The following is a 57,047-nucleotide window of genomic DNA, read 5'->3' as shown; positions in this document are numbered from 1 at the left end:
CTGCGCCAGCGGGCGCACGGGCCGGGTCACGGCAGCTGGGAGCGGACCTGGGAGGAGATCAGCTCCAGGTGGTCCAGATCGTGCAGGTCGAGCACTTGCAGATAGACCCGCGAGGCACCGATCTCGGCATACCGTCCGATCTTGTCCACGACCTCCGCCGGGGAGCCGGCCAGCCCGTTCTCGCGCAGCTCGGGCACCTCCCGCCCGATGGCTGCGGCGCGCCGGGCGACCTCGGCGTCGTCCTTCCCGACACAGGCCACCAGGGCGTTGGAATAGACCAGTTCCTCGGGCCGCCGGCCCTGCTCCACCGCCGCGGCCCGGACCCGCCCGAACTGCCGGTCGCTGTCCTCGACGGAGGCGAAGGGGACGTTGAACTCGTCGGCGTAGCCCGCCGCGATGCGGGGCGTCCGGGTGGGGCCGAGCCCCCCGACGAGGACCGGGACGCGCTCCTGGGCCGGTTTCGGCAACGCGGGGCACTCCCGGAGCCGGTAGAACCTCCCGTCGAAGTCGAAGGTCCGGCCGGGCGGTGTGTTCCAGATACCGGTGACCACGGCCAGCTGCTCCTCCAGCCGGCCCAGCTTCTCCGGCGGGAACGGGATGCCGTAGGCGGTGTGTTCGGCCTCGAACCAGCCCGCCCCCAGACCGAACTCCACCCGGCCTCCGGACATCGCGTCCACCTGGGCGACCTGGATCGCGAGCACGCCCGGGAGCCGGAAGGTGCCCGCCGTCATCAGCGTGCCCAGGCGGATCCGGCTGGTCTCGCGGGCCAGCCCGGCGAGGGTGATCCAGGCGTCGGTCGGTCCCGGAAGCCCGTCCGCGTCCCCCATGGCCACGTAGTGGTCCGATCGGAAGAAGGCGTCGAAGCCGAGGTCCTCGGTGGCCCTGGCCACGCGCAACAGCGTCTCGTAGCTCGCCCCCTGCTGGGGCTCGGTGAAGATGCGGAGATCCATGCCTTCCATACTGCCGCGCCGAGGAAGGGGAGTGCGCCGACCGCACGCGGACCGCCGCCTCGCCGCACACCCGGCCGACCGCGCGTCCGGCCATGCGCCAGGCTGTCCGCAGCGGTGGACGCACCCGGCTCCCGACCTCGCTCGCCACCCCCGACGGGACTCCCCGCACCGGCTCAGGCGAGGTGATCCAGGAGCGCGGTCGCGCGGTCGGCCACCTCCCCCGTCGCGTCGAGGGCGTCCAGACAGTGCCCGTAGAGCGTCTCGTCCTCCGCTCCGGCCGCCACCTCGACCAACGCGGCGCACAGCCGCGCCAACAGGTCGCCGAGAGCTTCGAGAGCCCGGCGCGGATCGCGGACCTCGGTGAGGCGCGCGGCCCGGATCTCGGCGGGGTGGCCGGGGAGGAACCGCAGGCGGACCCCCGCCTCGGAGAGGGCCCCGGCCGCCGCTCGGGCCCGGGGCGGGCCACCCGCCGCCAGCAACCGCCCGACGGCCTGGGCCAACGCCTGGACCTGCCACGCCTCCGCCACGATCTGCGCGCCGTCCCCGCACCGGGTGAGCGCCGAACGGCTGGCACCGATGAGCCGTACCGCATCCATCTGTCCTCTCCGTGAGCCCTCGCAGCGTCGAGCGTCACCACGTGACGCGTCGCCGGAACCCACCGTGACGGCTGGGCGGCAGGCCCACCAGGACCCCCCGGAAATCTGTGGATGACCGGCGGGTTGTGGACAACTCCGTCACCCGTTCAGGGCTCTTCGGGCACGGGGAAGCGCTTCTCGTTCCGCTCGATCTTGGCGTCGAGGGCTCCGAGCGCGTCCACTCCGAGCACCTCGCAGAACTGGAGGAGGTAGGCCAGCACGTCGGCGACCTCATCGCGCACGCGGGCCGCCTGGTCCGGCCGCTCCATCACCGCCGCCGACTGCTCGGGCGTGAGCCACTGGAAGATCTCCACGAGTTCGCCCGCCTCGACGCTGAGCGCGGCGGCCAGGTTCTTCGGGTTGTGGTACCGCCCCCAGTCGCGAGCGGCGGCGAACTCCGCCAGTCGCCGCTGCCGCGCCGCGAGATCGCTGCTGTTCTCCGTGCTCATGCCCCCGGTCTACCACCGTGCCGCGGCGTCCTTGCGGCCGGCCCATCCCGCCTCCACGACCTGCCGGTCAGCGGTCGCTGACCTCCGTCCCCAGGGGCGTGACGAGGAAGACGTCGGTGTTGATCCGGTGCATGCCCCCGCCCAGCCCGAAGACCGTCCCGCTGGCGAAGTCCAGTACCCGCCGGGCGACATCGGGCTCGGCCGCGCTGAGGTCCACCAGCACGGGGTCCCCCGCGATCAGGTACTCGGCCACCTCCCGGGCGTCCGCGAAGATCTGCACCCGGAGCACGACGAACTGCCGTCCGGTGTCCACCGGCCCACCGGGACGGCCGGACTCCGGGACGTCCCGCTCGGCCGGGGCGGGGAGTTGCGGCACGGTCGCCCAGGAACCCCACTCGTAGCCACCACGCAGCGGAACGACCTCGGCCAGGCCCTCCCACTCGTCCTCCGGGGCGTCACTCGGTATCCGCATTCCGCGAGTGTAGGAAAAACCCGCCCGATCCTGCGGAGATCACCTTCGTGTCGCACCCGTGCGCACGGGACGTGCCGTCACGGGCCGCACCCGGACTCCGGGTACAGCACGCGCTCCACGCGCCGCCGCATCCCCCCGGCGGGCTCCCCTGCGGGCGTGGGTGCCGCCGCGACCAGTGCCCGGGCCACGTCCCTCAGCTTGACGTTGGCGTGCTGCGAGTGGCACCGCAGCACCTGGAAGGCGGTGTGCGCGTCGATGCCGTACACGGCCATCAACATGCCGCGCGCCTGGTCGACCTGCTCCTGACTCGCCCGTGCCGTCGCGATGGACCGCCCGGCCTCCGTCCTCAGCTCCTTCTCCACACTGTCGGTGACGTCGACGAAGAATCCGCGCAGCGCCGTGACCGAGCCGTCCTCCGCCACGTCTCCGTCCCCGGTCATCACCACGCGCCGGACCGTGCCGGACACGTCCACGATGCGGTGGTAGCAGCCGAAGGGCTCGCCCCGGGCGAGACAGTGCTTGAGCGCCTCCCCCGCGTACGCCCGGTCGTCCTCGTGCTGGTGGGAGAGCAGGACGTCCATGGTCGGCCGGACCTCGCCCGGTCCGTAGCCGTGCACGGCGTAGATCTCGTCCGACCACCACCACCGGTCCTCCCGGACGTCGTAGCGGAAGACACCCGCCCGATCCCCGGGAACCGCCGCCCCGTATGCCCTCTGCGACACCACGGACACCATTCCTCTTCACCCACCGCACGGAATCCCCGTCACTCCCGGCCATCCTGCCAGACGCGGTGCGACCCCCCGCCGCCTCCGGGGAAAAGCCCTTCCACGGCGACGCGGAGCGCACACACCGCGACGCTGCGCGCCCGCGCCGTCGGCGTCCTGGCCGGTCGGCGGTGCGTGCCGCACCCGGCGGCTCCGGCGTCCCCGCCGCGCACCGCCCGCACGCTCCGCAGTGGCGCGATCACCCGAACGGCGAACACGGACAGCTACCGCCGACTACGGTGGCGTCATGAGCGCCGACCAGATCAGGCCCGACGACGCATGGCCCCTGCCGCCCGCCTGGATGTGGGCCTGCCAGGAGTGCGCGCGGCGGTACCGGACCATGAAGGACACCATGGCGGCGGTGCACGAGAGCCGCCTCACCGGTGAACCCCACGTGGACCACGACCCGTTCGACAGCGTCGTCTCCTCGCAGATCGCCCTGGCCGAGCACATGGCCGCCGACCACCCCGACCAACTCCCCGAGTGGGACGCGGACTGCCCCACCTGCGCGAGCCACCGCAGGGCGGTGGCCAAGGCCGCCGGTGACGACGACGTGCGGGCCGCCACGACGCGGCGCTTCGCCGGCGAGCACCGCGCCCGGCACGTCGTCGTCCCCCGCTCGATCGTCGGGCTGTACTGACCGACGCGGGACGCCGCGCCGGTCACACCCCGGACGGCGTGGGGCCGCGCCGGGTGCGCAGGTCGGCCAGGGCGACGAGGAGGGCGAGGACGACGAAGCCCACGGAGACGCCGAGGCTGTACCGGAACGCGGCGGCCCAGTCGTCGTCCGTCGTCGCCAGGCGGGCGAAGAACACCGCACCCGCGGCGGCGATGCCCACGGCGGAGCCGATGCGCTGACCGGTCTGCAGCACGCCCGCGGCGCTGCCGCCCTGCGCGGGCGGGACGGCGGCGAGCGTGAGCGTCTGGTTGGGGGCGATGACCGCGCCGCCGCCGAGACCGGCCAGCAGCAGCGGACCGGCCACGGCGAGGCCCACGGCGTGCTGCGGGACGGCTGCCACGGCGAGGATCACCAGGCACAGGCCGAGGGCCACGACGACGAGGGCCACGACGACGAGGGTGCGGCCGTAGCGGGCGACCAGGCGTCCGCTGAGCACGGCGGCGAGGGCCGAGCCGAGGGCGAAGGGCGTCACGGAGAGACCGGCCAGCAGGGCGCTGTAGCCGAGCCCGGCCTGGAGGTAGAGCGTGAAGACGAAGAAGATCGATGTGAAGCCCGCGAAGTAGGCGAGCATGAGCAGCGAGCCGAGGGTGTAGGACGTGAGCCGGAAGAGGCCCAGGTCGACCAGGGGTTGGGCACGGCGTGCGTGGCGTCGCTCCCACTGGACGAACAGGGCCAGGAGGACGAACGCGGCGGGCACGAGGAGCCACTTGCCGGGGCCGGACCACTGCCGCTCCTGCACCAGCGGGACGAGCAGCAGACCGACGCCCGCGCCGAGCAGGACGACGCCGAAGGGGTCGAGGTCGCGGGCGCAGGGCCGGGCGGTGTCCCGCGGTCCCGGGAGGTAGCGGGCCGCGAGCACGACCGCGACCAGGCACACCGGCAGGTTGACGAAGAAGATCCAGCGCCAGCCCTGCTCGGCACCGAACGCGGCGATGATCACACCGCCCAGGACGGGACCGACGGCCGTGGACACGCCGATGACCGCGCTGTACATGCCGAAGGCGCGGCCCCGTTCGGCCCCCCGGAAGAGCTGCTGGATGAGCGCGGCGACCTGGGGGGCGAGGATGCCGCCCGCCAGCCCCTGGAGCAGTCGGGCCGCGACCAGCCACGCCGGGTTCGGTGCGACCCCGCACAGGGCGCTGGCCAGGGCGAAGAGCACCAGCCCGGTCATGAACAGCAGCCGTCGGCCCCGGGCGTCGCCCACCCGCCCGGCGGGGACGAGGAGCAGCCCGAAGGAGAGGGCGTACCCGGCGACGATCCACTGGACGGCGCCCGCCCCGGCGTCCAGCCCGGTGCGGATGGAGGGCAGGGCGACGGTGACGATGGAGACGTCGAGGAGGGTGATGAAGCCGGCCATCAGGCAGACGCCGAGGGCCTTCCAGCGGCGCGGGTCGGGCGGGTCGTCCACACGGTGGTCGGTGGTTCGGGCGTCCGGGGAGCTCACCCTTCCGCAACGTACCCGCATCCCGGACGTTCAGCGCGTGAAGCTGCGCTGTCGGACCGCTTAAGAAAACCTCGATGGACGCCGTGGTCCGCCGTCGCGCAGATTGGTGCGCGTTCGTGATCACCCCACTTCCGGCTGGAGCCGCCCCCATGAAGGCACTCGTCAAGCACCGGGCCGAGCCCGGCCTCTGGCTCATGGACGTCCCGGAGCCCGAGACCGGACCCGGTGACGTGCTGATCCGGGTCCTGCGCACCGGGATCTGCGGGACGGACCTGCACATCCGCTCCTGGGACGGCTGGGCGCGGCAGGCGGTGGCGACGCCCCGGGTGCTCGGGCACGAGTTCGTCGGCGAGGTCGCCTCGGTCGGGGCGGACGTGCGGGACGTGGCGGTCGGCGACCTCGTCAGCGGTGAGGGGCACCTGGTGTGCGGGACGTGCCGCAACTGCCTGGCGGGGCGGCGTCACGTGTGCCGGGCGACGGTCGGGCTCGGCGTCGGCCGGGACGGCGCGTTCGCCGAGTACGTGGCGCTGCCGGCGTCGAACGTGTGGGTGCACCGCACGCGGGTGGACCTCGACGTGGCGGCGATCTTCGACCCGTTCGGGAACGCCGTGCACACGGCGCTGACGTTCCCGGTGGTCGGTGAGGACGTGCTGATCACGGGCGCGGGGCCGATCGGTGTCATGGCGACGGCGGTCGCCCGGCACGCGGGGGCGCGCAACGTCGTGGTCACCGACGTGAGCGGGCCGCGGCTTGACCTGGCCCGCAAGGCGGGGGCGACCCTCACGGTCAACGTGGCGCACACCGGCATCGGTGAGGCGCAGCGGGAACTGGGGCTGCGCGAGGGGTTCGACGTCGGGATGGAGATGTCCGGCCGCCCCGAGGCGCTGCGCGACATGGTGGCGAACATGACGCACGGCGGGCGGATCGCCCTGCTGGGGCTGCCGGCGGAGGAGTTCGCCGTCGACTGGTCGCGGATCGTCACCTCGATGATCACGGTCAAGGGCATCTACGGCCGCGAGATGTTCGAGACCTGGTACGCGATGACCGTGCTCCTCGAGGGCGGGCTCGACCTCAGCCCGGTGATCACCGGCTCGTACTCCTACCGCGACTTCGAGGCGGCCTTCGACGAGGCCGCGACCGCCCGCAGCGGCAAGATCATCCTCGACTGGACCGCCTGACCCTCCCCCAAGGAGTTCCTCTCATGTACACATCCGTCCGCGACGAGCTGCGCGCCACCCTGGACGAGATCCGCGACGCGGGCCTCCACAAGCCCGAGCGCGTCATCGGCACGCCGCAGAGCGCCACGGTCTCCGTGGCCTCGGGCGAGGTCCTGAACTTCTGCGCCAACAACTACCTCGGCCTCGCGGACCACCCGGAGGTCGTCGCGGCGGCGAAGGAGGCGCTGGACCGCTGGGGCTACGGCATGGCGTCCGTGCGCTTCATCTGCGGCACCCAGGAGGTCCACAAGGAGCTGGAGCGGCGGCTGTCCGCGTTCCTCGGCCAGGAGGACACGATTCTGTACTCCTCCTGCTTCGACGCGAACGGCGGTGTCTTCGAGACCCTGCTCGGGCCCGAGGACGCCGTGATCTCCGACGCGCTCAACCACGCCTCGATCATCGACGGCATCCGGCTGTCCAAGGCCCGTCGTCATCGCTACGCCAACCGCGACATGGCCGACCTGGAGAAGCAGCTGGTGCAGGCGGGGGACGCGCGGCGGCGGCTCATCGTCACCGACGGCGTCTTCTCGATGGACGGCTACGTGGCGCCGCTGCCCGAGATCTGCGACCTGGCCGACCGGTACGACGCGATGGTCATGGTCGACGACTCGCACGCGGTCGGCTTCGTGGGCGCCGGTGGACGCGGCACGCCGGAGCTGCACGGCGTCATGGACCGGGTGGACATCATCACCGGCACGCTGGGCAAGGCGCTGGGGGGCGCGTCCGGCGGGTACGTCGCGGCGCGGGCGGAGATCGTCGCGCTGCTGCGGCAGCGTTCGCGCCCCTACCTCTTCTCCAACTCGCTGGCCCCGGTGATCGCGGCGGCGTCGCTGAAGGTGCTGGACCTGCTGGAGTCGGCCGGTGACCTGCGGGAGAAGCTGGCCGCCAACACCGCGCTGTTCCGCACCCGGATGACGGAGGAGGGCTTCGAGCTGCTGCCCGGGGACCACGCCATCGCGCCGGTGATGATCGGGGACGCGGCGCGGGCGGCCCGGATGGCCGAGCTGCTGCTGGAGCGCGGCGTGTACGTGATCGGGTTCTCCTACCCGGTGGTGCCGATGGGCCAGGCCCGCATCCGGGTGCAGCTGTCGGCGGCGCACTCGACGGCCGACGTGGAGCGGGCCGTGGCCGCCTTCGCCGACGCCCGGTCCGCGATGGCCGGATGACGACCGGGTGACAATGGACCGGTGATCGACCCCCGGCGGCTGCGCATCCTGCGGGCCGCGGCGGACCACCGGACGGTGACCGCCGCGGCGGCGGCCCTGTACCTGACCCCGTCCGCCGTCTCACAGCAGCTGGCCGCGCTGGAGCAGGAGACCGGTCACACCCTGCTGACGCGCAGCGGCCGGGGCGTGCGGCTCACGGCGGCCGGGGAGATCCTGCTGGAGCACGCGAACGCGATGCTCGCCCAGCTGGAGCGGGCCGAGGCGGAGCTCGCGGCGTACGCGGGCGGCAGCGCGGGCGAGGTGACGGTCGCGGCCTTCGCGACCGGCATCGCCGAGGTCCTGGCCCCGGCGATCGTCGCGCTCGGCGCGCGGCGCCCCGGCGTCCGTGTGCGGGTACGGGACGCCGAGGGTGACGCCTCGCTGCCGATGGTCCTGGACGGGGAGGCGGACGTCGCACTCGCCGTCGAGTACCGGGGCGCGCCGCGCGAGGGGGACCGGCGGCTGGCCCGCGTGCCGTTGTACGCCGAGCCGTTCGACGCCGTCCTGCACGCCGGGCACCGACTGGCGGCGGAGCCCGAGGTGGCGCTGCTGTCGCTCGCGGACAGCGACTGGATCGGCCCCTACCCGGGCAACCCGTGTCTGGACATGGTGCTGCTGGCCTGCGAGCTGGCCGGGTTCGACCCCCGGCTGCGGCACTCCTCCGACGACTTCCGGGCCGTGGTGGCCCTCGCGGGGGCGGGCGCGGGCGTGGCCCTGGTGCCCCGCTCCGCGCTGCGCGGGATGGAGTTGCGCGACGTGGTGGTGCGGCCGGTCACCGGCCCGGCCGCGTTCCGCCGCGTGTTCGCGGCCGTCCGCCGGGGGGCGGAGGGGCATCCGCTGATCCGTCCGGTGCTGGACGCGCTGGGCGACGCGGCGGCGGGCCTGTCGGCGCGCGCGGGCTGAGGCCGGGACGTCCCCCGTGCCCGCGACACGGCCGCCGCTTCTCGGGGGAATCGCCCGTCTCCCGGGTATGGGTGACGCCCCGGCGGGGTACCGGGCGGCGATGACGCTCGTCGCCCGTACGCGTCGTGGAGGCGGAACCGAGACATGGCGGAGTTCGCGCGCCTGGGACTGATGCTGGTGCTGGTCGTCGGCGGTGTCGCGGGACTGCGCGTCCTGCACCGACTGACGGCGGTGCGGGCCGCCGCGCTGGTGACGGGGCCGTTCTCCGGCGGCGGCGCACCGGCGGAGCACGCCTGGTCCCGGTTCCACGCCCGCTGGTACGCGCTGACACTGGTCTTCCTGGCCTTCGACGTCGAGATGCTGTTCATGTATCCGTGGGCGGTCGTGGTGGCCGAGGTGGGACCGGCGGCCGTGGTCGAGATGTTCGCCTTCCTCGGTCTGCTGATGTGCGGGGTCCTCTACGCCCGCCGGGAGGGTGTCCTCGCGTGGGCGTGAGGGGCGCGCGAAGGGGCCGGGGACGGCTGGCCCGCCGGGCCGCCGGATGCCCGCACGTCCTCCTCGTCGTGTGCCCCGGCGCGACGGGGCTGCGGCTGGAGACGGAGGCCGCCCTGGCCGCGCTCGGCGGTGTGCGGGCCCTCTCGCCCGCCGACGCGGACGTGCTGCTCGTGGTCGGGGAGCCGTCGGCGGAGCTGCGGAGGGCCGCCGAGGTGACGTGGTCGCAGCTGCCCGGGCCCCGCGTGCGCGGCGTCGTGGCCGGGCCGGGGCGGGCCGAGGACGTCCTGCGCCGGCTCGTGCCCCTCCTCGGGTCGGCGGAGCAGGAGGCGGACGCGGCCGACCGGGACGACACCGCCGTCCCCGGCCCGGAGGGGGACCCGCCCGGCGGTCTGCCCATGGCCGACCGCGCCGAGGACCGCGACGGGCTGACGCTCGACGTGCTGCGGGTGGCGCTCGGTCCCGTCCTGCCGCACTGGCCCGCCGGACTCGTCGTGGACACCCGCCTCCAGGGGGACGTCGTCCAGAGCGCCACCGCCCGGGTGCTGCGCGCGCGGGCGGCGCGGGGACCGTCCTACTGGGCGCCAGGTCCGGACGCCTCCCCGGACCTGCGGCGCGGGCGCTGCGCCGCCTCGCACCTCGACGCCCTGGCCCGGCTGCTGTCCGTCACCGGCTGGGCGGGCGCCGCGTCCGGGGCGGTCGCGCTGCGGGACCGGCTGCTCGCCGGTGAGGCGCACGAGCGCGTCCGGGCGGACTTCCGTCCCTGGCGGCGGCGCGTGGAGGGGTCGCGTCTGCTGCGGTGGTGCACCCGGGACCTGGGGGTGCTCCTCCCGGCGGACGCGCGTCGTCTCGGCGTGGGCGGCCCCGCCGCGCGCGCGGCGCCCCCGCACGACGTCTCCGCCCGGCTGCGGCAGTGGCTGGTCGAGACGGACGCCGTCCTGGGCGGCGCGCCCCCGCCCGACGGGGGTCCGCGCGGGGAGCCCGCCGCCGCGCCCTCGTCCGCCCTGCTCGGGGCCGCTGTGGAGCTGCTGCCGGGACGGGAGCTCGCGGAGGCCCGCACGGTCCTGGCGAGCTTCGACCCGGACCCCGACGAGCCGGGGGCCGCTCCATCCGTCGCGGCGGGGGCGTCATGACCGTCGAGGCCGCTCCCGCGTGGGCGGCCCTGCCGGTGCTCGCCGCGCTGCTCGCGCTGGCCTCGGCGGCGGCCGTCCTGGACGCGGCGTCGCCGGGCGGCACGGCCGGCGCCGCGCCGCGCGGCCCGGCGCGGGCGGCGCGTCCGCTCGCGGAGACGGCCCGGCTGCTGCGCCAGCGGCGCCACACGACGGCGGTCCGCGACGGCCTGCTGTGGCAGGTCGGGGTGGCGGGACCGGTGGTGATCGCGGCGCTGATGGTCGCCGTGGTGCCCTTCGGCGGGCAGGTGGTGGCCGACGTCCCGGTGGGCGTCGTGTGGTTCAACGCGATGGACGTCTGCCTGTGGGCCGTGGTGTGGCTCGCGGGCTGGAGCCCGGACAGTCCGTACCCGCTGGTGGGCGGGTACCGCTACCTCGCCCAGGCCCTGGGCTACGAGCTTCCGCTGATGTTCGCGCTGACCGCGCCGGCCGTGGCGGCGGGCAGCCTGGACGTGGGGACGGTGGTGGAGGCGCAGGACGGGCTCTGGTTCGTGGTCTGGATGCCGGTGGCCTTCCTGGTGCTGCTGGTGGGGGTGGCCGGGTTCAGCCTGTGGGGACCGCTCGGCGCTCCGGGCGGCGGGGACGTCGCGGGGGGCGTGTTCGCCGAGGCGTCGGGCGTCGACCGGTTGCTGCTGCTCGCGGGGCGGTACGCCCTGCTGACGGCCGGGGCCGCCATGGCCGTCGCGCTGTTCCTCGGGGGCGGCGCGGGGCCGTGGCTGCCGGGCTGGCTGTGGTCGCTGCTGAAGACGCTGGCGGTGCTGGGCTGCCTCGTGGTGCTGCGGGGGCGGCTGCCCGGCGTGCGGCCGCAGACGGTGGTGCGGCTGGGCTGGGTGGTGGCCCTGCCCGTCGTGCTGCTCCAGGTGCTGGCCGTGTCGATCGTCGTCGTCGTGGAGGGGTGAGGTCGTGGAGGGGCTGCTGTTCTGGTCGCCGGCCGTGGTGGCGGTGGGCGCGGGGATCGCGGTGTTCCGGGTCGACTCGATGGCCAGGGCCACCTACGCCCTGGCGCTGTCCTTCGTCGCCGTGGGGCTGGAGCTGCTCCTGCTGGACCTGGCCTACCTGGGTGTGGTCACCGTGCTGATGATGGTCATGGAGATGGCGATCATGGCGGTGTTCATGATCATGTTCATGATGAATTCGGCCGGTCTCATGCCGATGTCGATGGTGCACAACCGGCGGGGCGCCCTCGCCCTGTCGGTGGGCGTGTTCCTCTCCCTGGCCGCCGTCGCCCTCCTGACCCCCTGGCCCGAGCGGCGCGGCACCGTGCCCGAGGACCCCACCCGGTCCGTCGGCACCGGGGTGATGGAGACGAAGATGCTCGTGATGATGGGCGTCGGCGCCGTCCTGTTCACCACGATCGTGGCCGCGCTGGTCCTGGCCGCCTCCCGCAGCCGCTACGACGTGCGGGGCGGGCGCCGATGACGCTGGACCTCTTCCTCCTGCTGGCGGCCGCCCTCTTCGCGGTCGGCCTGTACGGGGCGCTCAGCCAGCAGTCCGTCGTGATGGTCATGATGGGCCTGGAGCTGATGATCAACGGGGTCGTCGTGGCGGCCGCGTCCTTCTGGTACTTCGTCGCGCCCGCCCAGCCGGACGGGCAGGTGCTCGTCCTCGTCGTCATCTCCGCGATGACCGTCGAGATGGCGATGGGCTTCGCCGTCGTGACCCTCCTCTTCCGCGCCAAGGACGTCGACACCACCGACACGGCGGCGGAGCTGAAGCGGTGAGCGGCACCCTGCTGTGGACGCTGGTCCTCCTGCCCGCCGTGCCGGGCGGGGTGCTCGCCCTCGCCGGGGGCGACCGCGGCGGACGGGGCCCGGGCCGCACGGCCGCGGTGGTCGCCGTCGCCGTCGCGGCGGCCACCGCCGTCCTCGCCCTGCTCGCCGCCGTGCACCGGCCGCGCACCACGGCGGACTTCCTGCCGGGCGGCCCGCTCGCGCTGGCCGTGGACGGGCTGTCAGCCGTCGTGATCGTCACCGTGTCGGCCGTGGGCCTCCTCGTCCTGCTCTTCGCGACGGCCGACATCGGGGCCGGACGCCCCCGGTTCTTCGGCCTGATGCTGCTGTTCCTCGCCGCCGTCCTGCTGACCGCCACGGCCACCACGCTCACCGGACTGCTGCTCGCCTGGGAGGTGATGGGCGCGACCTCCTACGGCCTGATCGCCTTCCACTGGCGGACGGACGGCCCCCCGGCGGCCGGAACGGTCGCCTTCCTCACCACTCGCACCGGGGACATCGGCCTCTACCTGGCGGCGGGCGCGGCCCTGGCGGGCGGCGGCACCCTCGCCCTGGACGCCCTGCCCGCTCTGGACGGCGGCTGGCGGGACCTCGCGGCGGCCGGGGTCCTGGCCGCAGCGCTCGGCAAGGCGGCCCAGCTTCCGTTCTCCTTCTGGCTCTCCCGGGCCATGCTCGGTCCCAGCCCGGTCAGTGCGCTGCTCCACTCGGCCGCCATGGTCGCCATGGGCGGCTACCTGCTGCTGCGGGCGCACCCCCTGCTCTCCGCCACCGGGTGGGCGGCCGACGTCGCCGCCTGGGCGGGCGCGCTGACGGCACTGGCCCTGGGAGCCGTGGCGCTCGCCCAGCGCCACCTCAAGCAGCTGCTGGCCGCCTCCACCGCCGCCCAGCTCGGCTTCGTGGTCCTGGCCGCCGGTGTCGGGGCGCTCGCGGGCGGCACGGCCCACCTCGTCGCCCACGCGGCGGTCAAGGCGCTCCTCTTCCTGACCGCCGGGGTGTGGCTGACGACGCTCGGCACGCAGCGGATGCACGCCCTGCGCGGCGCCGCACGCGGAGACCGGAGCGTCGGTGTGCCGTTCGCCGTCGGAGCGCTCGCCCTGGCCGGTGTCCCCCCGTTGTCGCTGTGGGCGACGAAGGACGAGATCCTCGCCGGCGTCGAACGCCCCGCGCTGTACGGCGTCGCTCTGGGCGCCGCCGTGCTCTCGGCGGGCTACGCGGGCAAGGCCCTGGGGCTGCTGCTGCGCCCACCCGGACGGGGGCCGGAACGCCCGCGCGGCCCCCGCCCCGCCGCACGCCTCCCGCTGGCCGTCCTCGCTCTCGGCGCGGCCGGCCTGGGCGCCCTGGCTTTGCCCGCCCTGGGCGGTGACCGGCTGAAGGCCGTGCTCGACGCCTCCGGCGAGCCCGCCGCCGGGGCCGGGACGATGACGGCCACCGCCGCCCTCGCCGTGGCGGTGACCACGGGCGCGGTCCTCCTCGCGGACCGGCTGCCCGAGCCCGCCCGGGCGCGGAACTGGCTCGGTCTGGAAGCGGCGGCCCACGCACTCGTCGTACGCCCCGTGCTGGCGGCGGCCGGTGCGCTGGCACGGTTCGACGACGCCGTCGTGGACCGGGCCGTGGCCGCCGCCGCGCGCGCGGTGCGCCGCCTGGCCGGGTGGACCACCCGCGCCGACGGCGGCGTCGACGGCCTCGTGCGGGGCGTCGCGACCGGGACACGGCGCCTGGGCGCGGCGGCGCTGCGCCCGCAGACCGGACAGCTCCACCAGTACTACGCCCAGGCGATCGTCCTCCTGACCGCATCCGTCGTCCTGCTCCTGCTGTTGAGGTGAGCGTGCTCTCCCTGACCGTCTTCGCCCCGCTCGTCGCGGCCGCGCTGCTGCTGGCCGCCCGCAGGCTGCCGGACCGCGTGGTGGTGTGGGCGTGGGTGGTGGTCGCGGCGGGGGAGTTCGCGCTCACGGTCGCGCTGTGGGTGACGTACGACGGCGAGGGCATCGGCCACGAGACCGACCGGCCCTGGATCCCCGGCGCCGGCGCGGCCTACCACGTCGGCGTCGACGGCCTGTCGCTGCCGCTGCTCGCCCTCACCGCCGTCGTCTTCCTCATGTGCGCCGTCCACACGCTGCGCCGGGAGGGGGAACGCGACGTCCGCCGCTTCGCCGCCCTCTTCCTCGCTCTGGAGACCACGTGCCTCGGGCTGTTCGCCGCCCTCGACCTGATCCTCTTCTTCCTCTTCTTCGACCTCTCCATCGTCGGGATGTACCTCGTCATCGCCGGCTGGGGGCACGGTGCGCGGGCCGCGCGCTCGGCGCTGCGGTTCTTCCTCTACACCTTCGTCGGCTCGCTCGCGCTGCTGCTCGGGTTCATCGGCCTGTACGCCGCCTCGTCCCCGCACACCTTCGACCTCGTCGAGCTGACCGCCGACCCGCCGCTGCGGGGTGAGGGCGCCGGGGGTGCGCTCGTGCTGCTGGCCGTGTGTGTCGGGCTCGCCGTCAAGACCCCGACGTTCCCCTTCCACACCTGGCTGCCGCCCGCCCACACCGACGCCCCCGCCGCCGGTTCGGCCGTCCTGGCCGCCGTCCTGCTGAAGATGGGCACCTACGGGTTCGTCCGCATCGCCATGCCGGTGCTGCCGGACGCCTGGCGGACGTACGCGCTCGTCGTCGTGGTCGTGGGCGTGGTCTCCGTGCTGTACGGGGCGCTGGTCGCCCTCGCGCAGACCGGCTTCAAACGGATGGTGGCCTACACCAGCGTCAACCACATGGGGTACATCCTGCTGGCGCTGGGAGCCGCCGGGATGCTCGGCGGCGGTGACACCGGGACGCGGACCGTGGCGGTCAGCGGCGCGGTGGCGCAGATGGTCAGCCACGGCCTGATCACCGGGGCGCTGTTCCTCCTCTCCGGGGTGCTGTGGGACCGGGCGGGCACCTACGCGATGGACGCCTTCGGCGGGCTCGCCGGCCCCGCGCCGCGCTTCGCGGCCCTCACCGCGCTGGCCGCCTTCGCCTCGCTCGGCCTGCCCGGCTTCAGCGGCTTCGTCGCCGAGTTCCAGATCTTCGCCGGGTCGCTCGGCCCGGCCCCCGTTCCCACGGCGTTGGCGCTCCTCGGCATCCTCGTCACCGCCGGGCTGTTCCTGCGGGCGCTGCACCGGGTGTTCCTCGGCCCGCCGGGGAGCGCCACCGCCCCGGTGCACGATCTACGACCGGCCGAGACCTGGTCGGTGGTGCCGCTCCTGGCGCTCTCGGTGGCCGTCGGGCTCGCGCCCCGGTGGCTGCTGGACACGGTGGAACCGGCGGCGCGGCGGGTCGTCGAGCTGGTCTCCCGGTGAGGCCCATGGCCATGGATCCGCTGGCCCTGGCCCCCGAGCTGCTGCTGCTCCTCGGGGCCGTCCTCACCCTGCTCACCGGCTCCTACCTGCCCCGGCAGCGCCAGTGGCCCGCCCGGCTGATCGCGGCCCTCGCGCTCGTCGGCTCCCTTGCGGCGGCCGTCGTCCAGGCCGCCGGGGACGACCGCATGGTGTACGCGCACACCTACGCCGTCGACGGGCCGACCCACACCGCGCGCGTCCTGGTGCCGCTGGCCGCACTGGCGGTGCTCGCCCTCTCCGTCGAGCGGACCCGGGGCGACCGGCGGGAGGCCGAGTTCTCCGTGCTCGTGCTCCTCGGGTCGCTCGGCAGCGTTCTTCTCGCGGGCGCCTCCGACCTGCTGGTCCTCGCCGTCGCCTACCTGCTGGCCTCCTTCCCCCTGTACGCGCTGGCCGGATGGGCCCGCGACGCGCGGGGGGCCGAGGCCGCGCTCAAGACGTACCTCCTCGGGGCCCTCCTCGGCATCACCCTGCTGCTCGGCGTCACGCTGCTCTACGGCCTCGCGGGCGCCACCGACTACGCGGGACTGCGGGACGCCCTGGGCGGCGCGCCGAGGGCCGCGCTCGCGGTGGGCGTCGTCGCCCTGCTGGCCGGGCTGCTGTTCAAGGCGGGCGCGGTGCCGGGCCACTTCTGGGTACCGGACGCCGCGACGGGGGCGACCGTGCCGGCCGCCGCCTTCCTCACCACGGTGCCGAAGATCGGCGGCCTCATCGCGCTGGCCCGCGTCCTGCTCGCCGTCCCCGACTCCGTCGTGGACTGGCGGCTGCTGGTGGCGGCCGTCGCCACGGCCGGGATGACGCTCGGCAACCTCGCCGCGTTCGGCCAGCGGGACCCGCTGCGGCTCCTGGGCTACTCCACGGTCGGCCAGGCGGGGTACGCCCTGATGGCCGTCGCGGTCGCGGGTCGGGAGGACGCCCTGCGCGGGCTGCTGTTCTACCTCGCGGCCTACGCGCTCACCAACGTGGGCGCCTTCGCCGTGGCCGCCGCCCTGCCGACCCGGACGACGCTGGGCGCCTACCGGGGGCTCGGTCGGCACCGGCCGTGGACGACCGCCGCGCTGGCGGTCTGCCTCCTGGGCCTCGTGGGCACCCCGCCGACGGCCGTGTTCGTCGGCAAGCTGACCGTCTTCTCCGCGACCTGGGACGGTGGCCTGGCCTGGCTCGTGGTCGTCGCGGCGCTGAACACCGTGGCCAGCCTCTTCTACTACCTGCGCTGGCTGGCCCCGGCCCTCACGCCGGGGCCGCCGGAGACCGCACCGGTGGAGGACGCGCGCCCCTGGGCGTCCACGACGGCCGTGGGGGCGGCGGCCGCGACCGTGGCCCTGGGCGTCGCGGCGGGCCCCGTCCTCGCGGTGCTGCCCGACGGCCTGCTGCGCTGAGGAGCGACCGCCCGCCGGTCAGGCCGAGCGGGGGCGGGCCTCCTCGGCCTCACGGGCCTGCTTCTTCTCCTTCAGCCGCGCGGCCTCGGCGCGGACGTCGGCCTGTGTGGCGCGCTCCTTGCGGAGCCACTCCGGGTCCTCCTGCTTCAGCGCCTCGATCTGCTCCGAGGTGAGCGCTTCGGTGACGCCGCCGCGCGCGAGGCCCGAGATGGAGACGCCGAGGCGGGCCGCGACCACGGGCCTCGGGTGGGGGCCGTCGCGCCGCAGCTCCCGCAGCCAGGCGGGCGGATCGGCCTGGAGGGCGTTCAGTTCGTCCCGGGAGACGACCCCGTCCCGGAACTCCGCGGGGGTGGCGTCGAGGTACACACCCAGCTTCTTGGCCGCCGTCGCGGGCTTCATGGTCTGGGTCTTCCGGTGCGCCGTCATGCCGTCCAGGATATCGAGCGTCCGCGCCCTCCCCGACCACGCCGGTAGCCTGGCCCGGTGACAGGCCAGGAACCACCCCCTCCCCCGCCCACCCCCGCCGCGTCCCCGCAGGGGTTCCGCCTCGCGTACGTTCCCGGCGTGACGCCCGGCAAGTGGGTGCGGACGTGGGAGGAGCGGTATCCCGGTGTCCCGCTGCGCCTGGTGGACGTCTCCCCCGCCGACGCCTCCGAGGTGCTCCTGCGGGGTGCGGCCGACGCGGCGCTGCTGCGGCTGCCCGTGGACCGGACGGCGCTCCACGCCATCCCCCTGTACACCGAGACCACCGTCGTCGTGGTGCCGAAGGACCACCTGGTGACGGCGGCGGACGAGGTGGTGCTCGCGGAGCTGGCGGACGAGATCCTCCTCCACCCCCTGGACGACACGCTCGACTGGGAAGGGCCTCCCGGCCGGCCCGCGCTGGACCGTCCGGCCACGACCGGGGACGCCGTCGAACTCGTGGCGGCGGGCGTCGGCCTGCTGGTCGTCCCCCAGTCCCTGGCCCGCCTGCACCACCGCAGGGACCTCACCTACCGGACGGTGGCCGACGCGCCGCAGTCGGGCGTCGCGCTGGCCTGGCCGGAGGAGCGGACGACGGACGCCGTGGAGGACTTCATCGGCGTCGTGCGCGGGCGGACCGTGAACAGCACGCGCGGCCGACGCCGGTCCGACGCGCCGGAGCAGCCGCGGCCCGAGAGGCCGGGGAAGCAGGGGAAGCGTTCGGGCGCGGCCGGGACGCACCGGGCCTCCTCCGGCACCGGGTCCGCCGGGAGGAAGCCGCGCGGGGGCACCGGCGGGCGGCGCGGCACCGGCCGCCCCCGCCGCCGTTGACCCACCACCGGCCCGGCGGCGGGCCCGACGTCCCCGTGGCTTTCCGCGCTCCGATCAGAGACGCTGTGGCGTGACGGTTTACGGAGCGCTGGACATCGGGGGCACGAAGATCGCCGGGGCCCTCCTGGATCCGGCGGGTACCACGCTCACGCGTACCCGGCGGCCCACCCCGGCACGGCGAACGGCCGTCGAGCTGATGGCCGCGGTCTTCTCGGTGCTCGACGACCTGGCCGCCCACCGCGCCTGGGGCGGACTTACGCGCCTGGGTGTCGCCTGCGCCGGTCCGGTCGACGCCGGGCGGGGCACGGTGAGTCCGGTCAACATCCCGGCCTGGCGCCGCTTCCCCCTCGTCGACCGGATCGCCGAACATCCCCGGCTGCCCGACGGCGTCCGGCCGCGACTCGTCGGCGACGCCCTCGCCATGACGGCGGCGGAGCATTGGCTCGGCGCCGCGCGCGGCGTGACCGCAGCGCTGTGCATGGTCGTGTCGACCGGAGTGGGTGGCGGCCTGGTGCTCGGCGGCACCGTGCACCCGGGCCGCACGGGGAACGCGGGCCACATCGGCCACATGAGCGTCGACCTGGACGGGCCGCGGTGCCCGTGCGGCGGCCGGGGCTGCGTGGAGGGCATGGCCAGCGGTACGGCGATCGCGGCCCACGCCCGGGCGGCCGGGTGGGCGCCGCCGGAGGGCGTCGCACCCGACGCGGCGGCCGTCGCCGCGTCGGCCCGCGCGGGAGACGTCCGGGCGTCGGCGGCGTACGACCGCGCGGGCCGGGCCCTGGCCGCCGCGATCGCGGCGACGGCCGCTCTGGTCGAGATCGAACTCGTCGTCGTCGGCGGCGGCGTGGCCCGGTCCGGCGAGGTCCTCCTCACGCCGATCCGAGAGCACCTGGCGACCTACGCCGTGCTCGACTTCACCCGGGACATCCGGGTCGTTCCCGCGCGGCGCACGCTGGACGCGGGACTGGTCGGCGCGGCGGCGGCCGCCGCGCCCCCGGACGGCCCCGCACGTCCTCAGACGCACGAGGGGCACAGGCCCCGGTAGGTGACCTCGGCCTCCGCCACCGTGAACCCGAAGCGCTCGGTGTCGGGGAGCGCGGCCAGGGGGTCGCCGGACGGGTGGACGTCGCGGATGGTGCCGCAGCCGGAGCACACGAGGTGCTGGTGCGGTCGTGCCGCGTTGGGGTCGTAGCGGCGGGCGCGCCCGTCGGTCGCGACCTCCTTGACCTCGCCCAGGGCGACCAGCTCGCTCAAGGTGTTGTAGACGGTCGCGCGGGAGATCTCGGCCAGCCGCCGGGCCGCCCGGACGTGCACCTCGTCGGCGGTGAGGTGGACGTGGTCCCCGTCGAGGACCTCGACGACGACGCGCCGCTGGGACGTCACCCGCCAGCCACGCGCCCGCAGTCGTCCCAGGAGGTCACTCATCTCGCTTCTCCTCTTCAGGTGCGTTGGGAATACCCGAAGTTCGCCGATGAATGTCCGGGTTCCGACTGACTACGGATCAGGTGAACTTCTTGACCTGGACTCGGTCCATCGTAGGATCGGTTCCGGCGACGGCCAAGGGGGGCCGTGCGGGAGGAGGCCAGGCGTCCGTGGAGGCCACCGTGCGGGGCTGTGCCCCCGCTCTCCCCGCGTCGGCCGGCACCGGCCCGCCCGTGACCGTCCCGCGTCCCTCCCGTCCGGTCGTTCGCCATGGCCCGTCCGTCACCACGCGCCCGCCGACGCGGCTCCGACATCCTCCGTCGAAACGCCTCCGGGCCTCGCGACCGTCTGCAATTCTCTGATCACCATGATCCGCTGAGCCCGAGAGGATACCCATGTCCGAGAATCCCGACGCCATCGTCACCGACGCGAAGACGGACGGCGCGGAGGGCTGCCCCGTCGCGCACCGCGCACCGCACCCCACCCAGGGCGGCGGCAACCGCCAGTGGTGGGCGGAGCGCCTCAACCTGAAGATCCTCGCCAAGAACCCCGCCGTGGCGAACCCCTTCGGCGAGGACTTCGACTACGCCGAGGCGTTCCGGAGCCTGGACCTGCCGGCCGTCAAGCGGGACATCGCCGAGGTACTGACCACCTCCAAGGACTGGTGGCCCGCGGACTTCGGGCACTACGGGCCCTTCATGGTGCGGATGGCATGGCACAGCGCGGGCACCTACCGCATCAGCGACGGCCGGGGCGGAGCGGGCGCCGGACAGCAGCGCTTCGCGCCGCTCAACAGCTGGCCGGACAACGGCAACCTCGACAAGGCCCGCCGCCTGCTGTGGCCGGTCAAGAAGAAGTACGGCCGGGCGCTCTCCTGGGCCGACCTGATGATCCTCACCGGCAACGTCGCCCTGGAGTCGATGGGCGTGGAGACCTTCGGCTTCGCCGGCGGCCGCGAGGACGTCTGGGAGCCCGAGGAGGACGTCTACTGGGGCCCCGAGACCACCTGGCTCGGCGACGAGCGCTACAGCGGTGACCGCGAGCTGGAGAACCCCCTCGGCGCCGTGCAGATGGGCCTCATCTACGTCAACCCCGAGGGCCCGAACGGCACCCCGGACCCGCTCGCCGCGGCCCGGGACATCCGGGAGACGTTCCGCCGCATGGCGATGAACGACGAGGAGACGGTCGCCCTGATCGCGGGGGGCCACACCTTCGGCAAGACCCACGGCGCGGGCCCGGCGGACGCCGTCGGCCCCGACCCGGAGGCCGCCTCGATGGAGGAGCAGGGCTTCGGCTGGCGGAGCACCCACGGCACCGGCAAGGGCGCCGACGCCATCACCAGCGGGCTGGAGGGCATCTGGACGCCCACCCCGACGGCCTGGGACAACACGTTCCTGGAGATCCTCTTCGGCTACGAGTGGGAGCTGTTCAAGAGCCCCGCCGGGGCGCACCAGTGGCGGCCGAAGGACGGCGCCGGGGCGGGCACCGTCCCCGACGCCCACGACGCCGCCAAGCGCCACGCGCCCACCATGCTGACCACCGACCTCGCGCTGCGCTTCGACCCGGCCTACGAGCAGATCTCCCGCCGATTCCTGGAGAACCCGGACGCGTTCGCCGACGCCTTCGCCCGCGCCTGGTTCAAGCTGACGCACCGTGACATGGGCCCGGTCGTCCGCTACCTCGGCCCGGAGGTCCCGACCGAGACGCTGCTGTGGCAGGACCCGCTGCCCGAGCGCGACCACGACCTGATCGACGCCGGGGACGTCGCCGCGCTCAAGGAGCAGGTCCTCGCCTCGGGGCTCACGGTGTCCCAGCTCGTCTCCACCGCCTGGGCCTCCGCCTCGTCCTTCCGGGGCAGCGACAAGCGCGGCGGCGCCAACGGCGCCCGGATCCGCCTGGAGCCGCAGAGCGGGTGGGAGGTCAACGACCCCGACGGGCTGGCCGCCGTGCTGGGCACGCTGGAGGAGGTGCGGCAGTCCTTCGACTCCGCCCAGAGCGGGGGCAAGCGGGTCTCGCTGGCCGACCTGATCGTGCTCGCCGGCTGCGCGGGCGTCGAACGGGCCGCCCGGGAGGCCGGCGTCACCGTGGAGGTGCCCTTCACGCCGGGCCGTGTGGACGCCTCGCAGGAGCAGACCGACGTCGAGTCCTTCGCCGCGCTGGAGCCCACCGCCGACGGCTTCCGCAACCACCTCGGCAAGGGCAACCGGCTGCCGGCCGAGTACCTGCTCATCGACCGCGCGAACCTCCTCACCCTGAGCGCGCCCGAGATGACCGTCCTCGTCGGCGGCCTGCGCGTGCTCGGCGCGAACGCGCAGGGCTCCACCCACGGCGTGCTCACCGCGACCCCGGGCGTCCTCACGAACGACTTCTTCGTCAACCTGCTGGACCTGGGGACGACGTGGAAGGCGACCTCCGAGGACGCGACCACCTTCGAGGCCCGTGACGACGCCACGGGAGAGGTGACCTGGACCGGCACCCGCGCCGACCTCGTCTTCGGCTCGAACTCCGAGCTGCGGGCCCTCGCCGAGGTCTACGCCTGTGACGACGCCCGGGAGAAGTTCGTCCGGGACTTCGTCGCCGCCTGGGACAAGGTCATGAACCTCGACCGCTTCGACCTGGTCTGATCCGCCACCCGGGCCGTCCCCGCGCGGGGACGGCCCGGGTGCCGCCGGCTCACGGCGCGGTCCGCCGCCCCGGCGGGGTGAAGGTGTAGAGGTCCAGGATCTCCGGCAGCGGCGCGACACCGGGGCCGCCGTCGCGGATCCAGTCGACGACGTCCTCGGTCGCGGCCGGATCGTTGACCAGCCCCAGCCACACCGGCCGGGCCCCGGCCGCCCGGCCTTCGGCGGAGGGCTGCACCACGACGACGTTGGCCTGGTCGCAGACGTCGAGGCAGTCGGAGACGCGTACGGGGGCGGCCGCGCGCAGCCGCTCGGTCTGGGCCGCGTGGTCGACACCGGTGATCTTCGGGCTGCCGCAGCAGCAGTCCCGGCACACGACGACGCGGCACGGCAGCGGGCCCCTCGCCGCGCCGCCGCCCGCAGCGGCGCCCGTCGTTCGGGTCGGTGGTGCGGACATGCCGCGCCCTCCCTCTCTCCGGGGAGATCCGCCCCGGGGTTCGTCGAGGAGGCGACGGCGTGAGTCTCCTGGCTCCCGGGTCGGTGCCTGCCCCGGCCTTCCCACCCGTCTTCGGGCAGTGGCCTGTCGGGACCGGCTCGCCGGTCACAGTGGCGGGACCGCGCCGGATTCACACCGGCTTCCTCGTTCCGCCGTCGCCTTGTCGTCGGACATCATCCCACCGCCCGAAGCGGCGCACCACGGCGGCTTCGGCGAGGGGCCGTCATTCGGTCGCGTGGTCGTGCGGGGTGGTGGCGGGCGTCTCGGCCGGCCGGTCCCGTCCGCCGTCGTGCCCGGACACCGGCACGACGACCAGCCCGACGAGGACGGCGGCGGCCACGACGCGGCCCAGGGCCCGCGTCGCCCAGGTCGGGGCGAGGGCCCCCGCGCCGGTGCCGGGCGGCGGGCCGAGTCGCTGCGCCCGCCGGGCGGGGCGCAGGAGGCGGTACAACAGCATGGCCGCCACGGGGAGTTGCAGGAGCCACAGCACGGTGCGCGGCCACTCCCCGTACCAGACGTTCGTCCCGTACAGCAGCGTGTGCCACACGCTCAGCACGTACACGACGACCACGAACCGGTGCAGGCGCCGCCAGGTGTTCGCCCCGATGCGGTGCCGTACGTAGAACAGCAGCCCCAGGGGGACCGCCAGGTACAGGGCGCCCTGGCCGATCGGAATGGCGATCTGGCCGGTCCCGGAGTCGTACCATCCGGGGACGAAGCTGTCGGCGAAGCCCGCCCACAGTCGCTCCGCCCAGGCCAGCGACGTCTCGTAGCGCACCAGTTCGGCGGCGAACATCAGCGCGTGGGCGGCCATCAGTGCCATGGTGGTCAGGCTCGTCGTGCGGTGCCAGCGCTCCAGCGTCTCCCGGCGGACCGGCAGGCCACCGGGCCGGCGGCCGGAGAGCAGCAGGCCGAGCATGACCGTGCCCCAGGCCCACAGCAGCCCGGACCAGCCGAACGCCTGGCTGAGCAGGTACATCCAGTAGGTGCCGGGGTCGTCCATGAAGGGCATGACGGCGACGGTGTCCGAGGCGCCGGAGTCCATGCGCACGTAGAGGAAGCCGAACACGGCCGCCGTCACCAGCACCGCCGCGGCGGCGTCGGGCAGGGCCGCGCGGAGATCGCCCCGGAGGGCCACGCGGTCGGGTGGGGGCGTGCGTACCGCCGGAGTGGGCGACCCCGCCCCGGCCGGTCTCGCCTCGGACGCCATCGCGGCTCCTGTCTCTCGGTCACCGCACAGGCGGTGCACCCGGGTCGTGGGCGCCCCAGTCTGACGCACGGGACGACCCGGCACGGAGGCGTGATCCGGCCGTAGTGGCCGAGACGGTAGGCCCGGACCCGGGGGGCCGGAGCACCTGCGCTCCCCGCCGGCGCCCGGGGACACCGTCAAGACGCACCACCCACTTCCGGCCAACCCCCGGCGGACCCCTGTCGGGTCGCACCGGTCGTCCCTAGGCTGGGGCGCGCAGTCGGTTCGCGCCCCCCGTCGTCCTTCCGGACGAGCGAGGGGAGCGACGCAAGAGGGAACCCGGTGGGAATCCGGGACTGTCCCGCAGCGGTGAGTGGGAACGAACGCCGTCAAGGTCACTGGGCCCGTGTCGGGCCCGGGAAGCGACGGCCGGTAGGTGTCCGCCCTTGGCGGTGGACGTGCCCACGAGTCCGAAGACCTGCCACTGCGCCCGTGCGGCACGCGCGGGCTGTGCACGGTGACCTCGTGGACTGGGTCGGCGGTACGGACGGTCGTGCGTCCCCCGAGGGGCCACGTCCCCCTCCCGGCCGGTGTGTCCACGGCCCGGGACGGAGGAGGACGTGTGCGTGAACCGGCCAGTACGCGCCCCCGCCCGGTGCCCGCGTCCGGCGTCTGCCACGGCACCCTCGGCGAGTTGTACCAGGGGCCGCTGCGGGCCGGTCCCGCACCGGACATCGCGGTCGTCTCCTTCCCCGTCGAGCGCCACAGCCGGGTGTACTTCACCCCCGGGACACGTGCGGCGGACGGACGGGAGCCGCACCGGCTCGGGGAGAAGGCGGCCACGGCGGCGCGGCTGTTCCTGGAGCACTACGGCCTGCGCATGCCGCCGGGCGAGTGGAGCGGCCACTCGGACCTGCCGGTGGGCGTGGGCATGGCCAGTTCCACGGCGGACATCGTGGCGACCCTGCGCTGCCTGTTCCGGCTGTTCTCCCTGAACGACGACATGGACGTCACCCTCGGCGTCCTGGCGGCGATCGAGCGCTCCGACAGCGTCTTCCTCGACGAGTTCGCCCTGCACCTGAGCGGTCGGCACCGGGTGGTGCGCCGGCTGGGCACGGGCATCGGGTTCCACACCGCCTTCGTCACCGAGCCCGGCACCGTCGACACGGCAGCCGTCACGCCCCGCCTGCTGGACCACTACCGGCGGCGGGGCGAGGAGTACGAGCGGTGTCTGGCCGACCTCCTCAAGGGCTTCGACTCGGGCGACCCGGCCGCCGTCGCGCGCGCCGCGTCGGTCAGCGCCGCCCTCTCCCAGGAGGTGCTGCCGAAGACGACGTACGAGGGTCTGCTGGCCCGCCGCGAGGAGTTCGGCGCCGAGGGGGTCTTCGTCGCCCACACGGGCTGCGTGATCGGCTACCTGTTCACCCACCGCCCGGATTCCGCGACCCGGGCCGACCTGTCCGCGTACGTCCGCTCGCTCGGCCATCAGTGCTCATTCGCCCAAGGAGGCTACGGGTGATCCACCCCCACATCACCGACGCCCTGAAGGTTCCCGACCTGGTCCGCCTCACCGACGGCATGGTTCTGCTGCGGTTCGAGTCCATGAAGATCTACTCCGCGCTGGCGGCCGTCCGCCACCTGCTCGACCGGGGCACGGTCCGCCCCGGTCAGACCCTCATCGACAGCTCCAGCGGCATCTACGCCCACGCGCTGGCCCTCGCGTGCCACCGGTACGGGATGCGGTGCCACATCGTCGCCTCCACCACCGTCGACACCACGACGCTCGCGCAGCTGGAGATCCTCGGCGCCACCGTGGAGCAGGTCGAACCGTCGGAGAACCTGAAGCTCGACCAGGAGTTACGGGTCCGGCGCGTCCGGGAGATCCTCGCCGAGCGTCCGGACCACCACTGGATGCGGCAGTACCACGACGACGTCCACTACCTCGGCTACCGGAACGTGGCGGACCGCATCGCGGCGACGTCGCCCGGTGCCGAGCTGACCGTCGTCGGGGGCGTCGGGTCGGGCGCCTCCACCGGTGGGCTCGTCGAACGGCTGCGGAGACGGGACTCCTCGGTGCGGCTCGTCGGCGTCCAGCCCTTCGGCAGCGTCACGTTCGGCAGCCAGGAACACCACGATCCCGAGGCGATCATCGCGGGCATCGGGTCGTCGATCGTCTTCGACAACGTCCGCCACCACCTCTACGACACCGTGCACTGGCTGGACTTCACGCACGCGATGGCCGGTGCGATCGCCCTGCTGCGCGACCACGCGGTGTTCGCCGGACTGTCCACCGGCGCGGCGTACCTGGCCGCGCGTGACGAGGCACGCCGCCACCCCGACCGGCTGCACCTGGTGATCGGTGCCGACACCGGGCACCGCTACGTCGAACGCGTCTTCGCCCGGCACGCGGAGGCCCTGGACCCGGCGGCGTTGAAGCCCGTCGAGGTGGCCGGCCCGGAGGAGATGACCATGCCCTGGTCCCGCACGACGTGGCAGCGCGCCGCCTGCCCGGATCACTGGAAGGAGCCCGCCGCATGACCGTGGCCTGCCTGGAGTCCCTGACGTTCGGCCTCGGCCGCCTGGTGGACGCCGCCGGGGCGCTCGGCGAGCGGCTGCTCCTGCTGACGCGCGACCCGTCCTTCTACGCCTACGAACTGGACCGCCTGCCCCCCGGCTCCCTGGACGTCGTCGCGACCGACACCTTCGACGTGGAGCGGCTCACCGGCCACCTCCAGGACACCCCCGGGCTGCGCGGCCTGATCAGCTCCACGGACACCTGGACGCTCACCGGGGCGCGACTCACCGCCCGGCTGGGCCTACCCGGTCTCGACCCCTCCGTGCTGAGGCTGACCCGGGACAAGGCCGCCGTCCGCGACCGCCTGCACGGAGCCGGACTCACGCGCGGACGGGCCGTCGAGGTCCCCGCCACGGACCCGGGCGCCCGCGAGCGGCTCCTCAAGGAGGTGGGGCTGCCCGCCGTCGTCAAGGACACGGCGGGGACCGGCAGCCAGAACGTCTGGCTCGTGCGGAACGAGGAGGAGCTGGACCGGGCGCTGGGCGAGAGCGCGGGACGGTCCCTGAAGGGCCGGCTGTTCGCCGAGCCCTACTTCAGCGGGCCCGTGTACAGCGCCGAGACCCTCACCTGGGACCACCGCACCCGACTGCTCGGCGTCTCCAGCCGGCTCATGTCGCCCGAGCCCCGCTTCCGCGAGGAGATCACGGCCTTCCCCGTGGCCTTCCCGGAGCCTCGGCGGGCGTCGCTGGAGCGGTGGCTCGGCGCCGTGCTCGACGCCGTCGGCTACACCGACCGCTTCGCCCACGTGGAGTTCGTCCTGACCGCCGACGGGCCGGAGGTGGTGGAGATCAACCCCCGGATCGGCGGGGCGCTGGTCGGCGAGGGACTGTGCCGGGCGCTCGGGGTCAACGTGTACGAGGCGATGGTCGAGACGGCGCTCGGCCGCCGCCCCCACCTGATGGACACCGAGCCGCCGGGCGGCCCGGCCGTCGCCTTCGTCCTCGGCTACCCGGCCGAACCCGGCGTGTTCACCGGCGTCGCGGGGCTCGACCGGCTGCCGGGGATGCCGGGAACGCCCACCTGGTACCCGGTGCGCCGGGTCGGCGATCCCGTCGAGCACCTGGACGACAGCCGCGGGTACGCCGGCATCGTCTACGCGGAGGCGGAGACGGCCGAACTGGCCACGCACCGTGCCGTGGCCGCCGCCGGGGCACTGCGCGTGCTCACCGAGCCCTTCCCCGAACCGGACGGACGGCGGGCCCACGGTGGCTGAGCCCGCCCCGGGCGCGCCGGGGCTACGGGCGGCCCTCCTCCCGCTCACCGGACCGCTGCGCTTTCTCCTGCTCAGCTCGTTCCTCATCCCGCTCGGCAGCTTCATGGTGCTGCCGTTCATGTCCGTGTTCCTCCACGAACGGCTCGGCATGGGCCTCGGCACCGTCGGTGTGGTCCTGGCCGCCGCGTCCCTCGTGCAGTTCTCCGGCGGTCTCTTCGGCGGCGCCCTCGCGGACCGCGTCGGACTGCGCCGCACCATGCTCTGGGCCCTGACCGTGCGCACGGCCGGCTTCCTCGGGCTGCTGCTGGCGCTGCGCTGGCCGTCCCTGGCCGTCGGCGCCCTCGTCCTCACCTGCTGCGGGGCCGCGCTCTATCTGCCCGCCAACAAGGCGTACCTGGTGCACGGGGTCGACGACGAGCGCCGTCCGGCGTTCCTGTCGGCGGGCAACGCCGCGCTCAACGCGGGCATGGCCGTGGGCCCGCTCATCGCCGGGCCGTTCGTCCTGTCCGCGCCCGGATGGCTGTTCGCGTCCGCCACGGGGCTGTTCCTCGCCGTCACGGTCGGCCACGCGCGGCTGCCCGATGCGGGCGGGGGCGCCCCGTCCGACGAGGACGCCCCCCGCCCGGGCATCCTGGCCGGGGTCGTGGCACTCCCCTTCGCCGCCAACGCGCTCGCCTTCTACCTCTACTTCCACTTCCAGCACTTCCTGGCGGTGTACGCCGTCGAGCGGGCCTCCGGCACGTTCTACAGCCTCGTCCTGCTGCTCTGCTTCGCCCTGGTCATCGTCGTGCAGCCACTGGCCTCCGGACTGATCCGGCGCATGCCGTACGGCCTGGCCCTCACCCTCGGCTTCCTGGGCATGGCCGCCGGACTGGCCGTACTGGCAGCCGGCACCCGGACGGCGATACTGGCGGGCGCCGCGCTGATCACCCTCGGCGACATCGTGCTGTTCCTCAAGAACGACCTGGAGGCCCTGCGACGCAGCCCCCGCTCCGACGCCGTCGTCTTCGGACAGCAGCGCCTGGCGGCGGGGCTGGGGGCGTGCGCCAGCGGTGTGCTCGGCGGCCAGCTGTACGGCTTCGGCGAACGCGTCGGGAACACCGGCTCGTTCTGGCTGCTGGCCGCCGCGCAGTGCCTCCTGCTGCCCCCCGTCCTGCTGACCCTGCGCCGTCGCGCCGCGCGGCACCCCCGTCACGACGACCACGAAGGAGCACTGACGCCGAGATGACCTCCACCGGTGGCTTCCTGGACGACGCCTTCTGGACCGAGTTCCACGACTTCCTCTTCTCCGAGCAGCGCTACGCCCAGGCCGAGGAGCTGCTGAAGACCTCTCCCCTGCTCTCCTTCGCCCCCGGCACCCGGGTGCTGGACCTGTGCTGCGGGCCGGGGGTGTTCACCGTGCCGCTCGCCCGCCAGGGGCACGAGGTGACCGGGGTGGACCTCAGCCCGGCGATGCTGGAACGCGCCCGCGCACGGACCGCCGACGCCGGTGCGCGCGTCACCTACGTCCGGGCCGACGCGCGCACGTACCGGGCCCCGGAGGCGTTCGACGTCGTCCTCAACCTGTTCACGTCCTTCGGGTACTTCGAGGACCCCGCCGACAACGCGCGCGTCCTGCGGACCCTGCACGACGGCCTGAGGCCCGGCGGCACCCTCGTCCTGGACCTGGCCGGCAAGGAGCTGCTGGCCCGCAGGGTCACGCCGCCGAAGGTGGTGCGGCGGGGCGAGGACCTGATGGTGCAGACCGACACCGTGCTGGACGACTGGGCGCGGCTGCGCAGCGACTGGGTGCTGGTGCGGGGCGAGCGGGTGACGCGGGCCTCGCTCGTGTGGTTCGTGTACAGCGCGGTGGAACTGCGGCGCCTGGCCGAGGAGGCGGGATTCGGCCGGGTGGAGATCTTCGGCGGGTTCGACGGCCGCCCCTACGACGAGCACGCCGACCGGCTCGTCCTGCGGGCCTCGCGCGCCGACTGAGAGGAAGGGGGCGTCCCCGGCGCCTTCCGGGGACGCCCCCTCGTCGGTCGCGCGCGACGGCCGGGGGTCAGTGGCCCCCGACCACGCCCGACAGCTCGTTGGTGGGCTGGGGCAGTGTGACGGAGGCGGTCTTCTCGCCGGACTCGAGGTCGACGGCGTGGACCGCGCGTTCGCCGGGTTCGGAGACGTAGGCGGTGTGGTCCCGGACGAAGAGGGTGGGCCGGGCCTCCTGCCAGTCCAACGGCTCCCGCCACGCGTCCACCACGGGGATCTCCTTCTCCACCGTGCCCGTTTCCGGGTCGATGACGTGCAGGGCGCCGTTCGTGCCGAGGACCAGGGCCTCGCCGTGGGGCCCGCGGCCCAGTGAACGGAACGAGTAGCTGGTGCCCAACTCGACCAGGCGCAGCTCCGCCGTCTCGGTGTCGATGAGGGAGACGCGGGTCGGGCGCTCGAGTTCGGCGTCGGGGTCGGACTTGTAGTCGCCCAGGAGTACGGGGGAGGCGTCGCTGCCCGCCTGGTTCCCGATGCGGCCGTAGACGTCGGGGGAGTCGATCTTGGTGAACTCGCCGTCCTTGTAGACCAGGACTCCGTCCTCGCACCCGACGGCGATGGCCTCGCCCTGTGCCGCGGCCTCCCCGTGGACGCCGGGGCAGTCCTCGCTGCGCCCGATCTCCTTGTTCTCCGCGTCCAGCACGAGCATGCCGGTGCGCTTCTCCTCGGTGCCGACGGTGCTGAGGAGTTCGCCGTTCTCCAGTTCGACGGCGACTCCGTGGTGCGGCTCGGCGGAGGTGTAGGAACGACCGTCGGGCTTCTCCCCCTCGGCCAGGGCGGCCGGATCCAGGACGTTGACCTCGCCGGTGCCGTCCGTGAAGAGCACGGTTCTGCCGGCATGGCGGACGACGTGGCCCGGCTCGGCGCCCTCGTACGCGATGTCGGTGAGCCTCTTCTCGGCGGCGTTGAGCACGCGGAACCCGCTGTCGGTGGAGACGAAGAGGTGGTGGTCGTCGCCTGCGGGGTTGATCCGGTTGAAGCCGGGCATGTCGATGGTGTCGGCGAGTTCGAGGGTTTCGCCCTCCAGGATGAACAGGCCGCCGTCGAAGGTGGCGACCAGCGGGTCCTCGACCGTCGCCTTCGCGTCCGGTGTGGCCTCGGGCCGGGGTTCGGAGGAGGAGCCGTCCCCTCCGCAGGCGGTGAGCGCCGTGGCCACCGCCAGGGTGAGTGCGGTGGCCGTGAGGCCTCGCTTCGGGATCGATATGTTCACCGGGTGTTCCTTTCGAGCCGCGCGGTGGCGACGTGGGGTGCGGGACGTCCGGCTCGGTCGGCCGGCGTCCGTGGGTCGTGGTTCAGTCGCCGGACGTGCCGGGGACCAGCCCCTCGGTCATGGCCTTGGTGTTGGCGCGCATCATCCGCAGGTACGTGTCGGCGCCCTCGCCGGGTGCCGTCAGCGACTCCGAGTAGAGTTCGACGACCTGGACACGGCCGCCCACCTCCTCCCGGAGCACCTCGGCCAGACGCTTCGGCTGGGACGAGTCCGCGAACACCGTGCGCACGCCGGAGGTCTCCATCAGCCGGCTGAGCGCGCGCAGGTCGGAGGAGCTGGGAGAGGCCAGGGTGGTGCCGCTCGGGATGACGGCACCGAGCACGCGGAAGCCGAAGCGGTCCGCGAGGTAGCCGAAGACGTGGTGGTTGGTGACCAGGGCACGCCGGTCCTCGGGTATGCGGGCGAAGGACCGCGTCATCCAGCGGGTGAGGTCTTCCAGGCTCTCGTCGTAGCGCTCGGCGTTCGCGCGTATCGCCGCCGCGTCCACGCCGCCGACGTGCTCGACCACGTGCTCCGCTATCAGGCCCGTCGCCCTGCGCATCCGGTCCGGGTCGGTCCAGAAGTGCGGATCGGGTTGCCCCTCCTGGCGGTGCGGACCGTCGTCGCCGAACCGGAAGGTGAGAGGTGAGACGGCTCTTGCGACCTCCACGGTGGCGACCCCGGACTCCCGGGCCGCCGTCACGTGCCGCAGCACGTTCTCCTCCAGTCCGAGGCCGTTGAACACGACCAGGTCGGCGCGTTCCAGCTCCGCGGCCTGGGGTGCCGAGAGCCCGAAGGAGTGCGGGTCGGCGTTGGGCTTCATGAGGACGGTGACCCGGGCCTCGTCGCCGACGACCTGCCGCGTGACGTCGCCGAGGATGTTGGTCGTGACGACGATCCGGGGCTGGTCGCGCTCCGTGGCGCAGGAGGTCGCGGCACCGGCCGCGAAGAGCGCGAGCAGCGCCGACAGCATGGCGGGCCACCGTACTCCCCGGCCCCGCGTCCGCCGTGGCCTCGCGGTGGTGGCGGACACCCTCACCACCCCGTCTCCGCCATGAGGTGCGGCTCGATGTCCACGTCGAAGGTGCGCGCGACGCGCAGGTCGTCGTCGTGGTCGATCTCGTACACGCGTCTCCCCCGGGGGTCGTTGAGATAGGAGCGGTTGCGGTCGACCTCGATGACCGGCCCGCCGTCGGTGCCCGCCCGGTGCTCCCCCGTCAGGAGCGGCTCGGTGCGGGCGACCTCCTCGCCACTGCCGATGTCGTAGCCGTGCAGCGCGCCGTCGGTCTCGAGGACCAGCAACGGGGAGCCCTCGCCGGCGGTGCCGACCGCGACGACGGGGCCGGTCTCCACGCGGGTCCAGGTCCGTTCGGTGACGTCCAGGACCCAGACGGCGTCCGTCCCGGCCGGGGCGGTGAGGGTGTCGCTGCCCGGGCGCTGCCGGAAGCCGACGGCCCGTTGTGCGGCCGGAACGTCCTCTCCGTAGGAGATCTTCTCGGCCGTGAAGGCACCGTCCCGCTCTCCTACCAGCAGGACGCCGTCGGCACATCCCAGCACCGCTCCGCGGCCGGTGACGGCGGCCCCTCGGGGCCGGTCGCACGCGGCGCGCGGGGATTCGACGGGGTCGCCCTCCCGGTCCAGGACCGCGAGCCTCGTGGTGCCGTCCCGCTCCGTGAAGGTCAGAAGGTGTTCCGCGTAGGGCAGGACGGGGCCGGCGTGGGTCCCGGGCAGTGTGCGGGGGGAGCCGATCCGGCCGTCCTCGAGCTCGTCGCGGTCGTAGAGGAGGGCTCGGCCCTCCCCGTCGGTCACGGCGGTGACGGCGGAGTCGCCGTGCATCCGGGCCTCCGACCCACCGGGGATGTCGCCGAGTTCGCGTATCGCCGCGCGGTAGTAGTGGACGTGGTCCCCGTGGTCCACGGTCCAGGCCCCGCTGTCGATCAGGTGCGTGCTCCGCGCCGTGTGGAAGTGGCCGAACCGTCCGTCCGTGCCCAGCCGGACGGTGCCCTTCACCGAAGCGGTGCTGTGCACGGTTCCGGTGATGAGGTCGAGCACGCGGCTGTCGCCGCTGACGGGGTCGTTGAGCAACAGGCGCGACTGCTGCTCCGGGGCTTCCTCAGCGCCTTCGACGTATCCGTGCGGGGCGGCCGACGAGGCATGTGCCCGCGGCGAGGGCCCGTCGCTCCCGGATTGCGCGCAACTCGTGGCGAGGAGCAGCGTGACGATCACTGCGGACGAGGTTCGCGCAGCGGCGCTCCCGCGGGCGGTCAAGGCGGTCATGTCAGGCTTTCTCCGTGGTGGCGGGGGTGAGGGCGTCGGCCGGGCGCCGGAAACGGCGCCGGAGGCCAGAGGCCAGGTGGGAGAGGAAGAAGAAGCTCACCGCGAGCGCCGAGACGGTCGCGCCGGCGGCGGTGCCCAGGTGCCAGGACAACAGGAGTCCACCGAACGTGGCGGTGGCACCCAGGAGGGCCGCGAGCCCCATGACGTCACGGACGTTCCGCGCCCACGGCAGTGCCGCCGCAGGTGGGGCGATGAGCAGTCCGAGTACGAGCAGCGTTCCCACGATGTGGAACGAGGTGACGATCGCGAGACCCAGCAGGCCCAGCAGCAGGGCGTGGGCGAGACGCGGCCGCAGGCCGAGGGTGTGGGCCTTGCGCGGGTCGAAGGCCAGGGCGAGGAAGGCCCGGTGGCCGAGAAGGGCGACCACGAGCGCCGCCACCAGGGCCGCTGCCAGGAGCAGCAGGTCCTGCTCCCGGACGGCGAGGACGTCACCGAACAGGAAGCCGGTCAGGTCCACCGCGAACGACGGGGAGCGCGAGACGATGATCACCCCGAGGGACAGCATCCCGACGAACAGCAGGCCGATCCCGGTGTCCTGGGACAGCCTCGGGGTCCGCCCCAGCGCGCTGACCCCGGCGGTCATGACGGCCGCGCTCACGGCGGCGCCCACCAGCAGGTCGCCGCCGAGCAGTGCGGCCAGCGCGACGCCCGGCAGCAGGCCGTGGGACATCGCGTCGCCGAGGAAGGCCATGCCGCGCAGCACCACCCAGGTCCCTGCGAGCGCGCAGATCGCCGACACCAGAACACCGCCCCACAGGGCCCGCTGCACGAAGGCCGCCTCGAACGGGGCCGTCAACCACTCCATACGAGAACACTACAATGACAATCATGTTCATCAAGCCCGATGCCCCCTCCCCACCCGCGCAGCGGACGCCGCACCTACGCCTGACCGCCCTGTGCGCCGGCTACCCCGGCCGCCCCGTGATCCGCGAACTCGACGCCCGCTTCGACAGGTTGACCACCACGGCCCTCATCGGCCCGAACGGCAGCGGGAAGTCCACACTCCTCGGAGTCCTGGCCGGTGTGATCCGTCCGACATCAGGAGAGGTCCTCACCCACGGAGACCGCCGGCCCGCGTTCGTCCCCCAGCGCGGAGGCGTCGCGGACGCCCTGCCGCTCACCGTGCGACAGGCCGTGGCGATGGGGCGGTGGGGCGTGCGCGGCCCGTGGCGCCGGCTGACGAAGCGCGACCGGGCGATGGTGGACAGCGCCCTCGACCGACTCGGCATAGCCCACCTCGGCTCGCGCCAGCTCGGCGAGCTGTCCGGCGGGCAGCGTCAACGCGCGCTGATCGCCCAGGGCCTGGCGCAGGAGTCCGACCTCCTCCTCCTGGACGAGCCGACCACCGGGCTGGACCCGGAGGCCGGTGAACGGATCGGGGTCCTGCTCGGGGAGCTCGTCAACGACGGCGTGACCGTGGTCCAGGCCACGCACGACCTCCACGCCGCACGCGCGGCCGACCACTGCCTGCTGCTGCGCGAGGGGCGTCTCGTGGCCGAGGGACACCCGGGCCGCGTCCTCACCACCTCGGCGCTCGCCCGGATGTGGGAGTCCGCCTGACAGGACGGAGTTCACCAGCGCGCCGCCCCGGCACCGGGGAAACAGCACGCCCGGACCTGCGAGAAGGGTGACTGGAGCGTGTCGTGGTGCCGACGTTTCAGGCGGTGTTCACCGAACAGGTGAACCAACCCCAAATCTCCGGCACGAATTTCACACATCCTCTCTTCATACCAACTGCCAATGGTCTAGATTGACGCGTGCTTCAGCCGTTCAGGACTGGGGCGAACGTCATGATCTTTAGGTCCGGCGTGGACGGCGAGCAGTCGCGTCCCGGTGCCGGGCTTGGGGGTGGTCGATTCCCGGGGCCCGGGAGGAAGCCCCTGGTGCGGGGAGCACCGGGGATTCGCGTACCCGTGGCTCTCGGACAACAGGCGGGGCACGTGGAACCGCCATGGCCGCACGCGGTCGTGGTGCGTCGGTCGGGCCCGGTCGGAACATGCACGGAGGCGGGAAGCCGCCTGCCGTGAGGAGGGGCAGGAGGACGGGGGCCTCCCATCGGGAGGAACGGTGTTGGGCGAGCACGTCGAACCTGGGGGGTTCTGTGCGGCAAGCGGGATTAGTCAGCCCGTCTCCGCCGGCGCACGGGCGTCTGGCGAGCGGGACGATCAGCAGACCCACGATCGACTGGGAGCAGCGGTACCGGCGCTACGTCATCGGCGCCGACACGGTGGCCACCGCCTGTGTGGTGGCGGCGATCGGCAATTTCTTCGGGGCCCGGGACGCGGCCGACTGGCACGAGAAGTGGGGCATTCTCGCTTTCGCCACCGAACTGCTGGTACTGGGAACGCTGGCGGTGACCCGGGCGTGGGCTCCGGCGGTTCTCGGCCAGGGGGCTGAGGAATTCCGCCGTCTGGGACGCGCGCTGTTCACGGCGACCGTCGTCCTCGCACTCGCCGGAATCGCCCTGACCTCGCGCAACATCAAACTCTGGATCTTCGTCGCGATCCCCGCGACCGCGCTCGTCACCATGACGGCGCGCTATCTGCTGCGCCTGTGGCTGCACAAGCAGCGCAACGAGGACCGGTGCCTGCGTCCGGTGCTCGCGGCCGGGAGCCCGGCCACCGTGCACGACCTCATCACCCGCACCCGCAAGTTCCCGCACCTGGGCTGGCGGGTGGACGCGGTGTGCACACCGGACGGCCTCGGGCCCGGCGGTGACCACCTGGACGGCGTACCGGTCGTGGGCCGGCTGTCGGAGGTGGCGAACCACGTCCGCCGCGACGGCTACCGGGTCGTCGCGGTCACCCCGGACCCGCACTGGTCCCCCGACCGGCTGCAACGGCTGGCGTGGAACCTCGAGGGCAGCGACGCCGAGATGATCGTGGCCCCCGTCCTGATGGAGGTGGCCGGACCCCGGCTACACGTCGACGCGGTGCTCGGGATCCCGCTCCTGCGGGTCAGCATGCCGACCTTCACCGGCGGGCGCCGGGCGGTCAAGGGAGTCGTCGACCGGGTGGGCGCGGCGGTCCTGCTGCTGCTGTTCGCCCCGCTGATGCTGGGCGTCGCCCTGCTCGTGCTGGCGGACAGCCGGGGCGGGGCGTTCTACCGCCAGCGCAGGGTCGGCAAGGACGGCCGCGAGTTCACCATGCTCAAGTTCCGCACCATGGTGGCCGGAGCGGACCGGGCCCGGGCGGAGTTGGCCGACCGCAACGAGGGCGCGGGGCTGCTGTTCAAGCTCCGCCGGGATCCCCGGGTGACACGGGTGGGAAGTGTGCTGCGCCGGTACTCCATCGACGAGCTGCCCCAGCTCCTCAACGTGCTCACCGGGTCGATGTCGCTCGTCGGCCCCCGGCCCCCGCTGCCGGAGGAGTCCGCCGCGTACAACCCGGACATCCGGCGGCGGTTGCTGGTCAAGCCGGGGCTCACCGGCCTGTGGCAGATCAGCGGACGCAGCGACCTCTCCTGGGAGGAGACGGTCCGGCTGGACCTGCGGTACGTGGAGGACTGGTCGCTCGCCCTGGACACGGTGATCTTGTGGAAGACGCTCCGGGCGGTCGTCCACGGGCAGGGGGCCTACTGATGCGCGGCCGTCGTCGTGCGGCCCGTGCGCCGATCGCAGGCCGAGAGGGCCTGCCTGTGGGGAGGAACAGGTCATGAGGGTCAGTGTCTTCGGGCTCGGTTACGTGGGCTGCGTGTCGGCCGTGTGCCTGGCCCGGATGGGCCACGAGGTCGTCGGGGTGGACGTGAACCGGGTCAAGGTCGACCTGGTCAACGAGGGCCGGGCCCCGGTGGTCGAGGAGCGCATCGGCGAGCTCACCGCCGAGGTCGTGCGGAGCGGCGCGTTACGCGCCACCGACGACGTCGGCGAGGCGGTCGGGGCGAGCGAGGTGTCGCTGGTCTGCGTGGGGACACCGTCCGAGCCCAACGGCAGCCTGTGCACGACGTATCTGGAGCGGGTCACCGAGCAGATCGGTGCCGCGCTGGCCGAGCGGGGCGGGCGGCACACCGTCGTCTTCCGCAGCACGATGCTCCCGGGCACCTGTCTGAACCTGCTGGTGCCGATCCTGGAGAAGTCCGTCGGCGGTACGGCCGGCGTGGACGTCGGGGTCGCGGTCAACCCGGAGTTCCTGCGCGAGGGCACGAGCGTGCGGGACTTCTACGACCCGCCCAAGACCGTCATCGGCGAACTCGACCCGGCCAGCGGCGAGGTGGTGCGGGCCCTGTACGAGGGCCTGCCCGGCGAGGTCTTCCGCGTACCGATCCCCACGGCCGAGGCCATCAAGTACGCGGACAACGCCTTCCACGGCCTCAAGATCGGCTTCGCGAACGAGCTGGGCGCGGTGTTCCAGGCCCTCGGGGTGGACTCCCACCGGGTCATGGACGTGTTCCTGGCCGACCGCAAGCTGAACATCAGCCCCGCCTACCTGCGGCCCGGCTTCGCCTTCGGCGGCTCCTGCCTGCCCAAGGACCTGCGCAGCCTCGTCCACGCGGCCCGGCGTGCCGACGTCTCCGTGCCCATCCTCTCCCACGTGCTGCCCTCCAACGAGGACCATCTGCAGCGCGCGGTGGAGCTGGTCGAGCGCACCGGCAAGCGCCGGGTCGGCCTGTTCGGGCTGTCCTTCAAACCCGGCACCGACGACCTCCGCGAGAGTCCGCTCGTCGAACTGGCGGAGCGGCTCTTCGGCAAGGGCTACGACCTGCGGATCCACGACGCCAACGTGAGTCTCTCCCGGTTGCTCGGCGCGAACCGCGAGTACATCGAGACCCGGCTGCCGCACCTCGCACAACTGCTCGCCGGTTCCGTCCGGGAGGTGCTCGACCACGCCGAGGTGTGCGTGGTCGGCACCAGGGATCCGGCCGTCCTGGCGGCCCTGCCGCACGGCGACGGACCGGCGATCGTCGATCTCGTCCACCTTCCCGACGCCGAAGCGCGTCAGACAGAACCGGGGTACACGGGCCTTGCTTGGTAACGCGACCAGTGGTGACCGGCGCGGCCGGCGCGCGCTGGTCCTGGTGGAGAACCTGTCGGTGCCGTTCGACCGGCGGGTGTGGCAGGAGTGCACGACGCTGCGCGACGCGGGCTGGACGGTGGACGTCATCTGTCCGCAGGGGAGCAAACGGGACACCGAACCGGAGGCGGAGATCGACGGGGTGCGGATCCACCGCTACCCGCTGCGCGCGGCCACCGGGGGTCCCGCCGGATATCTGCGCGAGTACGGATCGGCGCTGTGGCACACCGTGCGGCTGGCGCGGAAGGTCGGCCCCGTCGACGTGGTCCACGCCTGCAACCCCCCCGACCTGCTGTTCCTGCCCGCCCTGTGGCTCAAGCGGCGCGGAGCGCGGTTCGTCTTCGACCAGCACGACCTGGTACCGGAGCTGTACCTGTCCCGGTTCGACCGGGGGCAGGACGTGCTCTACCGCGCCGTGTGCGCGCTGGAGCGGCTGACGTACCGGGCCGCCGACGTGGTGCTCGCCACGAACGAGAGCTACCGCGACGTCGCGGTGCGGCGGGGCGGACGTCGGGCGGAGGACGTCTTCGTGGTGCGCAGCGCCCCCGACGTCGACCGCTTCCACCCCGTACCACCGGAGCCCGCGCTCAAGCGCGGCAAGCCCCACCTGCTGTGCTACCTCGGCGTCATGGGACCCCAGGACGGGGTCGACTACGCCCTGCGGGCCCTCGCGAGGCTGCGCGACGAGCTCGGACGGACCGACTGGCACGCGGTGTTCGTCGGCGCGGGCGACACCTTCGACGCGATGGTCGAGCTCTCCCGGCACCTCGGGCTGACGGACCACGTGCAGTTCACCGGACGCGTACCGGACGCGGACCTGGTGCGCTACCTGTCCACCGCCGACGTGTGCCTCTCCCCCGATCCGCACAACCCGCTCAACGACGTGTCGACCATGAACAAGGTCCTGGAGTACATGGTGATGGGCCGGCCGGTCGTCTCGTTCGACCTCCGGGAGGCGCGGGTCTCGGCCGCGGACGCCGCCCTCTACGCCCCCGCCAACGACGAGACCGCGTTCGCCGGGCTGATCGCACGGCTGATGGACGACCCGGAACTGCGGGCGCGGATGGGCACGATCGGCCAGGAGCGGATCAACGGCCCGCTCTCCTGGCGCAACTCCCAGGCGGCGCTGCTCGCCGCCTACGCCGCCGCCTGCCGGGACCGCTCCCCGGTGCCGGCCGGCGCCCCGGGACGCTCGGGGAAGAGGCCGCGTCGTTGAGCGAGGACACGATACGCCTGGCCACGGTCGGGCGGTTGATATACCGGCGGCGGCGCCTGCTCGCCCTCCTCACCCTGGTGGGGGCGCTCGTCGGCTACGGCGCCTCCGTGCTCTTCCCGCCGCGCTACACCGCCACGGCGTCGGTGGTCCTGCCGGGTGCGTGGGAGGAGCGGGAGCTGCTGACCCAGGCGGCGATCGCCGACAGTTCGGTGGTCGTCGACCAGGTGGCCGCCGCACTCGACTGGCCCGGAGTCGACGGCCGGGAGCTGCGGGAGGACGTCAGCGCCGGGGCCGCCGACGGCAACATCATCGAGATCTCGGGCACGGCCGACACACCGGAACGCGCCCAGCGGCTCTCCGACCAGGCGGCCCGGCAGTACGTCGCCTTCGCCGCGGGGCTGGCGGGCGACGGCACCGCCGAGGCGGAGCGGCCCGAGTCGCTGCGGCAGCTGGTGGTGCGCACCAGCCGGCGCATCACCGAGCTGGCCGAGGCGACCGACCCCGGGCAGAGCGTGGAGAGCGTGCAGACCCGCACCGAACTCACGAAGCTGCGCACCGCGTTGCAGGAGGCCGGTGACCGGTTGGAGGAGGCCGACCCCGTGGCGGACCGGGCCGCCCTGGTCGTCATGGGTCCGGCCGCCCGGCCGGACGGCGAGGCACCGCCCACGCGGGCGCAACTCGTCGTCGGCGGGGGCCTGCTCTTCTTCCTGTCCGCGGTCGTCGGGCAGCTCACCGCGGCCCGCATGAGCCGTCGGCCGCGCACCGAACCGGAGACCGCCGCCGCCCTGGGCACGACGCCCCTGGGCACGGTCGACGTCCCCGAGGACCCGAAGGACCTCCGGCACGCCCCGGCGCCCCGGGACGGGGAGGCGCCCCGGGCGGCCGACCCCGGGCCGCGCGCCCGGCTCCGCCGACTGCTGGGCCTCGACACCCGGTGGGACGTACCGACGCCCCGGGCCTCCGGCGACGAGACCGGCAGACAGGCGCGCTACCGGCGGGTGCACGCCCGCCTCCAGGCCCGGCTGCCGGGCCGCCGGCCGCTCCTGGTGCTCGTCCCGGAGGGCGACGCGGTCGCCCGCAGCGCCGCCGGACGCCTCGCCGCCACGGCGGGCGACGCTCCTCCCCCCGGCTCACCGGGCACCGGGCGCCCCGCGCTGCGCGTGGTGGAGGTCTCGGTCGCGCGGCCGTGGGTACCGGACCGCGACGAGGCGTCCGGGGCCGTGGTCGTGCTCAGCGCGGGCAGCCGGACCACCGAGGAGCTGGCCGGGGTCGCCGAGGCGTGCGCGGACGCCGGGCACGAGGTCGTGGGGGTCGTCCTCGCCGGACCGGTCCGCCCCCGACCGGCGCGCTCCGCCGCCGACACCCGGGACGCCGCCGCGCCCGGTCGCCCGGTCGCCGAAGACGCGAAGGGGGCCGCGACGTGACGACACGTACGACGCCGGACCCCGCCCCCACCGCTCCGCTGCTGGACCTCCAGACCCTGGTCGTGGCGGTGCGGAGACGACGCCGCCTGTGGTCCGGCCTGGCGCTGCTCGGGCTGCTCGCCGGTGCGGCGGCGGCCGCCCTGCTGCCACCGCCGCCGACGGCGGTCACCAAGGTGCTGGTCGCACACGAGGCGGACCAGCCGAACGATCCCGGCACGCTGATCCGCACCGACGTGGCGCTGCTGCACACCACGCGGATCGCCGACGCGGCCCTGCGGTCCCTCGGTTCCCCCGGGAAACCGGAGGAGTTCATGGAGGAGTACGAGGGGCTCGGCCTGACGAACAACCTCCTGCAGATCACCGTGAGCGGCGGCACCGAGGAGGAGGCGGAGGCCCGCGCCCGGGCGCTGGCCGACGCGTTCGTCGCGGACCACGTCCGACGGATCCGCGAGAGCGCGGACGCCGAGGCCGAGGCCCTGCTCGCCCAGCGCGACCGGCTGCGAGACGAACTGACCGAGGTCAACGAGGAGATCGAGGACGACACGGCGGAGAGCGGGGCCGCGGCCCCGGCGGACCTGGAGTCCCTCTTCGCCCGCCGGGCGGAGCTCACCTCGGAGATCGGCGCGTTCGGCCGGCGCGCCACGGAGGCGCGCATCGGCACGGCCGAGCTCGTCTCCGGCACGCAGATCGTCGACGCCCCGCGCGCCCTGCGGCACTCCGTGCCCAAGGCGGCGGCCACCAACGGCGCGATCGGGCTCGTCCTCGGGCTCGTCCTCGGGCTCTCGGTCGCGGCCGTCGGCACCGTGGTCGGGGACCGTCCGGTGCTGCGCCGGGACATCGCGGCGCACCTGGGCGCGTCGGTGGTCGCCGAACTGCCCGGCGGATCGCCGCGACTGTGGCGGCGCCGGCGCGTCCGGTCGGCACGGTCGCGGCTCACCGCGACCCTGGCCCGCACGCTGCGCGGCTCGGCGGAGCCGGTCTCGCTGCTGGAGCTGGGCTGTGCGCGCGGCACGGGCGTGCTCGCCCTGGACCTCGCCCGCGCCCTGGCCGAGGAGGAGCCGGTGGTCGTCGTCGACGGGCTGCCCGGTCGGCAGCTCGCCTCGCGCCGAACGGGGCCCGGGGACCCGGTCGTCGTCCGCGGCGACGGTGGCACGGACGCCGCGCCCCGCGAGCGTCGGATCGGCGTCGGATCGGTGGCGCCCGGAACGGCGTGGACCGACCTGCGGCACCTCGGCACCCGGACCGTACTCGTCGTGCGGGCCGGGCACGGCAGCGCCGCCTGGCTGCACACCGTGGCACGGCAGCTCGCCGAGCAGGACGTCCCGGTGCTCGGCGTGGTGCTGGTCGACCCCGACCCGCGCGACCGGACCGACGGCACGCTGTGGGACGGGGCACCGGCGGCGCCGCGCGGGCGGGACGAGGGGACCGCACGGCCGAACGGGAGAGCGCGGCGGCCAGAGCGGCTCGCGGTGGGCGCGGCACGCGTTCCGGACAGCGACGAGGAGGTGCGGTAGGACATGTGCGGTATCGCAGGCACGTACCGGTGGCCGGACGGAAAGGCCGTCACCGACCGGCTGACGGACACACTGGCCCACCGGGGCCCGGACGGGGCGGGCCGGTACGGCCACGCCCTCGGCGACGGCGAGGTCCACCTCGGACACCGCCGACTGGCCGTCATCGACCTGTCCGGGACCGGCGCGCAGCCGATGGTCTCCGGCGGCCTCGCCCTGACCTACAACGGAGAGCTCTACAACGCGCCGGAGCTGCGCGCCGAGCTGACGTCCGCCGGGGTGCGCTTCCGGGGCACCTCGGACACCGAGGTGCTGCTGGAGGCCTGGCGGCGCTGGGGCACGGACTGCCTGCCCCGGCTGCGCGGCATGTTCGCCTTCGGCGTCTTCGACGAGCGCACGGGTGAACTGGTACTCGCCCGCGACCAGCTCGGCATCAAGCCGCTCTTCCTGCTGCGGCGCGGCACGGGGCTGGCGTTCGCCTCCGAGCTCAAGGCGCTCGCCGCCGGGACCGGCCGGTCGCTGGAGGTGGACCCCGGGGCGATGGTCGCCTCCCTGCTCTACTACTGGGTGCCGGACTCCCGGTGCGCGTTCCGGGAGGCGGAGAAGCTGCCGCCCGGCAGCTGGCTGCGGTGCCGGCCCGACGGGCGGGTGCAGCGCGGCCGGTTCTGGAACCTGCGGGACGTCGCCGCCGAGGGCCGGGAGCGGGCCCGGAGCGGGGAGCGGCCGGACATCGCCGCCGTCGTCGAGGAGTCGACCCGGCGGCACCTGCTCTCCGACGTGCCCGTGGCCACGTTCCTCTCCGGCGGCCTGGACTCCAGCTACCTGACGGCCCTCGCGGCCCGTGACCGCCCCGGGATCTCGGCGTACACGATCGGGTTCCGCGCCGAGGACGCCCGGTTCGAGGCGATGCCCGACGACCTGCGCCACGCGCGCCGGGTCGCCGAGCGGTTCGGCGTCGACCTGCACGAGATCGAGATCGCTCCGGACGTCCTGGAGCTGCTGCCCCGGATGACGTACCACCTGGACGAGCCGATCGGCGACCCCGCCGCGATCAACACGTTCCTGATCTGCTCGGCCGCCCGGGAGGCCGGGGTCAAGGTGATGCTCTCGGGCATGGGCGCGGACGAGTTGTTCGCCGGGTACCGCAAGCACCTCGCGAACCTGCTCGCACTGCGCTACCAGCGTGTCCCCGCGCCCCTGCGGCGCGGCCTGTCGACGGCCGTGGACCGGCTTCCGGTCGCCTCGGCCCGGCGGGGGTACCGGTCGGTGCGCTTCGCCAAGCGGTTCCTCTCCTTCGCCGACCTGCCGGAGGAGACCGCCTTCCGGCGCAGCTACACCATGTACGACCGGGAGGAGCTGCTCGCCCTGGTGAATCCGGACCTGGCCGGGACGGTCGAGGACGTGCTGGCCGAGCACGCGGACGTCTACGAGGACAACGACCTGGACGACTTCGTCAACCGGATGTGCCTCGGGGACACCCGCATGTTCCTGCCGGGCCTGAACCTCGCGTACACGGACCGGTCGAGCATGGCCGCGTCCACCGAGGTACGGGTGCCGTACGTGGACGTGGAGGTGGTCAGGGCGGCGTTCGCCGTGCCCGGTGACCGCAAGATCGCCGGCCGGCAGGGCAAGGCCGTCCTGAAGGAGGCGGCCTGCTCGATCCTGCCCCGGGAGGTCGTGTACCGGCCCAAGGGCCTCTTCAGCGCCCCGCTGCGCGCCTGGATGAGCCGGGACCTGGCCCCGCTGGTGCGCGAGGTCGTCGACGACGGCCTGCTGGTGCGCTCCGGGCTGCTGCGCCGGGACGCGCTGGCGCGGCTGGTCGCCGAGGACGCCGCCGGGCACCGCGACTTCTCCAAGCATCTGTGGCATGTGCTGACCCTCGAGTACTGGTACCGCGGCGCGACCTCCGGGTCCGGCCAGCTCCCTTGACGACGTAGAGACAAGAGGACTTTCGGGTGAAACAGGTTGTGCAGAACTACAAGAGCGGCGAGCTGGCGCTGCTCGACGTGCCCGCACCGCGGTGCAAGCCGGGTGGCGTGCTGGTCCGGAGCGCCTACTCGCTGATCTCCACCGGGACCGAGCTCATGAAGGTGTCCGAGGCCGGCATGTCGATGCTGGGCAAGGCCCGCTCCCGGCCGGACCAGGTGGCCAAGGTCGCGCAGAGCGTGGCGACCAACGGGATGTCCGCCACCTACCGCAAGGTGATGAACCGGCTGGACTCCTACACGCCGCTGGGCTACTCGCTGTGCGGGGTGGTCGAGCAGGTCGGCGCCGGGATCGACGACGTGGCCGTCGGCGACCTCGTGTCCTGCGCGGGCAACGAGCACGCGTTGCACGCCGAGCTGAACTGGGTGCCGAAGAACCTCTACGCCCCGGTACCGGAGGGTCTCGCGTCCCGGCACGCGGCCTTCGGCACCGTCGGGGCGATCGCCCTGCAGGGCGTGCGCCAGGGCGAACCGCAACTGGGCGAGGTGACGCTGGTCGTCGGGCTCGGGCTGATCGGGCAGCTCGTCGCGCAGTTGCTGACGGCCTCGGGGGCCCGCGTCGTCGGCGTGGACCCCGACGCGGCGCGCTGCGCGCTGGCGGAGAGCCTGGGCGCGGCGGCGTGCGGCGGGCCCGGCTCGCCGACGGTGGAGAACGCCGTCGCCGAACTCACCGGCGGCCACGGCGTCGACCAGGTGTACCTGGCCGCCGGGGGCGGCGGCAACGAGCCCGTCGAGATGGCCGCCCGGCTGAGCCGGGACCGGGGCCGGGTCGTCGACATCGGCAAGTGCCGGCTGGACCTGCCGTGGAACGCCTACTACGAGAAGGAGCTCGACGTCCGGTTCTCCCGCAGCTACGGCCCCGGGCGCTACGACCCGGAGTACGAGCTCCAGGGCCGGGACTACCCGATCGGCTACGTGCGCTGGACCGAGCGCCGCAACCTGGCGTGCTTCCTCGACCTCGTGGCCCGCGGCCGCCTCGACGTGGAGCCGCTCGTCTCCCACACGGCCGACTTCGCGGACGCCGTCGAGACGTACCGCGGCATGAACGACGGCGATCTGAAGGCCGTGGCCGTCCTGTTCCGCTACCCCGGACGCCCGGAGGAGGCCGAGGTCCAGCGGCCCGCGCCCCCGCAGGTGACCCTGCCGCCGGTGCCGCGCGGCGCGGCCCCCGCCCCGGCGCGGCGCGTCGCCGGGGCCCCCGTGCGGCTGGCGTTCGCCGGTGCGGGGAACTACGCGACGTCGATGCTGCTGCCGCACCTCACCGGGCGGGAGGGCGTCGAGCTGTCCACGGTCGTCACCACGACGGCGCTGTCGGCGGCCAACGCGCGGCGGAAGTTCGGTTTCGCCCACGCGACCACCGATCTGGACGCGGTGCTCGGCGACCCGGCCGTCGACGCGGTGTTCGTGGTCACCCGCCACAGTTCGCACGCCGAGCTGACCCGGAAGGCGCTGCTGGCGGGCAAGGCGGTGTTCGTGGAGAAGCCGCTGGCGCTCGCCGAGGAGGAACTGGCGCACGTGCTCGCGGCGGTGGAGGAGTCCGGCAACGACCGGCTCCAGGTGGGCTTCAACCGCCGGTTCGCGCCGCTGCTGCGCGAGGCCGCGCAGCGGTTCGGCACGCCGACCGGGCCCGCGAGCCTGCGCTACCTGGTCAACGCGGGCCGACTGGAGCACGGCAGCTGGTACCTGCGGCAGGACACCGAGGGGTCGCGGTTCGCCGGGGAGGGCGGGCACTTCATCGACACGGCGAGCCACCTGCTCGGCGCCGATCCCGTCTCGGTGTACGCGGTCACCACGCCCGGTACCGAGGACCTCCAGGTCGTCCTGCGCTACCCGGGCGGATCGACCGCCACGCTCAGCTATGTGACGACCGGCCCCTCCGCCTTCCCGAAGGAGACGCTGGACCTGGTCGCGGACGGCCGCGCGCTGCGGTTGGACGACTTCGTCCGCGCCTCGGTGTACGGCCGCAAGCGGTGGGTCAGTTCCCGGTTGCCCAAGGCACGGGACAAGGGCCAGCGTGCCGAACTGGACGCGTTCCTGCGGGCCGTGCGGACCGGTGGGCCCATGCCGGTGCCGCTGGAGTCGCTGGTCGCCACCACGGCGGCCACCCTCGCCGTGCCGACCGCCCTGGCCACCGGCACGCCGGTGACGTTGGCGGAGGCGCGATGAGCATGGGCGCGGCCTGGTACCTGCGGCGGCTGTCGCGGATGGGGCCCCGGGAGGTCGGCGGCCGGGTGGCGGACACGGTGCGCAGACGGCGCTGGCGCTCCTCGCCGCCCGGCTGCCCGGACGTCACCGGCGCCCGCTTCACCGCCGCCCTGCCCCCCGGGGCGGCGGCCTCGGTGCCACCGGACGCCGCGAAGCGCCTCCTCGCCCACGCGGACCGGCTGATGGAGGGGCACGCGGAGTTCTTCGGCGTGCCCCGCGAGGACATGACCGACCCGGACTGGTTCTTCGACCCGAAGACGGGCCGCCGGGCTCCGGAGGGCTACGCCTTCGACGTGCCGTACCGGGACGAGGAGACGATCGGGGACGTCAAGCAGATCTGGGAGCCGTCGCGGCACCAGTACCTCACCGTCCTCGCCGCCGCCTACGCCGTCAGCGGGGAGGAGCGCTACGCCGAGCGGGTGGCGGCGCACCTGCACTCGTGGTGGGCGGCCAACGCGCCGCTGCGCGGCGTGCACTGGACCAGCGGCATCGAGCTGGGCATCCGCCTGCTGTCCTGGGTGTGGGTCCGCAGGCTGCTGGAGGGCTGGCCGGGTGCGGCCGAGCTGTTCGAACGCAACCCGGTGGCGCTCCGGCAGGTCTGGCACCACCAGCGGTGGCTGGCCGCATTCCCCAGCCGGGGCTCCTCGGCGAACAACCACGTCATCGCCGAGGCGGCCGGGCAGCTGGCGGCCTGCTGCGCCTTCGACTGGTTCCCCTCCTCGGCGCGCTGGCGTGCCGAGGCGCTGCGGACGCTGGATCGGCAGCTGCGCGGCAACACCTTCCCCTCCGGGCTCAACCGCGAACTGGCCACCGAGTACCACGGCCTGGTCCTGGAGCTCGGCCTCGCGGCCGTGGCGGAGGCGGAGGCCGCCGACGTACCGGTCCCGGCCTCGGTGCGGCTGGTCCTGCTGCGGATGACGGACGCCCTCGCGGCCGTCGTGGACGACCGGTTACGGCCGCCGCGCCAGGGGGACGCCGACGACGGGCACGGACTGGTGCTGGACGGCGAGGGCACCGACCGGTGGGGCTCCCTGCTGGCCACCGGGGACGCCGTCTTCGGCCGCCTCCCCTGGTGGCCGACGGTGACCGGCACCGATGTCCGCACCCCGTTGCTCGCCGCGCTCCTGCGGCCCACCGCACCGGCCGCCTCCCGCCCGCCGAGCCGGCCGGCCCACTTCGCCGACGCGGGGCTGACGGTCCTGCGGGGGCCGGAGGGCATCTGGTGCCGCTGCGACGGCGGTCCGCACGGCTTCCTGTCCATCGCCGCGCACGCCCACGCCGACGCGCTCTCCGTGGAGGTCCGGCACGACGGCGTCGACGTCCTCGCCGACCCGGGGACGTTCTGCTACCACGGGCAGCCCGCGTGGCGGCGGTACTTCCGCTCGACCCTCGCGCACAACACCCTCGAGGTGGAGGGAGCCGACCAGTCCGTTCCGGGCGGGCCGTTCCTGTGGACCCGGCACGCGCGCAGCCGCGTCCTGGTCGCGGACCCCTCGGGCCCGGAGGTCTCGCGCTGGTGCGCCGAGCACGACGGCTACCGGGGCTCCGTGCACCGCCGCAGCGTGGAGCTGACGGCCGCGACGCGGGAGTTGCGGGTGGTCGACGAGCTGCGGGGCCCGCGCCGGGCCGTCCGCCTGGCCTTCCACCTCGGCCCGGCCGTCACCGCCGACCTGACGGGGAACCGGGCCCGGCTCGGCTGGACCCGGGACGGCGCCGAGCGCTCGGCGACCCTGGAGCTGCCCGGGGAGCTGACCTGGCGGGCGCATCGCGGCGAGAGCGACCCGCCGTTGGGCTGGTACTCCGCCGGCTTCGGGCGCAAGGAGCCCGCCACCACGCTGGTGGGCTCCGGGTTCGCGGGCAACTCGGCGGAGTTGACCACCGTGCTCGGGTTCCACGGCTAGGGGCGCCGGTGGTGGATCCGAGGGGAGGACGGAGTGCGGCCCGGCGCGCGCTCCCGTCGTCGGCGCGGAGCGCGGGCGGCGCGTCGCGGCGCTGGGCGGCACCGATGACGCTGGCCCTGCTGGCGGCGAGCGGCTGCGAGAGCGCGCCGGACCCCGGACCGGGACCGACCGCCGGACCCGCCACGTCCGTCGCCCGGGTGTGCGCCGAACCGGCGGCGGGCCCGGCGACGGCGCCCGCGGGAGCCGTCCCGGTCGATCCCGCCGCACCCGGCGACCTGGCGGCCAAGACCCGGGAGAACCCGCCGCGCACCACGTTCTGGCTCCGGCCGGGACGGCACACGCTCCCTGCGGACCGGTACGCCCAGGTCGTGCCCAAGGAGGGCAACCGCTATCTCGGCGCGCCGGGCGCGGTGCTCGACGGCCGCGAGACCAACCAGTACGCGTTCGGCGGCACCGCCCGCGACGTCACCCTGCGCCATCTGACCGTGCAGGGTTTCGTCGCGCCGCACGACGAGGGCGTGGTCAACCACGACTCGGCCGACGGGTGGGTGATCGAGCACACGACGATCCAGCACAACTCCGGGGCCGGGCTGATGGCCGGTGCCCGCCAGCAGGTGCGGGCCAGCTGTCTGCGCGGCAACGGCCAGTACGGCATCAACGCCTACAAGGGCGACGGCCCGCTCGGCGGACTGGTCGTCGAGGGCAACGAGATCGCGGGCAACAACACCGACGACTGGGAGCGGCGGCGGCCCGGCTGCGGCTGCACCGGCGGGGTCAAGTTCTGGGCGGTCGACGGCGCCGACGTCCGGGGCAACTGGGTGCACGGCAACCGGGGGCCGGGGCTCTGGGCGGACACCAACAACAACGACTTCCTCATCGAGGACAACCTCCTGGAGGACAACGACGGTGCCGCGCTGATCTACGAGACCAGCTACAACGCCGTCATCCGCCGGAACATGATCCGGGGGAACAACCGGGTCGAGGGCCGGCGGCACGCCGAACGCGGGGACACCTTCCCCCACGCGACCCTCTACGTGTCGGAGTCCGGTGGCGAACCGCGCGTCCCGGCCCGCACCGACCGGATCGAGATCTACCGGAACGTCCTGGAGGACAACTGGTCCGGCATCACCCTGTGGGAGAACGCCGACCGGTTCTGCAACAGCCCGGCCAACACCTCCTCCGGTGAGTGCACCCTGCTCGTGGACGACACCGAGCGGTGCGCGCAGCCGGAGATCTCCACCGCCCCGCTCCGCTCCGACTGCCGGTGGAAGACCCAGCGCGTGGACATCCACCACAACCGCTTCGTGCTGGACCCGTCCGTTCTCGACTGCACGGTGCGGTGCGACCGCATGGCGGTGCTGGCGAACTACGGGACCTACCCGGAGTGGTCGCCCTACCACGGCGAGGAGGTGGCCGAGGCGGTCACCCTGGAGCAGGACAACCGCTGGCACGACAACGTCTACGTGGGGCCGTGGACGTTCGTCGCCCACGACCCGAGCCGGACGCTGGACGTCGGGCAGTGGCGGGGCGCCCCGTACCGGCAGGACGCGGGCAGCACCTTCCGCCCGAAGGACGGTGGTTGAGATGGGCGCGGACCGCACGCCGAGGATCGTGGGCGTCGCCTGGGGGCTGCTGGTCCTCAACACCCTGGGCTCCACCGGGGCGGAGACCATCGTCCCGCTGCCGCGTTCCCTCATCCAGATGGTCACCATGGGGTCGCTGGCCGCCGCGTTCGTGCTCGCGCTGGCCGTCAACCCCCGGGTGCGGGTGAGGCCCAGCGCCTACCTGTTCCTCCTCACGCTGCTCCTGGTACCGAGCGTGATCGCCAGCGCGAACCTGGAGTCCGGCTTCGGGGCGCTGTTCCGCTGCGGACGGCTGGCGCTGTTCGTCGCCACGCTGTGGCTGCTCAGCCGCTGGTGGGACGGCGGCCCGACCTTCGTCCGGTACCACATCCGGGCCTACGTCGTGGTGCTGTGCTCGGTGGCCGCCGGGGCGCTCGCCTCTCCGGGCGCCGCCCTGCCCGATCTCTACGGCGGGCGGCTGGTCGGCGCGCTGTGGCCGCTCACCCCGCCGCAGATCGGGCAGTACGCGGCGGTGATCACCGGGCTCACCGTGCTGCTCGCGCTCGGCCGCCGGACCGACCGGCGCAGCGCGGTCCTCGTCATCGTGCCGGCCCTCGTCCTGCTCGCGCTGACCCATACCCGCACGGCCACGCTCGGCATGTTCGTCGGGCTGGGGCTGGCGATCGGCTCGCTCGTGCTGACCAGTGCCGCCGCCCGACGGTTCTTCAGCTGGACGGTGCTGTGCGCCACCGTGGCCGCGGTGGGCTTCGGCCCGCTGTTGCAGGCGTGGTTCCTGCGCGGGCAGAGCGAGGAGAACTTCACCAGCCTCACCGGCCGGGCCAAGGTGTGGGACGCCCTGCTGGCCGCGCCCCGGACGACCTCGGAGTACCTGTTCGGCGCGGGCCTGGGCGACAAGTCCTTCGGCGGACTGCCGATCGACAACAGCTGGCTGGCCGTCTACCACGAGCAGGGGGCCACGGGCCTCACGCTGGTGGCGGCGTTCGTCGCCGTGCTCGGCGGTGTCGCGTTGCTGCGGCCCCCGTCGCTGTCGCGGGCCTGCGCGCTCTTCCTCATCAGCTACTGCGCCATCGCGTCGTACACCGAGGCCGGGCTGGGCGACGCCTCCCCGTACCTGCTGCACCTGGCCGTGGCCGCCTCTCTCCTGGTCGCGCCCGCCCCGGCCGCGCACCGGCCGGCGCCCGATGTCCCCGGGCGGCCCGTCCCGCACCGGGCCCGCAGATCGGAGGTGGTCTGACCATGCACGTCCTCGTGGTGCACAACCGCTACGCCTCGGCGCAGCCGAGCGGCGAGAACAAGGTCGTCGACCGGGAGGTGACCCTGCTGCGCGGAGCCGGCCACCGGGTCGAGGTCTTCGAGCGGCGCAGCGACGACATCGCCGCCCGGTCCCTGGCGGGCAAGGCGGCACTGCCGCTGCTGGTGCCGTGGAACCCGGGAGTCCGCTCGGAGCTCGCCGCCCGGCTGCGGGCGGAGCGGCCGGACGTCGTGCACGTCCACAACGTCTTCCCGCTCCTGTCGCCGTCGGTACTGGCCGCCTGCGCCGACGTCGGCGTGCCCGCCGTCGCCACGCTGCACAACTACAACCAGTTCTGCGCGCCCGGCACGCTGCAACGGGACGGCCGCCCGTGCACCGAGTGCGTCGGCGCGGCACCGCTGCCCGCCGTCCGGCACGGCTGCTACCGGAACTCCCGGCTGGCGACGGTCCCGCTCGCGGTGAGCCTGTCGGTCAACCGGCGCCGCTGGTGGTCCGGCGTGGAGCGGTTCTTCTGCATCTCGGCGGCGCAGCGCGAGGTCCTGGTGGGCGCCGGGATGCCGCCCGAACGGCTGGCGGTCAAGCACAACTTCGTGCCCGACCCGGGCGCCCGCCGCACGGGCGGCGGGGAGCACCTGCTCTTCCTCGGCCGGCTCGCCGAGGCCAAGGGCCTGCGGCTGCTCATGGCCGCCTGGGACGCGCTCGCCGCCGACGGCGGGGTGGGGGTGCCGCTCGTCATCGCCGGGGCGGGACCGCTGGAACGCGAGGTGGCCGCCTGGGCGGCGGACCGGGACGACGTGCGCTACGTCGGCCTGTACGACGAGCAGGAGTGCCGGCGGGCGATCGCCCGGTCGGTCGCGGTGGTGGCGCCCTCCACCTGGCTGGAGACGTTCGGCCTGGTCGTGGTGGAGGCCATGGCGGCCGGGGTGCCCACCGTCGCCGCCGCGCACGGCGCCTTCGTCGAACTAATCGAGGACGGGGTGACGGGCCTGCTGCACCGGCCCGGCGACGCGGGCGCGCTCGCGTCCCGCCTGCGCCGGATCACGGCCGCACCGGCCCGCAACCGCGCGATGGGCCAGGCGGCGCGGCGCCGCTACGAGCGGGACTTCAGCCCGGCCGTCGGGCTGGAGCGCCTGGTGGACGGATACCGCACCGCCATCGCGGTGCGGTCCGGCGGCGGGGACGTCCCGCCGCCGGTCGGGGACGAGAGCACAGGCTCGCGGCGGGGCTCACCGCCGGAGCGGGATGGGGACGTGAGATGACACGATGCCGACTCTGCGGTTCGACGGCGCTGGAGAGCGTCGTCGACCTGGGGGCGACCCCGCCGTGCGAGAGCTTTCTCGCGGCGGACCAACTGGACCTGCCGGAGCCGACGTACCCGCTGCACCTGCGGGTCTGCACCGACTGCTGGCTCGCGCAGATCCCTCCGCTGATCACGCCGGAGGAGACCTTCACGCAGTACGCGTACTTCTCCTCCTACTCCACCTCCTGGGTGGAGCACGCGCGCACCTTCGTCGACGACGCCGTCGGGCGCCTCGACCTCCGCGAGCGGGAGAGCTTCGTCGTCGAGGTGGCGAGCAACGACGGGTACCTGCTGCGGCACGTGAGGGAGCGGGGGATCCGCTGCCTGGGCATCGAGCCGTCGGTGAACGTCGGCGCCGCCGCGCGGGAGGCGGGCGTGCCCACGGTCACGGCGTTCCTCGACCCCGACACCGGGGCCGGGGTGCGCGCCGAGCACGGCCCGGCGGACCTCGTCGTGGCCAACAACGTGTACGCGCACATCCCCGACGTCGTCGGGTTCACCCGGGGGCTGCGGGCGCTGGTCGCCGACGAGGGCTGGGTCTCGATCGAGGTGCAGCACCTGCTGACGCTGATCGAGGAGAACCAGTACGACACGATCTACCACGAGCACTTCCAGTACTACACGGTCGCCTCGGCGGCCCGCGCGCTGGCGAGCGGCGGCCTCACGCTCGTGGACGTCGAGCTGCTGCCCACGCACGGCGGCTCGATCCGGCTGTGGGCCCGGCCCGCCGAGGCGGCCGGGGAGCCGAGCAACCGGGTGGTCGAGGTCCTGGACCGGGAGAAGGCGGCCGGGCTGTCGGAGTTGTCCGGATACACCGAGTTCTCCGCCCGGGTCGCCACGGTGCGCAGGAACCTGCTGCGGTTCCTCGTCGAGGCGGCCGAACGCGGGGAGACGGTCGTCGGCTACGGCGCCCCGGGCAAGGGGAACACCCTGCTCAACCACTGCGGCGTGCGGCCCGACCTGCTGCCCTACACGGTCGACCGCAACCCCTACAAGCACGGGCGGTTCACCCCGGGCACCCGCATCCCCGTGCTGCCGCCCGAGCGGATCGCCGAGGACCGGCCGGACTACGTCCTCGTCCTCCCGTGGAACCTGCGGGCCGAGCTGACCGAGCAGCTGTCCTTCGTGCACGCCTGGGGCGGCCGGCTCGTCTTTCCCATTCCGGAACTGAGCATTGTCGAGGTCAAGCCATGAAGGTCGTACTGTTCTGCGGCGGCTACGGGATGCGGATGCGCAACGGAGCCGGCGACGACGTCCCCAAGCCGATGGCGATGGTCGGCCCACGGCCGCTGATCTGGCACGTCATGCGCTACTACGCGCACTTCGGCCACACGGAGTTCATCCTCTGCCTGGGCTACGGGGCCCACCACATCAAGGACTTCTTCCTCCGCTACGAGGAGACGACGTCCAACGACTTCGTCCTGCGCGGCGGGCGGCCGGAGCTGCTGTCCGCCGACATCTCCTCCTGGACGATCACCTTCGTGCAGACCGGTATCGAGTCGCCGATCGGGGAGCGGCTGCGCCGCGTGCGGCCCCACCTGGACGGGGACGAGATGTTCCTCGCCAACTACGCGGACGTGCTGACCGACGCCCCCCTGCCGGAGATGATCGACCGGTTCGCCCGGCGCGACGCCGGCGCGTCGATGATGGTCGTGCCGCCGCAGTCCTCCTTCCACTGCGTGGACCTGGGCGACGACGGCCTGGTCGGCGGCATCACCCCGGTGAGCGAACTGCCGCTGTGGGAGAACGGCGGCTACTTCGTGCTGCGCCAGGAGGTCTTCGACCACCTCCCCGAGAACGGGGACCTGGTCGCCGACGGCTGCGCCCAGCTGGCCAAGCGCGGACGGCTGGTGGCCTACCAGCACCGGGGCTTCTGGAAGCCGACGGACACCGTCAAGGAGCGGGCCGCGCTCGACGACGCCTACGCCCGCGGCCACCGCCCGTGGGCCCTGTGGGAGCGCGACGGCGCGCTCGCGCCCGGCGGCGGGCCCGTCCCGGGAGCGCGGCGGTGATCCGGCTCCGGGCCGGGCGCCCGGAGCGCGTCGTCGCCGTCGGCGCGCACTGCGACGACATCGCCATCGGCGCCGGCGGCACGCTGCTCACGCTGTGCGGTGCGCGGCCGGGTCTGCGCGTCGACGCCCTGGTGCTCTCCGGTGGCGGCGGCGAGCGCGAGCAGGAGGAGCGGGCCGCGCTCGACGCCTTCTGCCCCGGCGCCGACCTGCGGCTGACCGTGCTCAAGCTGCCGGACGGCCGGCTGCCCGCGCACTGGGACGAGGCCAAGGCCGCCGTCGAGGAGCTGGGCGCACGGACGCGACCCGACCTCGTGCTGGCCCCGCGCACCGAGGACGCCCACCAGGACCACCGGGGCCTGGCCCGGCTGATGCCCACCGTGTTCCGCGACCACCTCGTCCTGGGCTACGAGATCGTCAAGTGGGACGGCGATCTGGGGCGTCCGGTGGCGTACCAGCCGCTGGAGCCGGAGGTCGCCGACCGGAAGGTGCGCCTCCTCCAGGAGCACTACCCCTCCCAGGGCCACCGGCCCTGGTTCGACCGGGAGGCCTTCCTCGGGCTGGCCCGGATCCGCGGCATCGAATGCCACGCGCGCTACGCCGAGGCGTTCGCCGTCACCAAACTCACTCTCGATCTGGGGGAATGACCGTGCGTGTACTGCTGACCGGGCACCAGGGCTACCTGGGCACCGTGATGGCCCCCGTCCTCGCGGACGCCGGGCACGAGGTCGTCGGGCTGGACGCCGGCCTGTTCGCCGACTGCGTGCTGGGCCCGCCCCCCGCCGACCCGCCGGGTGCCCGGACGGACCTGCGCGACGTGACGGCCGACCACCTCGCCGGGGTGGACGCCGTGATCCACCTGGCCGCCCTGTCCAACGACCCGCTGGGCGCGCTGGCGCCCGAACTGACCTACGCCATCAACCACCACGCGTCCGTCCGGCTGGCCCGGCTGGCCCGCGAGGCCGGGGTGCGGCGCTTCCTGTACGCCTCGACCTGCTCCGTCTACGGTGCCACCGGCGGGGGCGACCTGGTGACCGAGGACGCCCCGCTGCGCCCGGTGACGCCGTACGCGGAGTCCAAGGTGCGGGTGGAGGACGACCTCCACGCGCTCGCCGACGGCGACTTCAGCCCGGTCTACCTGCGCAACGCCACCGCCTTCGGCCACTCCCCCCGGCTGCGCGCCGACATCGTCCTGAACAACCTGGTGGGCCACGCGCTGCTCTCCGGCGAGGTGCGGGTGCTCTCCGACGGCACGCCCTGGCGCCCGCTGGTGCACGCGGCGGACATCGCGCGCGCCTTCGCGGCCGCGCTGGTCGCGCCGCGCGAGGCGGTCCACGACCGGGCGTTCAACATCGGCAGCGAGACGAACAACGTGACCGTCGCCGAGATCGCGGACCAGGTCGCCGAGGCGGTGCCCGGCTCGCGGGTGGTGATCACCGGGGAGACGGGCGCCGACCCGCGCTCCTACCGGGTGGACTTCTCCCGGTTCCGCGCCGCGCTGCCCGGCTTCGACTGCGCCTGGACGGTCAAGCGCGGCGCGCTCGAACTGGCCGACGCCTACCGGGAGCACGGGCTGACCCGGGAGGGCTTCGAGCGGCGCTTCACCCGGCTGGCCGTGCTGCGGGCGGCGTCCGAGGCCGGCTCCGTCGACGCCACGCTGCGGTGGCGCCGGTGAGCCCGGGCGAGGAGATGTACGCGCTGGTGGAGCGGTTGTACCCGCTGTGCCGGAGCATCACCGGCGACGGGGTGCGCGCCACCTTGGACGTCGTCGGCGACCACCTGCCGCTGGACGTGCACGAGGTGCCCACCGGCACGCAGGTGCTCGACTGGACGGTGCCGCAGGAGTGGAACATCAGGGACGCGTACATCGCCGACGCGAGCGGGCGGCGCGTCGTCGACTTCGCCGAGTCCAGCCTGCACGTCCTCGGCTACAGCGTGCCGGTCTCGGCGACACTGCCGCTGTCCGAGCTGCGCGCCCACCTGCACACCCTGCCGGAGCACCCCTCCTGGGTGCCCTACCGCACCAGCTACTACCGGCCGGACTGGGGCTTCTGCCTGGCCCAGGAGACGCTGGACGCGATGCCGGACGGCCTCTACGAGGTGCGGATCGACTCCACTCTCGCCGACGGCCACCTCACCTACGCCGAGCACGTCGTCCCCGGGCAGGTCGCCGACGAGGTGATCGTCTCCGCCCACGTCTGCCACCCCTCGCTGGCCAACGACAACCTGGCCGGCATCGCGGTGGCGACGTTCCTCGCCCGGGCGCTGGCGGAGCGGACGCCCTGGTACACCTACCGCTTCCTCTTCGCCCCCGGCACCATCGGGGCGATCACCTGGCTGGCCCGCAACGCGGAGCGCGTGCGCCGGGGAGCCGTCCGGCACGGGCTGG

The 57,047-nt window shown here is 74.1% G+C and carries 52 protein-coding genes and 2 riboswitches (2 of these 54 running past the window's edge); of the genes, 37 read left to right on the top strand and 15 right to left on the bottom strand.

All coding sequences use genetic code 11. The annotated features are described in order from the left end of the window. The 6 genes from mmuM to IF129_RS14505 all read right to left on the bottom strand — a co-directional run. Positions 1-30 carry the start of a homocysteine S-methyltransferase gene (gene mmuM, locus IF129_RS14530; RefSeq protein WP_191210053.1) on the bottom strand. 870 nt of this gene lie to the left of the window's left edge, so only the first 30 of its 900 coding nucleotides appear in the window; its start codon is at positions 28-30; the stop codon falls past the left edge of the window. Then, entirely contained in the window at positions 27-950 is a 924-nt protein-coding gene (locus IF129_RS14525) for an LLM class F420-dependent oxidoreductase (RefSeq protein WP_191210052.1), read from the bottom strand. The genes mmuM and IF129_RS14525 overlap by 4 nt, the downstream gene beginning before the upstream one ends. Before the next feature lie 173 nt (positions 951-1,123). After that, positions 1,124-1,546 (bottom strand): DUF6099 family protein, encoded by a 423-nt coding sequence (locus tag IF129_RS14520; RefSeq protein WP_191210051.1) that lies wholly within the window; start codon positions 1,544-1,546, stop codon positions 1,124-1,126. Positions 1,547-1,692: 146 nt separating this feature from the next. Beyond that, positions 1,693-2,034 carry a nucleotide pyrophosphohydrolase gene (locus IF129_RS14515; protein WP_191210050.1) on the bottom strand — a complete coding sequence of 114 codons (342 nt, stop codon included), beginning with the start codon at positions 2,032-2,034 and terminating at the stop codon, positions 1,693-1,695. Positions 2,035-2,101: 67 nt separating this feature from the next. Beyond that, positions 2,102-2,506, bottom strand: coding sequence for a cell division protein SepF (locus IF129_RS14510; protein ID WP_191210049.1), 405 nt, complete (start codon positions 2,504-2,506; stop codon positions 2,102-2,104). A 77-nt stretch (positions 2,507-2,583) separates the two neighbouring features. Next, positions 2,584-3,228: a PAS and ANTAR domain-containing protein gene (locus tag IF129_RS14505; protein WP_191210048.1), complete on the bottom strand. Its 645-nt coding sequence runs from the start codon at positions 3,226-3,228 to the stop codon at positions 2,584-2,586. Positions 3,229-3,517: 289 nt separating this feature from the next. On the opposite strand from IF129_RS14505, the gene IF129_RS14500 reads away from it, so the two are divergent. After that, the gene (locus tag IF129_RS14500; protein WP_191210047.1) at positions 3,518-3,910 is read left to right on the top strand and encodes a hypothetical protein; all 393 of its coding nucleotides are present in this window, start codon (positions 3,518-3,520) and stop codon (positions 3,908-3,910) included. A 22-nt stretch (positions 3,911-3,932) separates the two neighbouring features. Here IF129_RS14500 and IF129_RS14495 read toward each other — a convergent pair whose 3' ends face one another. Further along, positions 3,933-5,306: an MFS transporter gene (locus tag IF129_RS14495; protein ID WP_224754995.1), complete on the bottom strand. Its 1,374-nt coding sequence runs from the start codon at positions 5,304-5,306 to the stop codon at positions 3,933-3,935. A 236-nt stretch (positions 5,307-5,542) separates the two neighbouring features. On the opposite strand from IF129_RS14495, the gene tdh reads away from it, so the two are divergent. The 11 genes from tdh to IF129_RS14440 all read left to right on the top strand — a co-directional run bounded on the left by tdh (position 5,543) and on the right by IF129_RS14440 (position 16,843). Then, positions 5,543-6,571 carry an L-threonine 3-dehydrogenase gene (gene tdh / locus IF129_RS14490; protein ID WP_191210045.1) on the top strand — a complete coding sequence of 343 codons (1,029 nt, stop codon included), beginning with the start codon at positions 5,543-5,545 and terminating at the stop codon, positions 6,569-6,571. A gap of 23 nt (positions 6,572-6,594) precedes the next feature. After that, positions 6,595-7,776, top strand: coding sequence for a glycine C-acetyltransferase (locus tag IF129_RS14485; protein WP_191210044.1), 1,182 nt, complete (start codon positions 6,595-6,597; stop codon positions 7,774-7,776). 21 nt (positions 7,777-7,797) lie between these two features. After that, on the top strand, positions 7,798-8,718 hold the full coding sequence (locus IF129_RS14480; protein WP_191210043.1) for a LysR family transcriptional regulator: 921 nt from the start codon (positions 7,798-7,800) through the stop codon (positions 8,716-8,718). A 144-nt stretch (positions 8,719-8,862) separates the two neighbouring features. Next, positions 8,863-9,213 (top strand): NADH-quinone oxidoreductase subunit A, encoded by a 351-nt coding sequence (locus tag IF129_RS14475; protein ID WP_191210042.1) that lies wholly within the window; start codon positions 8,863-8,865, stop codon positions 9,211-9,213. Then, positions 9,204-10,343: a hypothetical protein gene (locus IF129_RS14470; protein WP_191210041.1), complete on the top strand. Its 1,140-nt coding sequence runs from the start codon at positions 9,204-9,206 to the stop codon at positions 10,341-10,343. The genes IF129_RS14475 and IF129_RS14470 overlap by 10 nt, the downstream gene beginning before the upstream one ends. Then, positions 10,340-11,278, top strand: a complete 939-nt coding sequence (locus IF129_RS14465) for a complex I subunit 1 family protein (protein ID WP_191210040.1) — start codon at positions 10,340-10,342, stop codon at positions 11,276-11,278. Before IF129_RS14470 ends, IF129_RS14465 begins: the two co-directional genes overlap by 4 nt. Positions 11,279-11,282: 4 nt before the next feature. Further along, complete coding sequence (locus IF129_RS14460; RefSeq protein WP_191210039.1) at positions 11,283-11,798, top strand: NADH-quinone oxidoreductase subunit J; 516 nt, start codon at positions 11,283-11,285, stop codon at positions 11,796-11,798. Next, positions 11,795-12,100, top strand: a complete 306-nt coding sequence (gene nuoK / locus IF129_RS14455) for an NADH-quinone oxidoreductase subunit NuoK (protein ID WP_191210038.1) — start codon at positions 11,795-11,797, stop codon at positions 12,098-12,100. Before IF129_RS14460 ends, nuoK begins: the two co-directional genes overlap by 4 nt. Continuing rightward, positions 12,097-13,932, top strand: a complete 1,836-nt coding sequence (locus tag IF129_RS14450; protein ID WP_191210037.1) for a proton-conducting transporter transmembrane domain-containing protein — start codon at positions 12,097-12,099, stop codon at positions 13,930-13,932. Before nuoK ends, IF129_RS14450 begins: the two co-directional genes overlap by 4 nt. 2 nt (positions 13,933-13,934) lie before the next feature. Beyond that, complete coding sequence (locus IF129_RS14445; RefSeq protein ID WP_191210118.1) at positions 13,935-15,428, top strand: complex I subunit 4 family protein; 1,494 nt, start codon at positions 13,935-13,937, stop codon at positions 15,426-15,428. A gap of 5 nt (positions 15,429-15,433) precedes the next feature. Continuing rightward, entirely contained in the window at positions 15,434-16,843 is a 1,410-nt protein-coding gene (locus IF129_RS14440; protein WP_191210036.1) for an NADH-quinone oxidoreductase subunit N, read from the top strand. 18 nt (positions 16,844-16,861) lie between these two features. Here the strand turns inward: IF129_RS14440 and IF129_RS14435 are convergent, their stop codons facing one another. Beyond that, positions 16,862-17,269, bottom strand: a complete 408-nt coding sequence (locus tag IF129_RS14435) for a DUF5997 family protein (protein WP_191210035.1) — start codon at positions 17,267-17,269, stop codon at positions 16,862-16,864. A 138-nt stretch (positions 17,270-17,407) separates the two neighbouring features. Here IF129_RS14435 and IF129_RS14430 point away from each other — a divergent pair, with 138 nt between their 5' ends. Together IF129_RS14430 and IF129_RS14425 are read left to right on the top strand one after the other, a co-directional pair. Further along, positions 17,408-18,136 carry a LysR family transcriptional regulator substrate-binding protein gene (locus IF129_RS14430; protein ID WP_318153744.1) on the top strand — a complete coding sequence of 243 codons (729 nt, stop codon included), beginning with the start codon at positions 17,408-17,410 and terminating at the stop codon, positions 18,134-18,136. 70 nt (positions 18,137-18,206) lie between these two features. Continuing rightward, the gene (locus IF129_RS14425; protein ID WP_191210033.1) at positions 18,207-19,181 is read left to right on the top strand and encodes an ROK family protein; all 975 of its coding nucleotides are present in this window, start codon (positions 18,207-18,209) and stop codon (positions 19,179-19,181) included. Here the strand turns inward: IF129_RS14425 and IF129_RS14420 are convergent. Continuing rightward, positions 19,151-19,561: a Fur family transcriptional regulator gene (locus tag IF129_RS14420; protein ID WP_191210032.1), complete on the bottom strand. Its 411-nt coding sequence runs from the start codon at positions 19,559-19,561 to the stop codon at positions 19,151-19,153. The two genes, IF129_RS14425 and IF129_RS14420, sit on opposite strands and share 31 nt — an antisense overlap. Positions 19,562-19,953: 392 nt before the next feature. Here IF129_RS14420 and katG point away from each other — a divergent pair, with 392 nt between their 5' ends. Continuing rightward, positions 19,954-22,182, top strand: a complete 2,229-nt coding sequence (katG, locus tag IF129_RS14415) for a catalase/peroxidase HPI (RefSeq protein ID WP_191210031.1) — start codon at positions 19,954-19,956, stop codon at positions 22,180-22,182. A 49-nt stretch (positions 22,183-22,231) separates the two neighbouring features. On the opposite strand, the gene IF129_RS14410 is transcribed toward katG, so the two are convergent. Continuing rightward, the gene (locus IF129_RS14410) at positions 22,232-22,636 is read right to left on the bottom strand and encodes a (2Fe-2S) ferredoxin domain-containing protein (RefSeq protein ID WP_191210030.1); all 405 of its coding nucleotides are present in this window, start codon (positions 22,634-22,636) and stop codon (positions 22,232-22,234) included. A gap of 41 nt (positions 22,637-22,677) precedes the next feature. Beyond that, positions 22,678-22,866: riboswitch (cobalamin riboswitch) on the bottom strand. A 32-nt stretch (positions 22,867-22,898) separates the two neighbouring features. Further along, positions 22,899-23,885 carry a ferric reductase-like transmembrane domain-containing protein gene (locus tag IF129_RS14405; protein ID WP_191210029.1) on the bottom strand — a complete coding sequence of 329 codons (987 nt, stop codon included), beginning with the start codon at positions 23,883-23,885 and terminating at the stop codon, positions 22,899-22,901. A 311-nt stretch (positions 23,886-24,196) separates the two neighbouring features. Continuing rightward, positions 24,197-24,344: riboswitch (cobalamin riboswitch) on the top strand. 142 nt (positions 24,345-24,486) lie between these two features. Between IF129_RS14405 and IF129_RS14400 the strand changes: the two genes are divergently transcribed. Genes IF129_RS14400 through IF129_RS14380 form a run of 5 tightly spaced genes read left to right on the top strand, consistent with a single transcriptional unit; the run spans position 24,487 to position 29,626 of the window. After that, on the top strand, positions 24,487-25,383 hold the full coding sequence (locus IF129_RS14400; RefSeq protein ID WP_318153743.1) for a GHMP family kinase ATP-binding protein: 897 nt from the start codon (positions 24,487-24,489) through the stop codon (positions 25,381-25,383). Next, positions 25,380-26,402: a cysteine synthase family protein gene (locus IF129_RS14395; protein WP_191210028.1), complete on the top strand. Its 1,023-nt coding sequence runs from the start codon at positions 25,380-25,382 to the stop codon at positions 26,400-26,402. Before IF129_RS14400 ends, IF129_RS14395 begins: the two co-directional genes overlap by 4 nt. After that, positions 26,399-27,652: an ATP-grasp domain-containing protein gene (locus IF129_RS14390; protein WP_191210027.1), complete on the top strand. Its 1,254-nt coding sequence runs from the start codon at positions 26,399-26,401 to the stop codon at positions 27,650-27,652. Before IF129_RS14395 ends, IF129_RS14390 begins: the two co-directional genes overlap by 4 nt. After that, entirely contained in the window at positions 27,645-28,880 is a 1,236-nt protein-coding gene (locus IF129_RS14385; protein ID WP_191210026.1) for an MFS transporter, read from the top strand. Before IF129_RS14390 ends, IF129_RS14385 begins: the two co-directional genes overlap by 8 nt. Further along, positions 28,877-29,626 carry a class I SAM-dependent methyltransferase gene (locus IF129_RS14380; protein WP_191210025.1) on the top strand — a complete coding sequence of 250 codons (750 nt, stop codon included), beginning with the start codon at positions 28,877-28,879 and terminating at the stop codon, positions 29,624-29,626. The genes IF129_RS14385 and IF129_RS14380 overlap by 4 nt, the downstream gene beginning before the upstream one ends. A gap of 67 nt (positions 29,627-29,693) precedes the next feature. Here IF129_RS14380 and aztD read toward each other — a convergent pair whose 3' ends face one another. From aztD to aztB, 4 genes are all read right to left on the bottom strand, one after another. Continuing rightward, a complete protein-coding gene (aztD, locus tag IF129_RS14375; RefSeq protein ID WP_191210024.1) occupies positions 29,694-30,887 on the bottom strand; it encodes a zinc metallochaperone AztD in 1,194 nt (397 codons plus the stop codon). 82 nt (positions 30,888-30,969) lie between these two features. Further along, positions 30,970-31,899, bottom strand: a complete 930-nt coding sequence (aztC, locus tag IF129_RS14370) for a zinc ABC transporter substrate-binding protein AztC (RefSeq protein WP_191210023.1) — start codon at positions 31,897-31,899, stop codon at positions 30,970-30,972. A gap of 62 nt (positions 31,900-31,961) precedes the next feature. Next, a complete protein-coding gene (locus IF129_RS14365) occupies positions 31,962-33,203 on the bottom strand; it encodes a hypothetical protein (protein WP_191210022.1) in 1,242 nt (413 codons plus the stop codon). A 1-nt stretch (position 33,204) separates the two neighbouring features. Continuing rightward, complete coding sequence (gene aztB, locus IF129_RS14360; protein WP_191210021.1) at positions 33,205-34,068, bottom strand: zinc ABC transporter permease AztB; 864 nt, start codon at positions 34,066-34,068, stop codon at positions 33,205-33,207. Between the two features lie 14 nt (positions 34,069-34,082). Here aztB and aztA point away from each other — a divergent pair, with 14 nt between their 5' ends. The 17 genes from aztA to IF129_RS14275 all read left to right on the top strand — a co-directional run. Then, positions 34,083-34,823: a zinc ABC transporter ATP-binding protein AztA gene (gene aztA, locus IF129_RS14355; protein WP_191210020.1), complete on the top strand. Its 741-nt coding sequence runs from the start codon at positions 34,083-34,085 to the stop codon at positions 34,821-34,823. A 541-nt stretch (positions 34,824-35,364) separates the two neighbouring features. Next, positions 35,365-36,843 (top strand): sugar transferase, encoded by a 1,479-nt coding sequence (locus tag IF129_RS14350; protein WP_191210019.1) that lies wholly within the window; start codon positions 35,365-35,367, stop codon positions 36,841-36,843. Between the two features lie 73 nt (positions 36,844-36,916). Continuing rightward, positions 36,917-38,233 carry a nucleotide sugar dehydrogenase gene (locus IF129_RS14345; protein ID WP_191210018.1) on the top strand — a complete coding sequence of 439 codons (1,317 nt, stop codon included), beginning with the start codon at positions 36,917-36,919 and terminating at the stop codon, positions 38,231-38,233. Further along, positions 38,223-39,488, top strand: a complete 1,266-nt coding sequence (locus tag IF129_RS14340) for a glycosyltransferase family 4 protein (RefSeq protein ID WP_191210017.1) — start codon at positions 38,223-38,225, stop codon at positions 39,486-39,488. Before IF129_RS14345 ends, IF129_RS14340 begins: the two co-directional genes overlap by 11 nt. Further along, complete coding sequence (locus tag IF129_RS14335) at positions 39,485-40,912, top strand: polysaccharide biosynthesis protein (protein WP_191210016.1); 1,428 nt, start codon at positions 39,485-39,487, stop codon at positions 40,910-40,912. The genes IF129_RS14340 and IF129_RS14335 overlap by 4 nt, the downstream gene beginning before the upstream one ends. After that, positions 40,909-42,426: a Wzz/FepE/Etk N-terminal domain-containing protein gene (locus IF129_RS14330; RefSeq protein WP_191210015.1), complete on the top strand. Its 1,518-nt coding sequence runs from the start codon at positions 40,909-40,911 to the stop codon at positions 42,424-42,426. Before IF129_RS14335 ends, IF129_RS14330 begins: the two co-directional genes overlap by 4 nt. Positions 42,427-42,429: 3 nt before the next feature. Further along, positions 42,430-44,352, top strand: a complete 1,923-nt coding sequence (gene asnB / locus IF129_RS14325; protein ID WP_191210014.1) for an asparagine synthase (glutamine-hydrolyzing) — start codon at positions 42,430-42,432, stop codon at positions 44,350-44,352. Positions 44,353-44,378: 26 nt separating this feature from the next. Then, on the top strand, positions 44,379-46,574 hold the full coding sequence (locus tag IF129_RS14320; protein WP_191210013.1) for a bi-domain-containing oxidoreductase: 2,196 nt from the start codon (positions 44,379-44,381) through the stop codon (positions 46,572-46,574). Then, positions 46,571-48,514, top strand: a complete 1,944-nt coding sequence (locus IF129_RS14315) for a heparinase II/III family protein (protein WP_191210012.1) — start codon at positions 46,571-46,573, stop codon at positions 48,512-48,514. Before IF129_RS14320 ends, IF129_RS14315 begins: the two co-directional genes overlap by 4 nt. 104 nt (positions 48,515-48,618) lie before the next feature. After that, positions 48,619-50,097 (top strand): right-handed parallel beta-helix repeat-containing protein, encoded by a 1,479-nt coding sequence (locus tag IF129_RS14310; protein WP_191210011.1) that lies wholly within the window; start codon positions 48,619-48,621, stop codon positions 50,095-50,097. A 1-nt stretch (position 50,098) separates the two neighbouring features. Next, positions 50,099-51,331: an O-antigen ligase domain-containing protein gene (locus tag IF129_RS14305; protein ID WP_191210010.1), complete on the top strand. Its 1,233-nt coding sequence runs from the start codon at positions 50,099-50,101 to the stop codon at positions 51,329-51,331. A 2-nt stretch (positions 51,332-51,333) separates the two neighbouring features. Further along, entirely contained in the window at positions 51,334-52,608 is a 1,275-nt protein-coding gene (locus IF129_RS14300) for a glycosyltransferase (RefSeq protein ID WP_191210009.1), read from the top strand. After that, positions 52,605-53,843: a class I SAM-dependent methyltransferase gene (locus IF129_RS14295; RefSeq protein WP_191210008.1), complete on the top strand. Its 1,239-nt coding sequence runs from the start codon at positions 52,605-52,607 to the stop codon at positions 53,841-53,843. The genes IF129_RS14300 and IF129_RS14295 overlap by 4 nt, the downstream gene beginning before the upstream one ends. Further along, a complete protein-coding gene (locus tag IF129_RS14290; protein ID WP_191210007.1) occupies positions 53,840-54,661 on the top strand; it encodes a glycosyltransferase family protein in 822 nt (273 codons plus the stop codon). Before IF129_RS14295 ends, IF129_RS14290 begins: the two co-directional genes overlap by 4 nt. Further along, positions 54,658-55,305, top strand: coding sequence for a PIG-L deacetylase family protein (locus IF129_RS14285; protein WP_191210006.1), 648 nt, complete (start codon positions 54,658-54,660; stop codon positions 55,303-55,305). Before IF129_RS14290 ends, IF129_RS14285 begins: the two co-directional genes overlap by 4 nt. A 2-nt stretch (positions 55,306-55,307) precedes the next feature. Continuing rightward, positions 55,308-56,333, top strand: coding sequence for an NAD-dependent epimerase/dehydratase family protein (locus IF129_RS14280; RefSeq protein ID WP_191210116.1), 1,026 nt, complete (start codon positions 55,308-55,310; stop codon positions 56,331-56,333). After that, positions 56,321-57,047 carry the 5' portion of a DUF4910 domain-containing protein gene (locus IF129_RS14275; RefSeq protein WP_191210005.1) on the top strand. Its footprint extends 560 nt past the window's final position, so the window shows 727 of its 1,287 coding nt (coding positions 1-727); its start codon is at positions 56,321-56,323; the stop codon falls past the right edge of the window. Before IF129_RS14280 ends, IF129_RS14275 begins: the two co-directional genes overlap by 13 nt.

The sequence above is a fragment of the Streptomyces chumphonensis genome (assembly GCF_014779715.1).
In the GTDB taxonomy this organism is placed as follows: domain Bacteria; phylum Actinomycetota; class Actinomycetes; order Streptomycetales; family Streptomycetaceae; genus Streptomyces; species Streptomyces chumphonensis.
This window is presented reverse-complemented; position numbering and strand designations above follow the sequence as displayed.

What these genes read in the sequence shown, in the direction of transcription:
- IF129_RS14405 (WP_191210029.1), bottom strand. Translation starts at nt 23,885, where the DNA reads ATGGCGTCCGAGGCGAGACCGGCCGGGGCGGGGTCGCCCACTCCGGCG.
- IF129_RS14525 (WP_191210052.1), bottom strand. Translation starts at nt 950, where the DNA reads ATGGATCTCCGCATCTTCACCGAGCCCCAGCAGGGGGCGAGCTACGAG.
- IF129_RS14300 (WP_191210009.1), top strand. Translation starts at nt 51,334, where the DNA reads ATGCACGTCCTCGTGGTGCACAACCGCTACGCCTCGGCGCAGCCGAGC.
- IF129_RS14365 (WP_191210022.1), bottom strand. Translation starts at nt 33,203, where the DNA reads ATGACCGCCTTGACCGCCCGCGGGAGCGCCGCTGCGCGAACCTCGTCC.
- asnB (WP_191210014.1), top strand. Translation starts at nt 42,430, where the DNA reads ATGTGCGGTATCGCAGGCACGTACCGGTGGCCGGACGGAAAGGCCGTC.
- IF129_RS14440 (WP_191210036.1), top strand. Translation starts at nt 15,434, where the DNA reads ATGGCCATGGATCCGCTGGCCCTGGCCCCCGAGCTGCTGCTGCTCCTC.
- aztB (WP_191210021.1), bottom strand. Translation starts at nt 34,068, where the DNA reads ATGGAGTGGTTGACGGCCCCGTTCGAGGCGGCCTTCGTGCAGCGGGCC.
- IF129_RS14465 (WP_191210040.1), top strand. Translation starts at nt 10,340, where the DNA reads ATGACCGTCGAGGCCGCTCCCGCGTGGGCGGCCCTGCCGGTGCTCGCC.
- katG (WP_191210031.1), top strand. Translation starts at nt 19,954, where the DNA reads ATGTCCGAGAATCCCGACGCCATCGTCACCGACGCGAAGACGGACGGC.
- IF129_RS14390 (WP_191210027.1), top strand. Translation starts at nt 26,399, where the DNA reads ATGACCGTGGCCTGCCTGGAGTCCCTGACGTTCGGCCTCGGCCGCCTG.
- IF129_RS14520 (WP_191210051.1), bottom strand. Translation starts at nt 1,546, where the DNA reads ATGGATGCGGTACGGCTCATCGGTGCCAGCCGTTCGGCGCTCACCCGG.
- IF129_RS14485 (WP_191210044.1), top strand. Translation starts at nt 6,595, where the DNA reads ATGTACACATCCGTCCGCGACGAGCTGCGCGCCACCCTGGACGAGATC.
- IF129_RS14435 (WP_191210035.1), bottom strand. Translation starts at nt 17,269, where the DNA reads ATGACGGCGCACCGGAAGACCCAGACCATGAAGCCCGCGACGGCGGCC.
- IF129_RS14310 (WP_191210011.1), top strand. Translation starts at nt 48,619, where the DNA reads ATGACGCTGGCCCTGCTGGCGGCGAGCGGCTGCGAGAGCGCGCCGGAC.
- IF129_RS14500 (WP_191210047.1), top strand. Translation starts at nt 3,518, where the DNA reads ATGAGCGCCGACCAGATCAGGCCCGACGACGCATGGCCCCTGCCGCCC.
- IF129_RS14410 (WP_191210030.1), bottom strand. Translation starts at nt 22,636, where the DNA reads ATGTCCGCACCACCGACCCGAACGACGGGCGCCGCTGCGGGCGGCGGC.
- IF129_RS14305 (WP_191210010.1), top strand. Translation starts at nt 50,099, where the DNA reads ATGGGCGCGGACCGCACGCCGAGGATCGTGGGCGTCGCCTGGGGGCTG.
- IF129_RS14380 (WP_191210025.1), top strand. Translation starts at nt 28,877, where the DNA reads ATGACCTCCACCGGTGGCTTCCTGGACGACGCCTTCTGGACCGAGTTC.
- aztC (WP_191210023.1), bottom strand. Translation starts at nt 31,899, where the DNA reads ATGCTGTCGGCGCTGCTCGCGCTCTTCGCGGCCGGTGCCGCGACCTCC.
- IF129_RS14295 (WP_191210008.1), top strand. Translation starts at nt 52,605, where the DNA reads ATGACACGATGCCGACTCTGCGGTTCGACGGCGCTGGAGAGCGTCGTC.
- tdh (WP_191210045.1), top strand. Translation starts at nt 5,543, where the DNA reads ATGAAGGCACTCGTCAAGCACCGGGCCGAGCCCGGCCTCTGGCTCATG.
- IF129_RS14315 (WP_191210012.1), top strand. Translation starts at nt 46,571, where the DNA reads ATGAGCATGGGCGCGGCCTGGTACCTGCGGCGGCTGTCGCGGATGGGG.
- nuoK (WP_191210038.1), top strand. Translation starts at nt 11,795, where the DNA reads ATGACGCTGGACCTCTTCCTCCTGCTGGCGGCCGCCCTCTTCGCGGTC.
- IF129_RS14510 (WP_191210049.1), bottom strand. Translation starts at nt 2,506, where the DNA reads ATGCGGATACCGAGTGACGCCCCGGAGGACGAGTGGGAGGGCCTGGCC.
- IF129_RS14495 (WP_224754995.1), bottom strand. Translation starts at nt 5,306, where the DNA reads ATGGCCGGCTTCATCACCCTCCTCGACGTCTCCATCGTCACCGTCGCC.
- IF129_RS14515 (WP_191210050.1), bottom strand. Translation starts at nt 2,034, where the DNA reads ATGAGCACGGAGAACAGCAGCGATCTCGCGGCGCGGCAGCGGCGACTG.
- IF129_RS14420 (WP_191210032.1), bottom strand. Translation starts at nt 19,561, where the DNA reads ATGAGTGACCTCCTGGGACGACTGCGGGCGCGTGGCTGGCGGGTGACG.
- IF129_RS14475 (WP_191210042.1), top strand. Translation starts at nt 8,863, where the DNA reads ATGGCGGAGTTCGCGCGCCTGGGACTGATGCTGGTGCTGGTCGTCGGC.
- IF129_RS14290 (WP_191210007.1), top strand. Translation starts at nt 53,840, where the DNA reads ATGAAGGTCGTACTGTTCTGCGGCGGCTACGGGATGCGGATGCGCAAC.
- IF129_RS14345 (WP_191210018.1), top strand. Translation starts at nt 36,917, where the DNA reads ATGAGGGTCAGTGTCTTCGGGCTCGGTTACGTGGGCTGCGTGTCGGCC.
- aztA (WP_191210020.1), top strand. Translation starts at nt 34,083, where the DNA reads ATGACAATCATGTTCATCAAGCCCGATGCCCCCTCCCCACCCGCGCAG.